General features: G+C 71.9%; 56 protein-coding genes and 1 pseudogene (2 of these 57 cut by a window edge). 24 read left to right on the forward strand and 33 right to left on the reverse strand.

The genetic code is table 11. From position 1 onward, the window contains the following. Positions 1–29: the 5' portion of an ABC transporter substrate-binding protein gene (locus tag ABD292_RS15295; RefSeq protein WP_344207859.1), read on the reverse strand. The gene continues 814 nt to the left of window position 1, outside the view; only the first 29 of its 843 coding nucleotides appear in the window; the start codon lies at positions 27–29; its stop codon lies beyond the left edge, outside the window. Between the two features lie 292 nt (positions 30–321). On the opposite strand from ABD292_RS15295, the gene ABD292_RS15300 reads away from it, so the two are divergent. The 5 genes from ABD292_RS15300 to ABD292_RS15320 all read left to right on the forward strand — a co-directional run bounded on the left by ABD292_RS15300 (position 322) and on the right by ABD292_RS15320 (position 6,193). Continuing rightward, complete coding sequence (locus ABD292_RS15300) at positions 322–804, forward strand: GNAT family N-acetyltransferase (RefSeq protein WP_344207860.1); 483 nt, start codon at positions 322–324, stop codon at positions 802–804. A gap of 75 nt (positions 805–879) precedes the next feature. Then, complete coding sequence (locus ABD292_RS15305) at positions 880–1,719, forward strand: hypothetical protein (protein ID WP_344207861.1); 840 nt, start codon at positions 880–882, stop codon at positions 1,717–1,719. 103 nt (positions 1,720–1,822) lie between these two features. Beyond that, positions 1,823–4,600, forward strand: a complete 2,778-nt coding sequence (locus tag ABD292_RS15310) for a TIM barrel protein (protein ID WP_344207862.1) — start codon at positions 1,823–1,825, stop codon at positions 4,598–4,600. A 69-nt stretch (positions 4,601–4,669) separates the two neighbouring features. Further along, positions 4,670–5,515 (forward strand): shikimate dehydrogenase, encoded by an 846-nt coding sequence (locus ABD292_RS15315; protein WP_344207863.1) that lies wholly within the window; start codon positions 4,670–4,672, stop codon positions 5,513–5,515. 27 nt (positions 5,516–5,542) lie between these two features. Then, positions 5,543–6,193, forward strand: coding sequence for a TetR family transcriptional regulator (locus tag ABD292_RS15320; RefSeq protein ID WP_344207865.1), 651 nt, complete (start codon positions 5,543–5,545; stop codon positions 6,191–6,193). A gap of 4 nt (positions 6,194–6,197) precedes the next feature. On the opposite strand, the gene ABD292_RS15325 is transcribed toward ABD292_RS15320, so the two are convergent. The 9 genes and pseudogenes from ABD292_RS15325 to ABD292_RS15360 form a co-directional block, all read right to left on the reverse strand. Further along, positions 6,198–7,169 (reverse strand): outer membrane protein assembly factor BamB family protein, encoded by a 972-nt coding sequence (locus ABD292_RS15325; protein ID WP_344207866.1) that lies wholly within the window; start codon positions 7,167–7,169, stop codon positions 6,198–6,200. A gap of 8 nt (positions 7,170–7,177) precedes the next feature. Further along, positions 7,178–7,390, reverse strand: a pseudogene (locus tag ABD292_RS48965) (hypothetical protein); the annotation flags it as partial. After that, positions 7,339–7,602 carry a hypothetical protein gene (locus ABD292_RS15330; protein ID WP_344207867.1) on the reverse strand — a complete coding sequence of 88 codons (264 nt, stop codon included), beginning with the start codon at positions 7,600–7,602 and terminating at the stop codon, positions 7,339–7,341. The pseudogene ABD292_RS48965 and the gene ABD292_RS15330, both read right to left, overlap by 52 nt. A 17-nt stretch (positions 7,603–7,619) precedes the next feature. Further along, positions 7,620–8,333 (reverse strand): ABC transporter ATP-binding protein, encoded by a 714-nt coding sequence (locus ABD292_RS15335; protein ID WP_344207868.1) that lies wholly within the window; start codon positions 8,331–8,333, stop codon positions 7,620–7,622. After that, positions 8,330–10,135 (reverse strand): branched-chain amino acid ABC transporter ATP-binding protein/permease, encoded by a 1,806-nt coding sequence (locus tag ABD292_RS15340; RefSeq protein ID WP_344207869.1) that lies wholly within the window; start codon positions 10,133–10,135, stop codon positions 8,330–8,332. The genes ABD292_RS15335 and ABD292_RS15340 overlap by 4 nt, the downstream gene beginning before the upstream one ends. Next, positions 10,132–11,001 carry a branched-chain amino acid ABC transporter permease gene (locus ABD292_RS15345; protein WP_344207870.1) on the reverse strand — a complete coding sequence of 290 codons (870 nt, stop codon included), beginning with the start codon at positions 10,999–11,001 and terminating at the stop codon, positions 10,132–10,134. The genes ABD292_RS15340 and ABD292_RS15345 overlap by 4 nt, the downstream gene beginning before the upstream one ends. Before the next feature lies 1 nt (position 11,002). Next, a complete protein-coding gene (locus ABD292_RS15350; RefSeq protein ID WP_344207871.1) occupies positions 11,003–12,145 on the reverse strand; it encodes an ABC transporter substrate-binding protein in 1,143 nt (380 codons plus the stop codon). 133 nt (positions 12,146–12,278) lie between these two features. Then, the gene (locus tag ABD292_RS15355) at positions 12,279–13,994 is read right to left on the reverse strand and encodes a thiamine pyrophosphate-binding protein (protein ID WP_344207872.1); all 1,716 of its coding nucleotides are present in this window, start codon (positions 13,992–13,994) and stop codon (positions 12,279–12,281) included. After that, positions 13,991–15,439, reverse strand: coding sequence for an aldehyde dehydrogenase family protein (locus ABD292_RS15360; RefSeq protein WP_344207873.1), 1,449 nt, complete (start codon positions 15,437–15,439; stop codon positions 13,991–13,993). The genes ABD292_RS15355 and ABD292_RS15360 overlap by 4 nt, the downstream gene beginning before the upstream one ends. 207 nt (positions 15,440–15,646) lie before the next feature. Between ABD292_RS15360 and ABD292_RS15365 the strand changes: the two genes are divergently transcribed. The 3 genes from ABD292_RS15365 to ABD292_RS15375 are packed head-to-tail and all read left to right on the forward strand — an operon-like array spanning position 15,647 to position 18,352. After that, positions 15,647–16,426 carry an IclR family transcriptional regulator gene (locus tag ABD292_RS15365; RefSeq protein WP_344207874.1) on the forward strand — a complete coding sequence of 260 codons (780 nt, stop codon included), beginning with the start codon at positions 15,647–15,649 and terminating at the stop codon, positions 16,424–16,426. A 16-nt stretch (positions 16,427–16,442) separates the two neighbouring features. Beyond that, positions 16,443–17,606 carry a CaiB/BaiF CoA transferase family protein gene (locus ABD292_RS15370; RefSeq protein ID WP_344207875.1) on the forward strand — a complete coding sequence of 388 codons (1,164 nt, stop codon included), beginning with the start codon at positions 16,443–16,445 and terminating at the stop codon, positions 17,604–17,606. Continuing rightward, positions 17,603–18,352 (forward strand): citryl-CoA lyase, encoded by a 750-nt coding sequence (locus ABD292_RS15375; RefSeq protein WP_344207876.1) that lies wholly within the window; start codon positions 17,603–17,605, stop codon positions 18,350–18,352. Before ABD292_RS15370 ends, ABD292_RS15375 begins: the two co-directional genes overlap by 4 nt. Positions 18,353–18,375: 23 nt before the next feature. On the opposite strand, the gene ABD292_RS15380 is transcribed toward ABD292_RS15375, so the two are convergent. Beyond that, positions 18,376–19,296, reverse strand: coding sequence for an aminoglycoside phosphotransferase/kinase family protein (locus ABD292_RS15380; protein WP_344207877.1), 921 nt, complete (start codon positions 19,294–19,296; stop codon positions 18,376–18,378). 35 nt (positions 19,297–19,331) lie between these two features. Beyond that, positions 19,332–21,461, reverse strand: coding sequence for an outer membrane protein assembly factor BamB family protein (locus ABD292_RS15385; protein WP_344207878.1), 2,130 nt, complete (start codon positions 21,459–21,461; stop codon positions 19,332–19,334). Positions 21,462–21,635: 174 nt separating this feature from the next. On the opposite strand from ABD292_RS15385, the gene ABD292_RS15390 reads away from it, so the two are divergent. Continuing rightward, a complete protein-coding gene (locus tag ABD292_RS15390) occupies positions 21,636–22,577 on the forward strand; it encodes a ThuA domain-containing protein (RefSeq protein WP_344207879.1) in 942 nt (313 codons plus the stop codon). 19 nt (positions 22,578–22,596) lie between these two features. Here the strand turns inward: ABD292_RS15390 and ABD292_RS15395 are convergent, their stop codons facing one another. The 3 genes from ABD292_RS15395 to ABD292_RS15405 all read right to left on the reverse strand — a co-directional run bounded on the left by ABD292_RS15395 (position 22,597) and on the right by ABD292_RS15405 (position 26,465). After that, entirely contained in the window at positions 22,597–23,874 is a 1,278-nt protein-coding gene (locus tag ABD292_RS15395; RefSeq protein ID WP_344207881.1) for a hemolysin family protein, read from the reverse strand. A 231-nt stretch (positions 23,875–24,105) separates the two neighbouring features. After that, complete coding sequence (locus ABD292_RS15400) at positions 24,106–25,122, reverse strand: hemolysin family protein (RefSeq protein ID WP_344207883.1); 1,017 nt, start codon at positions 25,120–25,122, stop codon at positions 24,106–24,108. Further along, the gene (locus tag ABD292_RS15405) at positions 25,119–26,465 is read right to left on the reverse strand and encodes a hemolysin family protein (protein ID WP_344207884.1); all 1,347 of its coding nucleotides are present in this window, start codon (positions 26,463–26,465) and stop codon (positions 25,119–25,121) included. The genes ABD292_RS15400 and ABD292_RS15405 overlap by 4 nt, the downstream gene beginning before the upstream one ends. A gap of 212 nt (positions 26,466–26,677) precedes the next feature. Between ABD292_RS15405 and ABD292_RS15410 the strand changes: the two genes are divergently transcribed. Continuing rightward, positions 26,678–27,466, forward strand: a complete 789-nt coding sequence (locus ABD292_RS15410; protein WP_344207885.1) for an ion transporter — start codon at positions 26,678–26,680, stop codon at positions 27,464–27,466. A gap of 10 nt (positions 27,467–27,476) precedes the next feature. Beyond that, a complete protein-coding gene (locus ABD292_RS15415) occupies positions 27,477–28,691 on the forward strand; it encodes an ROK family transcriptional regulator (RefSeq protein ID WP_344207886.1) in 1,215 nt (404 codons plus the stop codon). A 3-nt stretch (positions 28,692–28,694) separates the two neighbouring features. Here ABD292_RS15415 and ABD292_RS15420 read toward each other — a convergent pair whose 3' ends face one another. Then, the gene (locus ABD292_RS15420; RefSeq protein ID WP_344207959.1) at positions 28,695–29,540 is read right to left on the reverse strand and encodes a helix-turn-helix transcriptional regulator; all 846 of its coding nucleotides are present in this window, start codon (positions 29,538–29,540) and stop codon (positions 28,695–28,697) included. A gap of 166 nt (positions 29,541–29,706) precedes the next feature. Here ABD292_RS15420 and ABD292_RS15425 point away from each other — a divergent pair, with 166 nt between their 5' ends. Further along, on the forward strand, positions 29,707–30,648 hold the full coding sequence (locus ABD292_RS15425) for an SDR family oxidoreductase (protein ID WP_344207887.1): 942 nt from the start codon (positions 29,707–29,709) through the stop codon (positions 30,646–30,648). A 10-nt stretch (positions 30,649–30,658) separates the two neighbouring features. Here ABD292_RS15425 and ABD292_RS15430 read toward each other — a convergent pair whose 3' ends face one another. Further along, complete coding sequence (locus ABD292_RS15430) at positions 30,659–31,054, reverse strand: tautomerase family protein (protein ID WP_344207888.1); 396 nt, start codon at positions 31,052–31,054, stop codon at positions 30,659–30,661. A gap of 62 nt (positions 31,055–31,116) precedes the next feature. Between ABD292_RS15430 and ABD292_RS15435 the strand changes: the two genes are divergently transcribed. After that, positions 31,117–31,584 (forward strand): MarR family winged helix-turn-helix transcriptional regulator, encoded by a 468-nt coding sequence (locus ABD292_RS15435; RefSeq protein WP_344207889.1) that lies wholly within the window; start codon positions 31,117–31,119, stop codon positions 31,582–31,584. 42 nt (positions 31,585–31,626) lie between these two features. On the opposite strand, the gene ABD292_RS15440 is transcribed toward ABD292_RS15435, so the two are convergent. Further along, entirely contained in the window at positions 31,627–32,037 is a 411-nt protein-coding gene (locus tag ABD292_RS15440; RefSeq protein ID WP_344207890.1) for a RidA family protein, read from the reverse strand. A gap of 79 nt (positions 32,038–32,116) precedes the next feature. On the opposite strand from ABD292_RS15440, the gene ABD292_RS15445 reads away from it, so the two are divergent. Then, the gene (locus ABD292_RS15445; protein WP_344207891.1) at positions 32,117–32,488 is read left to right on the forward strand and encodes a winged helix-turn-helix transcriptional regulator; all 372 of its coding nucleotides are present in this window, start codon (positions 32,117–32,119) and stop codon (positions 32,486–32,488) included. 36 nt (positions 32,489–32,524) lie between these two features. Here ABD292_RS15445 and ABD292_RS15450 read toward each other — a convergent pair whose 3' ends face one another. Then, the gene (locus ABD292_RS15450) at positions 32,525–33,118 is read right to left on the reverse strand and encodes a CGNR zinc finger domain-containing protein (protein WP_344207892.1); all 594 of its coding nucleotides are present in this window, start codon (positions 33,116–33,118) and stop codon (positions 32,525–32,527) included. An 85-nt stretch (positions 33,119–33,203) separates the two neighbouring features. Here ABD292_RS15450 and ABD292_RS15455 point away from each other — a divergent pair, with 85 nt between their 5' ends. Further along, positions 33,204–33,539 (forward strand): VOC family protein, encoded by a 336-nt coding sequence (locus ABD292_RS15455; protein ID WP_344207893.1) that lies wholly within the window; start codon positions 33,204–33,206, stop codon positions 33,537–33,539. 29 nt (positions 33,540–33,568) lie between these two features. On the opposite strand, the gene ABD292_RS15460 is transcribed toward ABD292_RS15455, so the two are convergent. Continuing rightward, complete coding sequence (locus tag ABD292_RS15460) at positions 33,569–34,168, reverse strand: TetR/AcrR family transcriptional regulator (protein ID WP_344207894.1); 600 nt, start codon at positions 34,166–34,168, stop codon at positions 33,569–33,571. A gap of 84 nt (positions 34,169–34,252) precedes the next feature. On the opposite strand from ABD292_RS15460, the gene ABD292_RS15465 reads away from it, so the two are divergent. The 5 genes from ABD292_RS15465 to ABD292_RS15485 all read left to right on the forward strand — a co-directional run bounded on the left by ABD292_RS15465 (position 34,253) and on the right by ABD292_RS15485 (position 37,848). Next, positions 34,253–35,191 (forward strand): aldo/keto reductase, encoded by a 939-nt coding sequence (locus ABD292_RS15465; RefSeq protein ID WP_344207896.1) that lies wholly within the window; start codon positions 34,253–34,255, stop codon positions 35,189–35,191. A gap of 15 nt (positions 35,192–35,206) precedes the next feature. Next, a complete protein-coding gene (locus ABD292_RS15470; protein WP_344207899.1) occupies positions 35,207–35,638 on the forward strand; it encodes a MarR family winged helix-turn-helix transcriptional regulator in 432 nt (143 codons plus the stop codon). Beyond that, entirely contained in the window at positions 35,635–35,997 is a 363-nt protein-coding gene (locus tag ABD292_RS15475; RefSeq protein WP_344207901.1) for an ester cyclase, read from the forward strand. The genes ABD292_RS15470 and ABD292_RS15475 overlap by 4 nt, the downstream gene beginning before the upstream one ends. A 121-nt stretch (positions 35,998–36,118) precedes the next feature. Then, complete coding sequence (locus ABD292_RS15480) at positions 36,119–37,027, forward strand: hypothetical protein (RefSeq protein WP_344207902.1); 909 nt, start codon at positions 36,119–36,121, stop codon at positions 37,025–37,027. Positions 37,028–37,176: 149 nt separating this feature from the next. After that, positions 37,177–37,848 carry a TetR/AcrR family transcriptional regulator gene (locus ABD292_RS15485; protein ID WP_344207903.1) on the forward strand — a complete coding sequence of 224 codons (672 nt, stop codon included), beginning with the start codon at positions 37,177–37,179 and terminating at the stop codon, positions 37,846–37,848. A gap of 4 nt (positions 37,849–37,852) precedes the next feature. On the opposite strand, the gene ABD292_RS15490 is transcribed toward ABD292_RS15485, so the two are convergent. The 3 genes from ABD292_RS15490 to ABD292_RS15500 are packed head-to-tail and all read right to left on the reverse strand — an operon-like array spanning position 37,853 to position 40,703. Beyond that, positions 37,853–38,590 carry an acetoacetate decarboxylase family protein gene (locus tag ABD292_RS15490; RefSeq protein ID WP_344207904.1) on the reverse strand — a complete coding sequence of 246 codons (738 nt, stop codon included), beginning with the start codon at positions 38,588–38,590 and terminating at the stop codon, positions 37,853–37,855. Beyond that, positions 38,590–39,930 (reverse strand): MFS transporter, encoded by a 1,341-nt coding sequence (locus tag ABD292_RS15495; protein WP_344207905.1) that lies wholly within the window; start codon positions 39,928–39,930, stop codon positions 38,590–38,592. Before ABD292_RS15495 ends, ABD292_RS15490 begins: the two co-directional genes overlap by 1 nt. A gap of 50 nt (positions 39,931–39,980) precedes the next feature. Continuing rightward, positions 39,981–40,703 (reverse strand): acetoacetate decarboxylase family protein, encoded by a 723-nt coding sequence (locus tag ABD292_RS15500; RefSeq protein WP_344207906.1) that lies wholly within the window; start codon positions 40,701–40,703, stop codon positions 39,981–39,983. A gap of 325 nt (positions 40,704–41,028) precedes the next feature. Between ABD292_RS15500 and ABD292_RS15505 the strand changes: the two genes are divergently transcribed. Both ABD292_RS15505 and ABD292_RS15510 read left to right on the forward strand, forming a co-directional pair. Next, positions 41,029–41,928, forward strand: a complete 900-nt coding sequence (locus ABD292_RS15505) for a sulfotransferase family protein (RefSeq protein ID WP_344207907.1) — start codon at positions 41,029–41,031, stop codon at positions 41,926–41,928. 88 nt (positions 41,929–42,016) lie between these two features. Next, positions 42,017–43,633, forward strand: a complete 1,617-nt coding sequence (locus ABD292_RS15510; protein ID WP_344207908.1) for a sulfatase-like hydrolase/transferase — start codon at positions 42,017–42,019, stop codon at positions 43,631–43,633. A 247-nt stretch (positions 43,634–43,880) separates the two neighbouring features. On the opposite strand, the gene ABD292_RS15515 is transcribed toward ABD292_RS15510, so the two are convergent. From ABD292_RS15515 to ABD292_RS15550, 8 genes are all read right to left on the reverse strand, one after another. Next, a complete protein-coding gene (locus ABD292_RS15515) occupies positions 43,881–45,044 on the reverse strand; it encodes an NAD(P)/FAD-dependent oxidoreductase (protein ID WP_344207909.1) in 1,164 nt (387 codons plus the stop codon). Beyond that, positions 45,041–46,180, reverse strand: a complete 1,140-nt coding sequence (locus ABD292_RS15520; RefSeq protein ID WP_344207910.1) for a LacI family DNA-binding transcriptional regulator — start codon at positions 46,178–46,180, stop codon at positions 45,041–45,043. Before ABD292_RS15520 ends, ABD292_RS15515 begins: the two co-directional genes overlap by 4 nt. A 90-nt stretch (positions 46,181–46,270) precedes the next feature. Continuing rightward, positions 46,271–47,236, reverse strand: a complete 966-nt coding sequence (locus ABD292_RS15525) for an ornithine cyclodeaminase family protein (protein ID WP_344207911.1) — start codon at positions 47,234–47,236, stop codon at positions 46,271–46,273. Continuing rightward, the gene (locus ABD292_RS15530) at positions 47,236–48,000 is read right to left on the reverse strand and encodes an amino acid ABC transporter ATP-binding protein (RefSeq protein ID WP_344207912.1); all 765 of its coding nucleotides are present in this window, start codon (positions 47,998–48,000) and stop codon (positions 47,236–47,238) included. Before ABD292_RS15530 ends, ABD292_RS15525 begins: the two co-directional genes overlap by 1 nt. Continuing rightward, the gene (locus ABD292_RS15535) at positions 48,000–48,914 is read right to left on the reverse strand and encodes an amino acid ABC transporter permease (RefSeq protein WP_344207913.1); all 915 of its coding nucleotides are present in this window, start codon (positions 48,912–48,914) and stop codon (positions 48,000–48,002) included. The genes ABD292_RS15530 and ABD292_RS15535 overlap by 1 nt, the downstream gene beginning before the upstream one ends. A 63-nt stretch (positions 48,915–48,977) precedes the next feature. Beyond that, positions 48,978–49,889, reverse strand: a complete 912-nt coding sequence (locus ABD292_RS15540) for a transporter substrate-binding domain-containing protein (protein WP_344207914.1) — start codon at positions 49,887–49,889, stop codon at positions 48,978–48,980. Beyond that, complete coding sequence (locus ABD292_RS15545) at positions 49,886–50,731, reverse strand: PfkB family carbohydrate kinase (protein ID WP_344207915.1); 846 nt, start codon at positions 50,729–50,731, stop codon at positions 49,886–49,888. The genes ABD292_RS15540 and ABD292_RS15545 overlap by 4 nt, the downstream gene beginning before the upstream one ends. After that, the gene (locus ABD292_RS15550) at positions 50,731–51,762 is read right to left on the reverse strand and encodes an SIS domain-containing protein (protein WP_344207916.1); all 1,032 of its coding nucleotides are present in this window, start codon (positions 51,760–51,762) and stop codon (positions 50,731–50,733) included. Before ABD292_RS15550 ends, ABD292_RS15545 begins: the two co-directional genes overlap by 1 nt. 331 nt (positions 51,763–52,093) lie before the next feature. Here ABD292_RS15550 and kstD point away from each other — a divergent pair, with 331 nt between their 5' ends. Next, on the forward strand, positions 52,094–53,857 hold the full coding sequence (gene kstD, locus ABD292_RS15555; protein WP_344207917.1) for a 3-oxosteroid 1-dehydrogenase: 1,764 nt from the start codon (positions 52,094–52,096) through the stop codon (positions 53,855–53,857). A 63-nt stretch (positions 53,858–53,920) separates the two neighbouring features. Here kstD and ABD292_RS15560 read toward each other — a convergent pair whose 3' ends face one another. Then, entirely contained in the window at positions 53,921–54,451 is a 531-nt protein-coding gene (locus tag ABD292_RS15560; RefSeq protein WP_344207918.1) for a hypothetical protein, read from the reverse strand. 64 nt (positions 54,452–54,515) lie between these two features. Here ABD292_RS15560 and ABD292_RS15565 point away from each other — a divergent pair, with 64 nt between their 5' ends. Further along, positions 54,516–54,956 carry a MarR family winged helix-turn-helix transcriptional regulator gene (locus ABD292_RS15565; protein WP_344207919.1) on the forward strand — a complete coding sequence of 147 codons (441 nt, stop codon included), beginning with the start codon at positions 54,516–54,518 and terminating at the stop codon, positions 54,954–54,956. Positions 54,957–55,174: 218 nt separating this feature from the next. On the opposite strand, the gene ABD292_RS15570 is transcribed toward ABD292_RS15565, so the two are convergent. Then, on the reverse strand, positions 55,175–55,408 hold the final stretch of the coding sequence (locus ABD292_RS15570) for a TetR/AcrR family transcriptional regulator (protein WP_344207920.1). Its footprint extends 435 nt past the window's final position; 234 of the gene's 669 nt are visible here — the last part of the coding sequence; the start codon falls outside the window, past its right edge; it ends in the stop codon at positions 55,175–55,177.

Consider the following 55,408-nt stretch of genomic DNA (forward strand, 5'->3'; position numbering starts at 1 on the left):
AGCATGATCTCTGCCGCGTTCTGTTCCATGGCCACCGCCCGCCGCGGCGGGGCCTGGATCGTCAGGGGGAGTCCGCAACTCGTCACCCGGGTCGCCGGGGAAGCGGTGGTCGCCGCCGTACCGCTGCCGCTACCGCACGCCGTGGCCAGGGTCAGCACAGCGGCCGCCACACCCCAACAAATGGGAATGGTTTTCATGTTCGATGACCCTAGCACTACCGGGAAGCACCACCTCATCGGAGCCGGGCCGATCTCCGGGATAATCTGCCGGTGGCAGGCGGAGCCCGGCGCCGCCGCCTCGGAGTCGTGAAGGAGTCGGAGCGTGCAGCTGCGTCCCGCGAGGCATGAAGACGCGCAGGAGATCGCCAGGATCTGGCACGAGGGCTGGGGCGACGGGCACCGGGGCAACGTCCCCGACGCGCTCGCGGCGGTCAGGACCCCGGAATCGTTCGGCGAACGCGCGGAGCAGCGGATCGCGGACACGGTCGTCGCGATCGTCGGGGGCGCCGTGGCCGGCTTCGTGATGGTGGCCGGGGACGAGGTGGAGCAGGTCTACGTGGCCAGGGAGCACCGCGGCGGCGACGTGGCGACCGCGCTGCTCGCCGAGGCCGAACGCCTCGTCGCGGCCAACGGTCACGGGCGGGCGTGGCTGGCGGTCGTCGCGGGGAACGTACGCGCCCGCCGGTTCTACGAGCGGAACGGCTGGGTCGACGAAGGGCCGTTCGACCACCTCGCGCCGAGCGAGACCGGACCCATCGTCGTCCCCGCCCACCGCTACGTGAAGCTCCAGCAGGGCTCATCATGATCGTGGTTCGGCTTGACAGTTGATCTTGTATGCACAAGATTGTTGCGTCCCTCCGACCGATCCCAGGGGAACGTGATGAAGCGAACCGTCGTGGGCGTCATGCTGATCGCGGGTCTGGCGCAGCTCCTCTCCGCCCCTGCGCAGGCAGCGCCCGGGACCGACCCGGTGACGGCGCTCCGGGCGGCTCTGATCCGCGGCAAGGGCGTGGACATCGTGTACACCGCGAAGGTGGATCACGGTCACGGCGTGTACTACACCTTGAAGCTGGACGGCATGGTGGGGTTCGGGCCGCAGGGCGAGATCGCCTCTGATACGTCCCAGCGCGCGCGGTACAGCAAGGTGATGAGGAGCGGTCTGAAGGAACTCGGCTTGGCGGAGTACGCCGCCGTGGAAGAGACGCCCCTGAGGGTGATCTCGTCGGGCCACGACGACTACGTCTCGGGCCCCCGCTTCGCCGACGTACTGCCGCAGGGCACGAACTGGGTCCGCTACCCGCACACCGATCTGCCCGCCAGCAATCCGTTGCTGGAGATACTGGAGCCGGCCACGCTCAAGGCCGCGCTGGCGCGCCGCACGTCCTGGCGGGGCGGGGTGGTGAAGGGCACGATCAAGGCCGACGAGCTGGTCGGGGTGTCTGATTCCTTCGCCTCACGCTTCCGCGGCTCTTCCCGGAGCAAGCCCGTCAGCACCATCTCCTACACCCTCCGTCTGAGCCCGGCCGGACTGGTGGAGCGGGTCACGGCCAAGGGAGTCCTGCACCACGGGAAGGGGGAGGTGCTCCGCGTCGAAGCGGACACCCGCTACTCCACCTGGGGACGGCCGGTCACCGTCGCGCTGCCGCTGAAGGGCGAGGTGCTCGACCAGGAGCAACTCGAAGGCAAGGTCCCCTACCAGGTGCCCGGCGCCTGGAACTAGCCGGTACCGGCATCCGGCTCGTATGAGCCCTTCCGCCGGCGGCGGTCTCGGCATATAAGTAAGTATCTAGTTCGTTAATCAGCGTCCAGAAAGGTGAGACCTCATGCTCACCGCTGATCGTGGCAAGGCCCCTGCCGCCGGCCGCCGCCCCGCGAACCCCTCGCCGGCGCTCGCGACCGCCTGTCTCTCCGGCACGCTCGAGGACAAGCTCGCGGCCGCCGCCGCCGCGGGCTTCGGCGGGATCGAGATCTACGAGGACGACCTCATCGTGTCGAGCTGGTCGCCGGGCCGGATCCGGCAGGAGTGCGACCACCTGGGCCTGGCGATACACCTGTATCAGCCGTTCCATGACTTCGAGGCGGTGCCGCGCGAGGCGTTCGAGGCCAATCTCCGCCGGGCGGAGCGCAAGTTCGACGTGCTGGAGCAGCTCGGCGCGACCACGATGGCGGTCTGCTCGACGACCGCCGCGCACGCCGTCGACGACGACGACCTCGCCGCGGAGCAGCTGCGCACGCTGGCCGAGCGGGCCGCCCGGCGTGGCCTGCGCATCGCCTACGAAGCTCTGGCCTGGGGCCGGTACGTGAACACCGTCGAGCACGCCTGGCGGATCGTCCGGCGCGCCGACCATCCCGCGCTCGGTTTGTGCCTCGACAGCTTCCACGTGTTCGCCCGCGGCGACGATCCCGCCGCGATCCGGGCCGTGCCCGGAGCGAAGGTGTTCCACCTGCAGCTCGCCGACGCGCCACGGCTGAACATGGACGCATGGGAGTGGAGCGAGCACCACCGGCTGTTCCCCGGGCAGGGCGATTTCGACGTGGCCGGGCTCCTCGGGCACGTGCTCGCCACCGGGTACGACGGCCCGCTCTCGGTCGAGGTGTCCAACGACGTCTGCCGGCAGGCGGACCCCCGGCACGTCGCCGTGGACGCGATGCGGTCGCTGCTGTCCCTGGAGGAGACGGTCGGCGCGGCCGGTCCGGCGACGGTGCGTGAGCGCGTCCGGCCGGCCGATCTGCCGCCGGCTCCGCGGCTGGGCGGTCACGTGTTCACCGAGCTGGCCGTGGACGAGATCTCCGGCCCGGTCGTGGCGCGGGTGCTCACCGCGCTCGGGTTCACCCATGCCGGCCGGCATCGTTCCAAGCCGGTGCAGCTGTGGTCGCAGGGCGCGGCCCGGCTGCTGCTGAACTTCGCGCCGCAACGGAAAGTGGCCGCGGGCACCGCCGCCGTCTGCGCGCTGGCCGTGGAGAGCGCCGACCCGGCCGGTTCGGCGCGGCGCGCCGAGCGGCTGCTGGCGCCCGTGCTCCCCCGGGTCCGCCGGGAAGGGGAGGCGCATCTCAACTCCGTGGCGGCCCCGGACGGAACGGCCGTCTTCTTCTGCCGTACGGGCGGGGACGACAACTGGCTCGACGATTTCGCCCCCACCGGGCGCGAGGCCCGCCCCGACGGACCGCTGACCGGGACGGACCACGTCTCGCTCACCGAATCGGTCGACGACTTCGACCAGGCCGCGCTCTTCTACCACGCCGTGCTCGGCCTGCGGGCGACGCGGACCACCACGCTGCCCGCGCCGTTCGGGCTGATGCACAGCCGGGCCGCGGCCGACCCGCAGCACCACGTACGGATCAGCCTCAACACCGCGCCGCTCCGGCGGGGCGACTGGTCGCCGGCGGTGCCGAGCCCGCAGCACATCGCGTTCACCACCGACGACGCGATCGCCGCGGCGCGGGCGATGCGGGCGCTCGGCGCGCCGCTGCTGACGATCCCCGACAACTACTACGACGACCTCGACGCCCGCCTGGCGTTGCCGCAGGAGCTGCTCGCGGCGATGAGACGGCACTCCATCCTCTACGACCGGGATCAGCACGGCGAGTACCTGCACTTCTGCACCGAGATGATCGGCGCGCGGATCTTCTTCGAGGTGGTCCAGCGGGTCGGCGGCTACTCCGGCTACGGCGCCCCGAACAGCGCGGCGGTGCGCATGGCCGCGCACCGCAGGCGACGGCTGACCACGTTGAGACGGCCGCCCGCCCTCGCCGGCGGCGACCACGCGCACGACTACTCCTTGGCGCATCTGACCGCGTTGAGTCTGTCTCCCCCCGAGCTGGTGAGCGCCGCCGCCGACGCCGGCTACCGGTACGTGGGCCTGCGCATGACCAAGGTCACCCCGCACGAGCCGCACCACCCCCTCGCCACCGACCCCGCGCTGATGCGGGCGACCAAGGTCCGGCTCGCGGCCACCGGAATCCAGGTGCTCGACATCGAGCTCGCCCGGATCCCGCCCGAGGCCGATCCCGCGGAGTTCGTGCGCTTCCTGGAGGCGGGAGCCGAGCTCGGCGCCCGCCACGTGATCACGCAGCTCCCGGACCCGGACTTCGCCCGCAAGGCCGACCGGTACGCGCGGCTGTGCGAGCTGGCCAGGCCGCTCGGCCTCACCGTCGATCTGGAATTCCCGTCGTGGACGCAGACCGGCGACCTCGCCGAGGCCGTCCGCGTCCTGCGTGCCGCCCGCCAGCCCAACGCGGGCATCCTCGTCGACCTGATCCACTTCGCCCGCTCCGGCTCCAGCCTGGCCGAGCTGCGTGACCTGCCGCCGGAGTGGTTCCACTTCGCCCACGTCTGCGATGCCCCGGCCGAGGCGCCGCCCACGCAGGAGGAGGTCGTCCACGCCGCTCGTTTCGAGCGCCTGTTCCCCGGCGAGGGCGGTCTCGACGTGCACGGGATCCTCGGCGCCCTGCCGCCGGGAATCCCGTACGCCCTGGAGATCCCCCGGGCCACCCTCGTGGCCCAGGTGGGCGCGAAGGAGCACGCCCGCCTCGCGATCACCGCGGCGCGCCGCCATCTCGACGCGGTCGTCCGGCGGGCCGGCCCCACCGAGGCGGCATAGACCGCTGGTCACGTAACTCACTAGTACGTACATTAGGAGGGTCTGTCAACGGGCCTCAAGGGAGACGTGATGGAGTCGTACCTGGTCGGACTGATCGGCTCGGGCATCGGTCCCTCTTTGAGCCCGCGGCTGCACGAGCAGGAGGCCGCGCACCACGGGCTGCACTACGTCTACCGGCTGCTCGACATCGACCGCGTGGGCGCTGACCTGGGGGAGCTGGTCCGCACGGCACGCAGGTTCGGCTACGACGGGCTCAACGTCACGCACCCCTGCAAGCAGGACGTCATCCCGTTCCTGGACGAGCTGTCGCCGGACGCCCGCATGCTGGGCGCGGTGAACACCGTGGTGTTCGACGGCGATCGGGCCATCGGCCACAACACGGACTGGACGGGCTTCGCGGAGTCCTTCGCCCGCGGGCTGCCCGACGCGCCCGCGCACCACGTCGTCCAGCTCGGCGCGGGGGGAGCGGGGGCCGCGGTCGCGCACGCGCTGCTCACCCTGGGCGCCGACCGCATCACCCTGGTCGACGCCGACCCGGCGCGGGCCACCGCGCTCGCCGGCGAGCTGGCCGCCCGCTTCGGCGCGGGACGGGCCCGCCCCGCGGACGCCGCCCAGCTACCGGAGCTACTGGCGCGGGCGGACGGACTGGCGCACGCCACCCCCACCGGCATGGCCCACCATCCCGGGATGCCGTTGCCCGCCGAGCTGCTGCGTCCCGCGTTGTGGGTGGCCGACATCGTGTACCGGCCGCTGAAGACGGAGCTGCTCGAACAGGCGCGGGCGCTCGGCTGCCGGACGCTGGACGGCGGCGGCATGGTCGTCTTCCAGGCCGTGCACGCGTTCCGGCTGTTCACCGGCCGGGAACCGGACACCGAGCGGATGCTCGCCCACCTGACCGATCTCGTCTCCGTCTGAGGCGGAAGATGTGCCTAGGATGAGCCGGTGACCAGTCAACCCGCAGCCCCTGAACGCCAGCGGGATCCCGACCGCACCAAGTCGGAGATCCTGGAGGTCGCTCAGCAGGAGTTCGCCCGCCACGGTTACGCGGGAGCGCGGGTGGACGAGATCGCGGCCCGCATGCGCACGACCAAGCGCATGATCTACTACTACTTCGGCAGCAAGGAACGCCTCTTCATCGCGGTGCTGGAGAAGGCCTACGCCGAGGTGCGCAAGGTGGAGCAGGCGATCGAGGTCGGGCACCTGGCGCCGGTGGAGGCCATCCGCACCCTGGCCGAGCTGACCTTCGACCACCACGACGCGCACCGCGACTTCATCAAGCTGGTCACGATCGAGAACATCCACCAGGCCGAGCACATCCGCAAGTCGCAGGCGCTGGCCAACCTGGGCACGCCCGTGCTCGACCTCATCGAGGCGATCCTCGACGCGGGCACGGCGAGCGGCGACTTCGTCACCGAGGCCGACGCCATCGACGTGCACATGCTGATCAGCTCGTACTGCTTCTTCCGGGTGGCCAACCAGCACACCTTCGGGGCGCTGTTCGGGCGGGACATGACCGCCCCGGCACACCGCGAACGGCTGCGCCGGATGGTGGGGGACGCGGTCGTGGCCTACCTGCGGGGCGCGGGCGCCTGATCGATCAGGGCGTGACCTCGATCTTGCCGGTGGGCCTCGGGCTGTGGCAGTCGTCGATGGCCATGGCGTTGACGGCCGTGGACTCGACGGCGCCCACCTGGCCGCCCGCGTAGACACGGGCCAGGACCACCGTGTTGTTCACGGCGCCGCCGTCCACCGGGCCGCCGGAGACCGGCCGCCGCACCACGGGAGGCGGCGGGGTGGGCGCGGGGGGCGCGCCGCGGCCCAGCTTGAAGGCCCACAGGTGGTCGCCGCGCGGCGCGGAGTTCCCGTACGGGATGCTCGTGCCGCCGGCGTAGACGGCGACGTACTGCTCGCCGTCGATCTCGTAGGCGATGGGGGCGCTGCTGACCCCGGCCCCGGTCTGCCAGCGCCACAGCTCGCGGCCGTCGCGGGCGTCCAGGCAGAGCAGGTTGCCGTCGGGCTGGCCGATGAACAGCAGGTCGGAGGCCGTGGTGAGGACGCCGTTGCCGTGCGCCATCGAGTACGGCGGGTTTTTCCTCCAGCGCACCCGGTTCGTCGAGGGGTCCACGGCCACGACGCCGCCCGTCATGTACTCGCCCGGCGGGCGCAGCCCGTTGGACGCCTCGGTCAGCGAGTGGGCGGCCGCCACGTAGCCGAAGCCCGTGTAGACCAGGCGGGTGCTCGCGCTGTAGGAGTGGGCGCTCCAGTCGGCCCCGCCGCCGTGGCCGGGGATCGTCAGGATCGGCTCGTCCCAGTGCGGCGTGTAGAGCGGCCCGATCCGGTGGTTCGGCACGGCGCGGTGCGGCAGGCCGGGCACCTCGGTGCCGAGCGGCTGCCGCGCCGGCGTCAGTTCGGTCCAGCCGCCCTGGCGCGGGAACGGCTGCGTCGGCCAGGTCTTCTGCCGGGGCTCCTGCGGCACCGGCACCTCGTCGATGCCGAGCGGCGCGGAGCCGTCGGTGCGGTCGAGGATGTAGTACATGCCGGTCTTGCTGCGGTGCCCCAGAAGTGCCACACCAGGTCGCCGGTGGCGGCGTCGAAGGCGAGGGCCGCGCCCCTCGGGCCGTCGTTGGTGCCGCAGTGGAGCAGGCCGTCGTGGTAGGTGACCGCGACCTTCTCCAGGTTGCCGTACCCGTGGTGCTGCCGCTCCCAGCCCACCTGGCCGGTGCGCTGGTCGAGGGCGATCAGCCAGTTGTCGTTGGCGCAGGTGAAGACCTTGCCCGCGCCGACCGCCACCCCGCGCCGGGTGACCGCGCCGCGCGCAGCCGCCTGACGTTGCCCGGGTGCAGCCGGCGCAGGGCGCTGTGGTTGTGGTTGGCCAGGTTGCCGCCGACCTTGGGGAAGTCGCGGCTGGGGCGCCGGACGGCCGCGGCGGCGGGCGACTGCCCGGCTCCCGCGAGCGCGGCCGCGGCTACGGCGCCCGCGAGCAACTCTCTGCGACGGACCATGACCCTCTCCTCACGTTCTACAGACCGAGATAGATGCGCCGGACCCGGGGGTCGTCGCTCAGCTCCGCCGAGGCGCCGCCGGCGGCGATCTCGCCGTTCTCCATGACCAGGCAGGTGGTGGTGACGTCGAAGGTGAGCTTGGCGTTCTGCTCCACGAGCAGGATGGCCAGGCCGTCGGCGTTGAGCTTCTTCAGCGCGGCGGCGATGTCGCCGACGAGCTTGGGCGACAGGCCCATCGAGGGCTCGTCCAGCAGCATCACCTTGGGCCGGCACATCATGGCCCGGCCCACCGCGAGCATCTGCTGCTGGCCGCCGGACAGCGCGCCGGCCAGCCGGCCGCGCATCTCGGCGAGGACCGGGAAGAGCTCGTACACCTCGTCGATCGGGGTGTGCTTCCAGCTGCTCGTGTACGCGCCGAGCAGCAGGTTCTTCTCCACCGTGAGCCCGGGGAAGACGTGCCTGCCCTCGGGGACGTAGCCGATGCCGTGCCTGACCAGCGTGTGCGCGGGCGCCCGCAGCAGGTCGTGCGCGCCGAACCGGATGGCCTCGGCCTGCCGGGGCGCCAGCCCCATGATCGCTTTCAGGGTGGAGGACTTGCCGGCGCCGTTCGCGCCGATGATGCCGAGCGACTGGCCGGGCTCGACGGTGAAGGAGACGTCGTGGGCGGCGCGCACGCCGCCGTAGTGCACGGACAGCCCTTCGACGGTGAGCGTGCTCCCAGCGGATGTCATCGGGTCGCCTCCTCGACGGCGGCTTCTGCGGTCTCCTCGGTCGGCGCGGCCATCGAGTCGCCGAGGTAGGCGGCGACGACGTCCGGGTGCACGGCGACCTCGGCCGGCGGGCCGTCGGCGATCACCCTGCCGCTGGACAGCACGGTGACCTGGTCGCACAGCGACATGACGAGGCCCATGTTGTGCTCGATGATGATCACGGTGACGCCGGAGTCCCTGATGGAGCGGACGATGTCGGCGAGCTGGCGCACCTCCTCGCCGTTGAGCCCGGCGGCGGGCTCGTCGAGCAGCAGCAGGCTGGGGGACATGGCCATGGCCCTGGCCAGCTCGATGCGGCGCTGGATGCCGTAGGGCAGCGAGCGCGGCTCGGCGTCGGCGACCTCGGCGAGCCCGAAGCGGTCGACCAGCTCCGCGGTCCGCCGGTGCAGCGTGCGCTCGTAGCCCAGCACCTGCCACGGCAGGACCGCGTAGCGCCAGATCCAGCTCGTACGGGTGCGGTCCAGCGCCAGCAGCAGGTTCTCGCGCACGCTGAGGTCCTCGAACAGGCGCAGGTTCTGGAACGTGCGGGCCACGCCGCGCAGCGACAGCCGGTACGGCGCCAGCCCGGTCGCCGCTCGCCCGCCGAGCTCCACCGACCCCTCGGTGGCGTCGTAGAAGCCGCTGATCACGTTGAACAACGTCGTCTTGCCGGAGCCGTTCGGCCCGACGATGCCGCGGATCTGGCCCGTGGGGACGCTGAGCGACACCTTGTCGAGCGCCACCAGGCCCTTGAACCGCTTGGTCACCTCCCGGACCTCAAGAGCGCTCTCCCCGGAGGGGGCGGGCGCGGGGTCGTAGGGCCGGAACGCGCCGAGCTGGGCCCGCGAGCCGCCGGTCCGCCGGCGTAGCAGGGACCGGAGCTGCCCGGGCAGCCCGGCCAGTCCCTTGGGCGCGAACACCACCACCAGCACGACCACCAGGCCGTAGCCGAGCTGCGCGTAGCCGGACGCGTCCAGCAGCGCCTCCCTGACCAGCGACAGCGCGACCGCGCCGACGACGCAGCCGAGGATGCTGCTCCGCCCGCCGATGATGACCATGGCCAGCAGCAGGAACATGTTGGCGATGTTGAACGACTCGGGCGCGACGAACCGGATCAGCCCGGCGTACAGGACGCCGGCCAGGCCGCCGTAGAGGCCGGACAGGACGAACGCGGTCATGCGCAGCAGCGGGATCTCCGCCCCGAGCGCGCCCGCCGCGAGGTCGTCGTCGCGCATGGCGCGCAGGCGGCGGCCGAGCGGGGAGTGCGTGACGAACAGCGCGAAGGCCAGCGCGACCGCGAAGACGACCAGCTCGACGTAGTAGAACAGGTAGCCGCTGGACAGGTCGATGCCGAACATCGGCGGCACCGGGAGGTCGCTGATGCCCTCGGCGCGCCCCGCGATCGTGGAGTTGGTGACCCAGTTGGTGAACGCCAGCGCCAGCCCGAGCGTGACGATGCCGAGGTAGTGCGACTGCATGCGCAGCGCCGGGATGCCGGTCAGCACGCCGAACACCACGGCGATGAGGACGGCCAGCACGGCGGCGGTCCAGAAGCCGAGGCCGGCCTCGGTGGTGAGGATCGCCACCGCGTACGCGCCCACCCCGAAGAACGCGACCTGGGCCAGGTTGATCTGCCCGGCCACGCCCATGGTCAGCCCGAGCCCGACGGCGAGGACGGCGAAGATGATCGCGACGTCGGCGACGTGGATGGCGTAACCGCCCAGGGTGTACGGCAGCAACCAGGCCGCCGCGATCAGCGGGACGAGCCCTAGCCAGCGCTTCATGCCCGGTTCACCGTTGCCTCTCCGAAGATGCCGGTCGGGCGGATCATGACCACCACGGCGAACACCAGGAACGTGACCAGCTCGCTGTACTCCTGGAAGTTGCCGGCCGCGAAGGAGTCGAGCAGGCCGAAGGCGAGGCCGCCGACGATCGCGCCGGGCATGCTGCCGAAGCCGCCGAGCATGGCGGCGGCGAAGCCCTTGATGCCGAGGGTGCCGCCCATGGTCGGGTTGACGTACAGCATGGGCCCGATCAGGCTGCCGGCCAGCGCGGCGAGGCCCGCGCCGATGGCGAAGGCCATGGCGTTGCTGCGGCCCACGTGGATGCCGACCGCGGTCGCGGCCTGGTGGTCCATGGCGACCGCCTGCATGGCCGCGCCCCGCTTGGTGCGCTGCAGGAACAGCGCCAGCAGGCCGGTCGCGGCCGCGGCGACCGCGATCACCAGCAGGCTGTAGGTGGGGATGCGGATGCCGGCCACGTCGATCGGCCCCGTGGCGACCGGGGACGGCACCGCGTGCCCGGTGGCACCCCAGATCAGCACCGCGCCCGCCTCCAGGACGGCGCCGAAGCCGATCGTGCCGATCAGCATCAGCGTGAAGTCCTTGTTCTCCAGCGGGCGCAGGAACCGTTCGATGACCAGGCCGATCAGTGCCGTCACCGCGATGGCGACCACGATCGCGACGGCGAAGGGGAGCCGTGTGGCCAGGTAGAAGGTGGAGGCGGCGTAGGCGCCGATCATGACGACGCTGCCGTGGGCGAAGTTGACCAGCCCCATCGTCCGGTAGACGATCGAGAACCCCATCGCCACCAGCGCGTACACCGCTCCGAACGTGACCCCGCCGATCAGGGTCTGAAGGAAGACCTGCACGTCAGCTCGCGGCCTCGGGCACGACCTTGCCGTCCTTGACCAGGCCGATCTTGGTGGCGTGGATGCCGACGCCGTTGGCGTCGTAGGTGTAGTCGCCGAGCAGCCCGGCGCGCTTGACGCCGCGGATGGCGTCGGCGAGTTTCTGGCCGCCCTCGCCGTTCGTCTGCTTGAGCGCCTCGATGAGGATGGACGCGCCGTCGTAGGCCTTGGCGACGTGCATGCGGGCGTCCTCGTTGTAGGCGGCCTTGTACTTGGCGGCGAACTCCTTGATCTCCGGGGTGGCCTCGTTGCTCAGGTAGGGGGAGCTGACGATGGTGCCCTCGGCGTTGTCGAGGCCAGCGGTGGTGGCGTACACGTCGGTGCCCACGGGGGCGCCGCCGGCGAAGACGGCCTTGATGCCGAGCTCGCGGGCCTGCTTGGCGATCAGCCCCGACTGGACCTCTTCGGCGCCGATGAACAGCACGTCGGGGCTCTGCTCGCGGATCTTGGCCAGGTTGGCGTTGAAGTCCTTCTGGTCGGGGGTGACCACCTCGTCGGCGACGGGGGTGACGTTCCTGGTCTTGAGCGAGCTCAGGAAGGCGTCGTGCTCGCCCGCCCCGTACGCGCCGTTGTTGCTGATCAGCGCGATCTTCTTGTGGCCCTTCTCGTCCACGAGGTACTTGGCGAGCGTCTCGTCGAAGGTGACGCTGGTGGGAGCGTTGAGGAAGAGGAAGGGGCTCTTCAGCTCGGCCAGCTTGGGCGACTGGCCCGAGGTGATGTTGGGGATCTTGGCGTCCTTGAGTATCGGCGCCATGGCGAGGGTGACCGCGCTCTCGGCGGTGCCGAGCATGGCGATGTAGCCCTCGGCGGCGATCTTCCTGGCCACGTTGGTGCCGACGGTGGGGTCGCCCTGGCTGTCGAACAGGTCGAGCTGGATCTGCCGGCCGTTCACGCCGCCGGCCTTGTTGGCCTCGTCGATGGCGAGCTTGACGCCCTTGTGCTCCCACTGGCCGAGCGAGCTGAGCTGGCCGCTCTGGGCGTTGACGTTGGCGATCTTGATGGGGCCGGTGGCGGTGGCTCCCGAGTCGGTGGACTGGCCGGGCGGGGCGCACGCGGCGAGGGCTATCAGTGCCGCGGCTGCGATGGGGAATCTCGTGAAACGCACGGTTCACCTCTAGGGGGGTGGGTGAGGACTAATTCACGGACTAGTACGTTCGTTATAGGCGACGGGAAACGCCGAGGGAATCTCGAAAGCGCAACGGTTCCGGCCCGGAGGGCGGGCAGCCTGGTCAGGCCGCTCAGTCGGCGAAGTGACCCTGATAGATGTCCTTGATGTTCCAGTGCCCCGGCGTGGGCACCGGCTCGTTGACCATCGGCACGTCGATGACGGCGGGCCGCCGGTTCTCGACGGCCTCGCGCAGCGCCCGGCCGAGGTCGGAAGGGGCGGCGACGGTGTGGCCGTCGGCGCCGCACGCCCGCGCGAGCGCGGCGAAGTCGGGGCTGTAGGGCCGCCCGGCGGGGTCGGTGAAGTCGCAGCCGTGGCTGCGGCCGAAGTGCGCCGACTGCAGGTCCGAGATCGTGCCGTGCGAGCGGTTGTTCATCACCACGAACACGACCGGGGCGCCCTGCTCGACCGCCAGCGGCACGGCGGGAAGCTGCGCGCTCATGCCGCCGTCGCCGATCAGCGCGATCACGGTCCTGCCCGGCTCGGCGAGCTGCACGCCGACCGCGGCGGCCGGGCCGAAGCCCATCGTGGAGGCGCCTCCCGGCGTGATGAAGCGGCCCTCGGCGGGCAGCTCGTAGCACTGGGCGACGCCGTTCTTGTTCCAGCCCACGTCGGTGACCAGGACCGCGTCCGGGGGCAGCGTGTCCCGCAGGTCCTTCAGGATGCGCTCGGGGCGCAAGGGGAAGTCGTCGCTCAGGCCGCGCTCCCGGCTGGCCGCGTACAGCTCCGAGCGGGCGCCGGCGATCTGCTTGCGCACCTCGTCCCGGGAGCGGGCGGGGTGGGCCGCGACGGCGTCCGCGATCGCGGTGACGGCGAGCCGCACGTCGGCGACGGCGCCGATCTCCGCCGGGTAGTTGCGGCCGATCTCGGCCGGGTCGATGTCGATCTGGATCAGCGTGCTGTGCGAGAAGTCCCAGGTGAAGCGGGGGTCCCAGGAGCTGGCGTCGGTCTCGGCGAAGCGGGTGGCGAGGGCCAGCACCACGTCCGCCTCGCGGGCGCAGGCGTTGGTGAGCTCAAGCCCCCAGAAGCCCGGCATCCCGAGGACCAGCGGATGCGCGTCCGGAACCGTGCCCTTGGCCATGAGCGAGTGCACGATCGGGATGTCGAGGTGCTCGGCCAGCCGGATCAGGGGCTCGGGGTCCTCGCGCAGGCCGCCGCCCACGTAGATCAAGGGGCGCTCGGCGTCGGCGAGGCGGGAGGCGATCAGCCGCGCGGTCTCCTCCGGCAGCCCGGGCGGGGCCGTCCTGCTGATCGGCGGGTGCGGCGCGGCGGGCCGGGAGAAGACGTCCATCGGCACGTTGACCAGCACCGCCCCCGGCCGGCCCGTGGTGGCGGTCCAGAACGCGCGCTCGACGAAGCGGCCGAGATCCTGGGCCCGGTGCACGTTCCAGGCCCGCTTGACGAACGGCCGGAACACGCTCGCCTGGTCGGCGTCGGCGTGCAGGTTGATCTCCTGGTGCGGGTGCCGGCCGTGGTAGTAGGACGGGATGTCGCCGGAGATCACCACCAGCGGCACCGAGTCCAGCGCGGCCGTCATGACGCCGGTCGCCGCGTTGGTGAGGCCGGGGCCCACGTGCACGAGCAGCACACCCGGCCTGCCGGAGGCGCGGGCGTAGCCGTCGGCGGCGTGCGCCGCCGCCTGCTCGTGGCGGGCGATGACGAAGCGGATCGGGCTGTCGGTCAGCGCGTCCAGGACGGCGATGTTGGTGTGCCCGCAGGTGCCGAAGACGTACTCGACGCCGAGCTCCTCGAGCTGGGCGACGAGGGCGTGGGCGGCCGTGGTGGTCACTGGTCTCCCCAGATGGTCAGGCCCTTGAGCAGGAGGGTCTTGGTCACGGTGAAGTCCTCGATCATCCAGCGCGGCGACTCGCGGCCGATGCCGGAGTCCTTCACGCCGCCGAACGGGACGTGGTCGAGGCGGAAGTTGGACGAGCCGTTGACGACCAGGCCGCCGACCTCCAGCTCGCGCCAGGCGGTGACGATGCGGCGCACGTCGTGGGTGAACAGCCCGGCCTGCAGCCCGTACGGACTGCGGTTGCACTCCTCGACGACCTCCTCGAAGCCGTCGTACGGGAGCACGGCCACCAGCGCGCCGAACACCTCCTCCCGCACCACCCTGGCCTCGGCGGGCGGGCTGACGACGACGGTCGGCGCCATCACCGCGCCCTCGCGCGTGCCGCCGGCCGTCACCCGGGCGCCCTGGCCGGCGGCCTCGGCGGTCCAGCGGACCACCCGCTCGGCCGCGTCGTCGTCCACCATGGAGCCCACGTCGGTCGCCGGGTCCAGGGGGTCGCCCACGACCAGGCCCTTGACCTCGGCCGTCAGCGCCTCGGCGAACTCCTCGAACCGGCTGCGGTGCACGTAGACGCGTTGCACGGAGATGCAGCTCTGACCCGAGTTGCTGTAGCCGGTGCGCGCGCACACCCGCGCCGCCTCCGCGACGTCGGCGTCCTCGCAGACGATGGTGGCGGCGTTGCCGCCGAGTTCGAGCATGACCCGCTTCGGGCCGGCGGCGTGGGCCACGGCGTGCCCGGCCGTGACGCCGCCGGTGAAGCTGACGACGGCGATCTCCGGGGCGGCGCACAGCCGCGCGCCCACGTCACCGCCGCCGTGCAGGATCTGCACCGCCTCCACCGGCATCCCCGCCTCCAGGAGGATCTCCACCAGGGCGGTCGAGACCGCGGGAGCCTGCGGCGGCGGCTTGACGATCGTGGTGTTCCCGGCCGCGAAGGACGCGGCGAGCTTGTGGGCCAGCAGGTTGGCCGGGGCGTTGAAGGGGGTGATCGCGAGCACCGGGCCGGCCGGGGCGCGCTGCGTGATCGCGGTGTTGCCCACCCCGCGGCCCCAGCCCGCCACCGGCAGCACCTCGCCGCCGATCATCCGCGCCTCGGCCGCGGCGACGGACAGGGTGTCGGCGACACGTAAGATCTCGCCGCGCCCGTCCTTGAGCGGTTTGCCCAGCTCCACGGCCAGCAGGCCCGCCAGCCGCTCGCCCTGTGCGGTGACCGACGCGGCGGCGCGTTCCAAGATGTCGGCCCGCGTGGCGGGCGCCAGCCGCGCGACCTGTCTCGCCGCCTGCCGGGCGTAGGTCAGGGCCGCGGTGAGGTCGCCGGCCTGGGCGGTGCGGGCCCGGCTGACGACCTGCCGTGAATAGGGGCCGACGCGTTCGGCCTGTTCGCCGCCGGTCAACCACTCCCCGGCGACAAAGCACCCGGCTTCGTTGATGGTGTTCATGGCTGAGGACTCCCATTGATCCGCGCAGTGGTTCTTTGGCTCCGCACTGTGGATTGCCTCACGGTAAGAGCACGGCGAAGGTTCTGGCAAGAGGGTCACGTGAACCGCTGGATGGAGCTTCTGGACCGCCAAGCGGACTGGGTGTTAGCGTACGGACCACGTGAGAGGGTGAGCGCAGATTCACCTTCAACCCACTAGTGAGGATCCGTGCCTTCGAACATTTCTGCGAGGTCGGGGTCGGGGGAGAGCGGGGGCGTACGCAGCGTTCAGCGCGCGTTCGACATCCTCTCGCTGCTCACCGAGAACCGGCGGACGCTGACCATCCGCGAGGTCGTCGACGAGACAGGGCTGGCCAAGACCACGGCCCTGCGCCTGCTGCAGACCCTGGAACACATGGGGTTGCTGTGGGCCACGCCGAAGGGCTACGCGGCGGGGCCCGCGCTGTGGCGCTGGGCGCACCTGGCCCGCTCGGCGTGGGAGCTGCCGCCGGAGACCGTGCAGCTCATGCGCGAGCTGAGCGCCCGGCACCGCGAGACCGTCAACCTCTACGTGCTGCGCGACACCCACCGCATCTGCATCGCCCAGCAGGAGAGCCCGCAGCCGCTGCGCCACGTGGTGCGGGTCGGCGACGAGCTGCCCCTGTGGGCCGGCGCCTCGTCCAAGATCCTGCTCAGGGACGCGCCGGAGCGGCTGCTCGCCAGGGTGGCCCGCTCCTCCCCGTACGGGGAGGCCCATCTGGCGACCCTGCGGGAGTGGATCGGCCAGGCCGCCCGCGACGGCTTCACGGTCAGCCACGGCGAACGCGAGCCCGGCCTGTCGGCGGTCGCCGTCCCGGTCGTGGGGGGCTCGGGGGCGATCGTGGCGGCGCTGACGCTGAGCGGGCCGACGGTCCGCTTCACCGAGGACCGGGTCGAGGAGTTCACCGCTGATCTGCGCGAGGCGGCCAAGCGAATGTCGGAGCGCGGGTTCGACCACCCTCTGACCTGACTTCTATGGAGCGTGAATGCATCGTCAGCAGTTGCCACTGGACGGCGTCAAGGTCGTGGACCTGACCAACGTTCTGGCGGGCCCGTACTGCAGCTATCAACTGATGCTGTTCGGCGCCGAGGTGGTCAAGGTCGAGTTGCCCGGCGCCGGGGACCTCGCCCGGCGGCTGGGGCCGGACCCCGAGCTCAACCGCGAGCGGATGGGCGCCTCCTTCCTGGCCCAGAACGCGGGCAAGAAGTCGGTCGAGCTCGACCTGAAGAGCCCGGCGGGGCGGGCCGCCTTCGAGACGATGCTCGCCGAGGCCGACGTCCTGCTGGAGAACTTCCGGGCCGGGGTGATGGCCAGGCTCGGCTACGGCTGGGAGCGCCTGCGCGAGCTCAACCCCGGCCTGGTCTACTGCGCGATCTCCGGCTTCGGGCAGAGCGGCCCGATGAGCGGCGCCCCCGCCTACGACCAGATCATCCAGGGGCTGTCCGGCATGATGAGCGTCACCGGCACACCCGACACGGCTCCGCTGCGCGTCGGCTTCCCCATCTGCGACACCGTCGGCGGGCTGATGGCGGGCCTGGCGATCTGCGCGGCGCTGGCCGGGCGGCAGCGCGGCGGGCGCGGCTGCTTCCTGGACCTGTCGATGCTGGAGGCGTCGATCTCCGCGATGGGCTGGACCGTTTCCAACTACCTCGTCAGCGGGGTCGAGCCGGAGCCGATGGGCGACCAGAACGCCACCGCCGCGCCGTCCGGCACGTTCGAGACCGCCGACGGGCCGCTCAACATCGCCGCCAACCAGCAGGCCCAGTTCGAGACGCTGTGCCGGCTCGTCGGCCGGCCCGACCTGGCCGCCGACCCCCGCTTCGCCGAGCGGGAGGCGCGAAAGAACCACCGGCAGGCACTCAACCAGGAGCTCAACAAGGCGCTCCGCGCCAGGACCGCGCTGGAGTGGGAGGAACTGCTCTCCCGGGAGGGCGTCCCCGCCGCACGCATCCTCACCGTCCCCCAGGCGCTCGCCCTCGACCAGGTACGCCACCGCGGCTTCCTGACCGAGGTGCCGCTGCCCGGATCCGGCGAGCGGCCGGTCACCGTCACCGGCAACGGCGTGGTCATGGACGGCGTCGCCCTGCGCCCACGCGGGCCCGCCCCGCTGCTCGGGCAGCACAACGCCGAGTTCGAGGCCGTACGGTGAACGGGCCGACGTCCGCGGCGGCCGACTGGTGGGCCACCGCCGTGTCGCGGGTCGAGCCCGACCTCATCGAGTTGCGCGGAGAGCCGGTCCAGGACCTCATCGGGCGGATCGGCTTCGCCGAGCTGATCTGGCTCATGCTGCGCGGCGAACGGCCCGACCCGCGCCGGGCGGCGCTGCTGGAGGCGGCGCTCGTCTCGTCGGTCGACCACGGGCCGCACGCGCCGTCCATCGCCGTCGCCAGGATGGCCGCCACCTGCGGCGTGGGGCTCAACAACGCCGTCGCCACCGGCGTCAACCTGCTCGGCGACGTGCACGGGGGCGCGGGTGAGCAGTGCGTCGGGCTGCTGGAGGAGGTGGTGGCGGACGGGGATCCGGCCGCCGTGGTCGCCCGGTGGCGCGCCACCGACAAGTACCTGCCCGGTTTCGGTCACCGCTTCCACCGGCGCGATCCGCGTCGCGATCCGCTGCTCGGCCTGGTGTCGGAGGCGGTCGCGGCCGGGGTGGTGACCGGCGCGTACCTGCGGGCCGCGCTGGAGGTGGAGCGGCTGATCGCGCCGGTGCCGATGAACATCGACGGGGCGACCGCCGTGGTCTACGCCGAGCTGGGCTTTCCCGCCCCGCTGGCGCGCGGGCTGTTCGTGCTCAGCAGGTCCGTGGGGATCCTGGCGCACGCCTGGGAGGAGACCGGTCAGGGCCGGCGCAACAAGGGGCCGATCCCGCCGTCCGTCCTGCCCACCTGGCTCTGAACGCGGCGGCGAGCCCTGCCGGGTCAGGCGTTCGCTCGGCGGAGGCGTTCGGCCGCCTGTGCCCTGAGCGCGTCGCCGGACACCGGGGCGTCGCCCTGGAGCGCTTCCCATCGGGCGTTGTGCGCGGCCGGCCACAAGCCGGCCGCCCACGCGACCTCCTGCTCCTCGGCCGTGAACGCGCGCCCCCGAACGTCCTGATAGACCTCAAGGAACGCCTCGGAGCTCTCGATCGGCGCCAGCGTGGGCGGCCCGGCGCTGGCGAACGCGCCACTCGCCGCGCCTGCCAGCGCCGCCTCCGGTTGCCAGGCCAGGCTGTCCCAGTCGTGCACCGCCCATATCTCCCGGCCGTGCCATCGGAGGTTCTGCGCCTCGAAGTCGGCGTGGCCCAGCACGCACGGCAGGCCGGCGGCCAGCATCCGCGTGCGGGCCCGGTCGGCCGTGTCGACGACGTACGCGGGCACCGCGCTCTGATCCCGCTCATCGAGGAACGTGATGGCCGGCCACACCCCGCGATCCGTGTGGTCCCAGCGCACCCAGCGCGGGTTAGGCAGCGGCGGCGCGACGGTCACGCCGGTCAGCTCGGCCATCAGCCGGGCGAACACCTCCGCGTATCGCACGGCCACGTCCGGCGAGTCCCCGTGCAGCACCTCCCCGCCGGGGCGGAAGTCCTCGGCGTGCACGGCCAGCGCGCCGACGCCGACCGCCGGCGTGAGCGGCCGGGCACAGGGAAACCCGCGCTCGGCCAGCCGAGCCTGCGCCGCGACACACGACGCGGCCCGGCCGTCATCGGCGCGGGTCTTGACCGCGACGTCCCTGCCGTCGGCCAGCCGGAGACCGAACACCGCCGACGTCTGCCGCAGCTGGAACAGCACGTCGGCGGGTTCGGAGCCCAGCTGGTCCAGACACCAGCCCGGCAACCAGTCCGGCAGATCATCCAACGCCATACCGAGGACTGTGCCACGGCTTCGGAGCCGGCCGCTCAGTAAACGACGATCTTGCCGGTGTTCTGCGGGAAGATCGCGTCGTTGTAGAAGTACTCGCCCGGGGTGTCGAAGGTGTGGGTGAAGGACTGGCCGGGCATCAGGACGCCGGTGTCGAACTCGTACTCGAAGAACGAGACGGCGGCGTGCGCGAAGGCGTTGCCGGCCGGGTTGACGAAGGTCACGGTCGTGCCCTTGGGGACCCGCAGGTGCTGGGGTGACATGGCGTTCTGGGCCACCGTGTTCTCGGTCGCGCCGGGCCGCTGGTTCGCGGCGTCCCATACCCGGCCGAGCGTGACCGTGGTGCCGGTGACGGCGGCCGTGCGGATGTCGTTGCGCTTCTTCGGCGGCGTCGGCGTGGCGGCCGGCGGGACCTTGCCGCCGAGCTTGAACGCCCACAGGTGGTCGCCCCTCGGGATGTCCGGGTAGGGCAGGCCGTTGCCGCCCGCCAGCACCGCGACGTACTGCTCGCCGTCGATCTCGTAGCTGATCGGGCTGGTGTGCACCCCGGCGCCGCACTGGAAGCTCCACAGGACGCTGCCGTCGGTGTCGTCCATGGCGTGCAGCACCCCGTCGGGCCCGCCCTGGAACATCACCCGCCCCGCCGTGGTCAGGATGCCGTTGCCGTGGGCGAGCGACCACTCCCGGTCCAGCGTCCACACCGGGGTGTTGGTCCGCGGATCGACCGCCGCGATGCCGCCCGCGAAGTGCTCGCCGAGAGGGCGGGAGGTGTTGACCCGCCCGTCGCGGCTGTTGGAGAAGCCCGAGTTGATCAGCCCGTAGCCGACGTAGATCCAGCCCGTGTGCGGGTTGTACGACAGGTGCGCCCAGTCGGCGCCGCCGCCCGCCCCCGGGAAGATGATCGTCGCCCGGTCCCAGTGCGGCGTGTACAGCCCGCCCCAGGCGTAGAACGGCACCGGCCGGGTGGCCTTGCCGAACTCGGGAGCCTGCGTGATGAACGGCTCGCCGCCCGGGAACGGCTGCGTGGCCGCCGTCTTCTGCCGCGGGTCCTGGGGGACCGGGCGCTCCTCCATGCCGTGCAGCGGCTCGCCGCTGGCCCGGTCGAGGATGTAGAACATGCCGACCTTGCTGCCGTACACCACGGCCTTGCGCATGCGGCCCTTGACCTTGATGTCGATCAGCACCGGCGCCATGACGTTGTCGAGGTCCCAGATGTCGTGGTGCACCGACTGGAAATGCCACTTCCGCCGGCCGGTCTTGGCGTCGATGGCCACGATCGAGTTGGCGAACAGGTTGTCGCCGCCCCGGCCGGAGCCGTCCAGGCGCGGGTAGGAGCCGCCGAACGTCCAGTAGACCAGGCCGAGGTCCGGATCGACGGCCGGGTGGATCCACGGGACGGCCCCGCCGGTCTTCCAGGACTCGCCCTCCCAGGTGTCGTTGCCGAACTGGCCCTCGCCGGGGCACGACCAGAACGTCCAGGCGACCTCGCCGGTGGCGGCCTTCAGCGCGTACGCCCGGCCGCGCGCGCCGCCGGTGCTGCCCTGCATGCCGACGTAGATCAGCCCGTCCCAGTAGACGACCGCGCCGGCCAGGGTGCCGGTCAGGCCGCCGCACTGGCCGTTCTGCGGGTCGCAGCCGCCGGTGTCGCCGCCGCCCTCGCCGTCGGTGATGAGCTGCCGCTGCCAGGCGATCTCACCGGTGTCCTGCTTCAGCGCGTACACGATGTTGGCGCCGGAGGTGGAGAAGACCAGGCCCTCGCCCAGGGCGACGCCGCGCATGTTCGTCTGCCTGGTGCCGAGGTTGGTCTTCCACCTGACGGCGCCGGTCCTGCCGTCCACGGCGAAGACGTTCTGCTGGGTGGTCTGGACGTACAGGACGCCGTTCTGCACGACGCAGGTGCTCTGCTGGGCGGCCGACGTGCTGCCGCCCTCCAGGTTCACGTGCCAGGCGCCGCCGAGCCGCTGCACCGTGCGGGGCGTGATCCGCCTCAGCGGCGAGTAGTTGTGATTGCCCAGGTTGCCGCAGACCTTGGGGAAGTCCTTGCCCGTCACGCCCAGCGACGCGGGCTGCCGCTCCAGCGGCGGGGCGGCGGCCTCGGCGGGGTCGGCGAGGGCGGCGGAGACGGTCAGCGTGGCTGCCGCGCCGAGGAGGAAGTGACGTCGTTCCACGGGCACCCAATCTTCGGTGGTCCATCAAGCGGACCAGGAGAACCGTAAGACGGACGCACCTTAAGCTCGGGCCGCCGGTGAATTCAAGAGCTTGTCGTGGTGAGGATCTGTCGTTACGCTCAAGCCCCCGAGTGGACCAACTGTTCCACCTAGCGGTCTCCATGCGAGGTGCCCATGCGCAGCAAACTCTCCGTCGCCGCGGCCACCGGAGCAGCGTTACTCCTGCTCACCGCCACCGCCCCGAGCTCCGCCGCCTCCCCGGAGCCCGCAGGGAACCTCGGCGATCCCGACTACGGCGTCTGCCGGGGCACCGACCCGCGCTGCTACCACGACTGGGGCAACTTCGACCCGGCCAAGGGCTACAAGCTGCTCGTCTACAGCCGTACCGCCGGCCCGCGGCACGCCCACCTCGGCACCCCGCTCGGCCCCGGGCTCAACCCGCCGCTGGGCGACGACAACGTCGCCGTCAGGGCCGTGGTGAAGCTGGGCCAGGAGAACGGCTTCGCCGTCGACTACACCGAGGACGTCACGCAGCTCTCCTCGGCGGGACGCCTGCTGGGCTACAACGCGGTGATGTTCCTGAGCACCACCCGCGACGCCCTCGACGACGCCGCGCAGACGGCGCTGCGCCAGTACGTCAGGGCCGGCGGCGGCTTCATCGGCGTGCACAACGCCTTCGGCACCGAGTACAACTGGCCCTGGTACGAAGGACTGCTCGGCAACGCCAACTTCTACGACCACAGCGCCAACCAGCCCGGCACCGTCGAGACCGTCGACCGGCGCGACGCCTCCACCCAGGGCCTGCCCAGGACCTGGGCCTTCTCCGACGAGTGGTACAACCTCGTCCCCGCCCCCACCCGCGTCCGCGTCCTGGCCGAGGTGGACGAGCGCAGCCTGGCCCGGGGCGTACGCGGCAACCTCGGCCACCCCGGGCACGGCGAGCACCATCCGGTGAGCTGGTGCCAGTACTACGACGGCGGCAAGGCCTGGCTGACCACCCTCGGCCACGACGTCAGGGCCTGGACCGACGAGCCCATGGAAGGCGACCAGTACTTCGTCCAGCACCTGCTCGGCGGCGTCAGGTCCGTGCTCGGCATGTCGGCCTTCTGCCGGTGATCGGCGGGCGGAGCCGCGATCACTCTCCGCCCTGCGCGGCGAGGCGCACCTGGGTGATGGCGTGGCGCTCGACGGCCATCACCTGCAAGCGCCAGCCGCCGATCTCCACGCTCTCCCCGGGGGCGGTGGGCACGTGCCCGAGCAGGGTCAGGACGAGGCCCGCGACCGTGGTGTAGTCGCCGTCGGGCCGCTCCTCCAGGTGCACGTCCAGGTCGGGCAGGTCGTGGACGGGGAACGTGCCGGTCAGCAGCAGCCCGCCGTCGGCCTCGCGGACGGCCGCCAGCACGTCGCGGTCGGTCTCGTCGTAGATCTCGCCGACCACCTCCTCCAGGAGATCCTCCAGGGTGACGATGCCGTTGACGGAGCCGCGTTCGTCGATGACGAGGGCGAACTGCTGGCGTTCGGCCTTGAAGCGGCGCAGCGCGTCGGAGACGGGCAGGCTGTCGGGCAGCAGGAGCGGCGGGCGGGCCACGTCGGCGACGGTCGTGGCGTGCTCGTCGGTGAGCAGGTCGCGCAGGTTGACGACGCCGGTCACCTCGTCCAGGCCGCGCCCGCCGACGACCGGGGCGCGGGAGTGGCCGGAGGCGGCCAGCAGGCGGCGGGCCGGCTCGACGGGGGTGGCGGCGTCAAGGGTGAAGACCTCGCGGCGGGAGACCAGCACCTCGCGCAGGACCCGGTCGCTGATCTCGACCGCGCCGGAGATGATGAGCCGCTGCTCGGGGGTGAAACCGCGGTGGGTGGCGACCAGGTCGCGGATCTCCTCGGGGCTGATCTCCTCGCGGTGCCGGTCCGGGTCGCCGCCCATGAGGCGTACGGCGAGGTCGGTGGACTTGGCGAGGGCCCAGACGATCGGCCGGGACAGGGTGGCGATGAGGCTGAGCGGGCGGGCCACCAGCAGGGCCCAGCTCTCGGCGCGCTGCATGGCGACCCGCTTGGGCGCGAGCTCGCCGAACACCAGCGTGAAGAACGTCAGCACGATCGTCACCAGCACGATGGCGATCGGGTTCGCGGCGTCGCCGAGGAAGCCGAGCAGCGGCACCAGCGGCTCGGCCAGGGTGACCGCCGCGGTGGCGGAGGCGAGGAAGCCGGACAGGGTGATGACGAGCTGGATGGTGGCGAGGAACTGGTTGGGGTCACGGGCCAGGCGGACGAGGACCTTGCCGCCCGGTCCGCGCTGTTCCAGCCGGCGGAGCTGGCCCTCACGCAGGGAGATCAGCGCCAGCTCGGAGCCGGCGAAGACGGCGTTGAGAATGACCAGGACCACGACGAGGGCGAGCTGAAACCAGTAGCCGTCCAAGGCAGAGGGGCTCCTTGAGAGAACGGTGACGCGGCGCGAAGCCGCCGGGGGGAATGCCGAGCGGCGGCTCGGGCGAGAGAAGACCGTGCGCGCGAACGAAGAGGCACCGGGCCACTGCCCGGTCGGGTATCGCACTCTTCCACGGAAGAGCCGTCACTCCACTCGTTCGTCGCGATCAGCACAGGTCATAGGGCAGAACGGCCGAGAACGGGGCGAAGTTCCCAGCGGTGGTCACGCGGGAACGAGCAGCGTGGTCAGCAGGTCGTCCAGGCTGACGATCCCCGACACGTGGCCCGTCGCCGTGCGGACCAGCGCGACCTGCCCGTGGGCGTTCCGCAGCCGGCTCACCGCCTCGGCGATCGAGGCGTCCTCGGCCAGGTCCGGCAGCGGGTGGGCGAGCTGGGCGGCCGTCGTCCGGGTGTCGCCGCGGCGGCGCGCCAGGTAGGCGTCGCGGACGTGCACCACCCCGGACGGGGCGGTGAGCGGCCCGGCGATCAGGCGGGAGCGCCCGGCACGCAGGCACGCGTCGATGATCTGCTGCGCGGTGGCGTCGGCGGGCACCGTGACCACCTGGCCGGCCGGGGTGACCAGGGTGGCGATGGGCGCGTCGGGGGCGCGCAGGGCCTGGGTGAGGACGGCGTGGTCGTCGGCCTCGATGAGGCCGAGCCGGCGCGACTCCTCCACCAGGTGCCGGAGCTGCGCGGGGGTCCGCGGCGCCTCCCCCTCTCCGCGCGGGTGGACCTTGAACAGCCGCAGCAGGCCGTTGGTGATGCCGTTGAGCGCGCTGATGAGCGGCCGCACCAGCAGGGTGAAGCCGCGGAACGGCAGCGCCAGCACGGTGGCCGACCGCTCGGGGTGCGCGATCGCCCACGACTTGGGCGCCATCTCGCCGAGCACCATGTGCAGGAACGTCACCAGCGCCAGCGCGATCACGAACGCCACCGAGTGCGCGGCCGCGTCCGGCAGCCCGACGGCATGGAAGAGCGGGGCGAGGGTGCCCGCGATCAGCGGCTCGGACACCACGCCGAGGCCGAGCGAGCACAGCGTGATGCCGAGCTGCGCCCCGGCCAGCATGAGCGACAGCTCCTTGATGCCCGCCAGGGCGGCCGAGGCGGCCCGGCTGCCCGAGGCGGCGGCCTTCTCCAGGCGGTGGCGTTTGGCGGCGACCAGCGCGAACTCGGCGGCGACGAAGAAGCCGTTGCCGACCAGCAGGAGCAGGGTCAGGACGAGACCGGTGGTCACACTCACTGCTGCTCCTCGCTGTCGTCCCGGTAAGGGGTCAGGCGGACGCGTTCGGGGACGTGCCTGCGCAGGGTCAGGACCTCGACGCGGGCGTGCGTGGGGGCCTGGTCGTCCAGGGTGGCGGGCAGGCTGACGGTGATCGTCTCGCCGGGGGCCGCGAAACGGCCGAGCCGGTGCAGGACGAGCCCGGCGAGGGTGTCGTACTCGTCCTCGTCGGGCAGGGCCAGGTCGGTGGCCAGGGCGATCTCGTCGATGCGCAGACCGGCGTCCACCTCCCACGCCTCGCCCTGCCGCACGACGGCCGGGGCCTCCACGTCGTTCTCGTCGGCGATCTCGCCGACCAACTCCTCGGCGACGTCCTCCCAGGTGAGCAGCCCGGCCAGGCCGCCGTGCTCGTTCACCACGCAGGCCACCTCCTCGCCGCGTTCGTGCATCTGCCGGGCCAGGTCCGGCAGCGCGAGGGAGAACGGGACGACGAGCACGTCCCGGCAGATGCTGCCGATCCGGACGCGGCCGGCGTCCTCGGGCGCGACGGCGGCGGCGTCGCGCAGGCTGACCACGCCGACCACGAGGTCGAAGGTGGCGCCCAGCACCGGGTAGTGGGTGTGGCCGTGCGCGGCGATCAGCTCGTCCAGATCCGCGACGGTGGCGATCGCGGGGACGGCGACGACGTCCACGCGCGGCACCATGACCTCCTCGGCGGTGTGCTCGGAGAAGGCCAGGGCCCGCTCCAGCACGTCGGCCTGGCTGCCGGGCAGGTGACCGTGGGCCTCGGACTCGCCGATGATGTGGCCGAGCTCTTCGAGGGTGGCGCCGTGGTGCAGCTCCTCGACCGGTTCGATGCCCACGGCGCGCAGCAGCCGGTTCGCCGCGGTGTCGAACAGCCTGACCACCGGTCCGGCGATCTTCAGGTAGACCAGGGTGGACCCGGCCAGCGCGCGGGCCAGCGGCTCCGGCCTGGCCAGGGCCAGGTTCTTGGGGGCCAGCTCGCCCAGCACCATCTGGATGACCGTGGCCAGCGCGAACCCGATCGCCAGGGCGACGGCGTCCACCAGGCCGCCGGACAGGCCCAGCGCGGTCAGGGCGGGGGCGATGAGCTCGGCCAGCGCGGGGCGGGCGATGAACCCGACGACCAGGGCGGTGACGGTGATGCCGAGCTGGGCGCCGGACAGCATGAACGACAGCCGCTCCATCACCTGGACCGCCTTGGCGGCCTTCCTGTCGCCCGCCTCGGCCTGGGTGACCAGGGTGAGCCGGTCGGCGCTGACGTAGGCGAACTCCTGGGCGACGAAGTAGCCGGTGGCGGCGGTGAGGAGGAAGACGGCCAGCAGGCCGAGGGCCACGCTCACCTGGCACGCCCTTGTCCGAATCGCGGGCGGGTCAGGTTCGCCGACACGTACGCTCCCTTCTGTCTCACCGGACGGACCGGTGTCATTCGACGCTAGCGGATTCGTGCACTCAGCCGCTAACCGGGGCGTATTGCCCGGCATCGGGCTCGCGCCTCCAGCCGTTCCCCCTACGATGATCGACGATCATGATCCTCTTCCAAGGACGGCCGGAAGTGTCCAGGCAAGAACGCGTTCGAAGGTTCCTGGAGAACCGGCTCGTGCAGCGAGCCGTCATCGTCGTGATCGTCGTCAACGCGATCACCATCGGCATGGAGACGAGCTCCCGCCTCATGGACGAGATCGGCGGCCTGCTGCACGCCGTCGACCGGATCGCGCTCGTCGTCTTCACCACCGAGATCGCCGCCCGCCTGTACGCCTACCGCAGGTCGTTCTTCAAGGACCCCTGGAACTGGTTCGACACCGTCATCGTCGCCGTCGCCCTCATCCCGGCCTCCGGACCCACGTCGGTGCTGCGGGCGTTGCGCATCCTGCGGGCGCTGCGGCTGGTCTCGGCGGTGCCCAGCATGCGCCGCGTGGTCGGCGCCCTGCTGACCGCGATGCCGGGCATGGCCTCCATCATCGGGCTGCTGGTCCTGCTGATCTACATCGCGGCGGTCATCGCCACGAAGCTGTTCGGCGACATCGTGCCCGAACGCTTCGACGAGCTGCCGCGCTCGCTGTTCACCCTGTTCCAGATCATGACCGGCGACGACTGGGGCAACGTCGCCCAGGACGTCATGGAGCACAAGCCGTGGGCGTGGCTGTTCTTCATCGCGTACATCCTCATGTCCACCTTCGTCGCGCTGAACCTGTTCATCGCGGTCGTGGTCAACGCCATGCACGAGAACGAGCCCTCGCCGGCCGAGCTGCAGACCCGGGCGGAGCTGAACGCCGTCAGGCAGGAGCTGGCCGCGCTGAACGCCAAACTGGACCAGCTCCTGCTGCGGGACGAACCGTCCTAGGCTGGTGGCGATGACGGGATCGGCGGCGGGCGCGCGGACGCAGGAGCAGATGCGGCAGCGGAACCTCAGCGAGGTGCTGCGCCGCGTCCACCAGGACGGAGCCGTGTCACGGGCCGCGCTCAGCCGCCGGATGGGCCTCAACCGCAGCACCATCATGGACCTGACCGCGGAGCTCGCCGCGGCCGGGCTCGTCCGCGAGGGCGTCCCCACCGGTCAGGGCCGCGCCGGGCGGCCGTCCATCGTCGTCATGCCCGAGCAGGGGACGGTGTACGGGCTCGCGTTCGACGTGGCCGTGGACCGGCTGCTCGCGGCCCGGGTCGGGCTCGGCGGCCGGATCCTCGACCGCCGCGAGGCCGTACGCGCCCGCGCGGGCGTCGACCTGGAGGACGTCGTCGGCGTCCTCGCCGCCTTCGGCCGCGAGCTGGTCGCCGGAGCCCCTCCGGACGCGGTGTGCGTGGGCGTCGGCGCGTCCTACTGCGGGCTGATCAGGCGCGCCGACGGCACCGTCCGCTACGGCCCGCACCTCGGCTGGGTGGACCAGGCGTTCGGCCCGGAGCTCGCCGCCGGGCTCGGCCTCGGGCTTCCCGTCGAGGTGGGCAACGAGGCGCACCTGGGCGCGGTCGCCGAGCACGTACGCGGCGCGGGACGCGACGTGGACAACCTCGTCTACCTGCACGGGGACGTCGGCGTCGGCGGCGGCATCATCGTCGGGGGCGACCTCCTGGACGGCGACGCGGGCTACGGCTGCGAACTCGGGCACATGCTGATCAACCCGTTCGACGGGCGGCCCTGCCTGTGCGGGTCGCGCGGCTGCCTGGAGGCCGAGGTGGGGGAGGAGGCGCTGCTCGACTACGCGGGACGCTCCGGCGACCTCATCGGACGCCCCGGCATCCGGGCGGTCGTCGCCCTCGCCGGGGCCGGTGACGCGCGGGCACGGGACGCCGTCGGCCGCGTCGGCGACTGGCTCGGCGTCGGCGTCGTCAACCTCATCAACCTGTTCAACCCGGCGCTCGTGGTCTTCGGCGGGATGCTCCGCGACATCTACCCGGCCGCCGCGCCGCGCGTCCGCGCCCGGATCGACGCGCATGTCCTGCCGGTGTCGCGCGAGCGGGTCCGCCTGGCCGTGACGGCCCTGGGCGACGACACCACGCTCGCCGGGGCCGCCGAGCTCGCCTTCGCCGACCTGCTGGACAACCCGCTGAACGCCTTGGCCACCCGGCCCTGACGCTCACGTCATATGGAGGGTCTGGGTGCCGATGACGGACAGCACCTGCAGCTTCTCGTGGCTCTCGCTGCCGGGGACGGCGGTGTAGACGAGCAGCCAGTGCGCCTGATCCGGGTCGATCAGCCGCTGGCAGGTGAGCTCCAGCACGCCGACCTCGGGGTGGACGAAGTGCTTGACGTCCTTCGGGCGGATCCCGATCTCGTGGTCCTGCCACACCCGCCGGAACTCCTCGCTGCCGGCCAGCAGCAGGTCCGCGAGGTGCGCGGCCCGTGATCCCGGCCCGCGCAGGGTGACGATCTCGCGCAGCCCCGAGGCGTACATCCTGGTCAGGAACGCGTGCTCGCCCGGCGCGTAGAGCCGCCGCGCGGCGGGGTCGGTGAACCACCGGTAGCCGATGCTGCGGGCCGGCCCGGTGTAGCGGGTCGTGTCGCCGGTGAGCGCGACCCCCATCGGGGTCTGGCGCAGGGTCTCGCCCAGCTCGGTGACGATCTCCGCGGGCGTGTCGGTCAGGCGGTCGAGGATGCGCAGCAGGCCGGGGCTGATGTGGTCGCCGGACGTGCCCCGCGCCGGCGGGTTGTGCCCGGCGAGGCGGAACAGGTGGTCCCGCTCGTCGAGCGACAGGTGCAGCCCCTGCGCGATCGAGGCGAGCATCTGGTGCGACGGCTGCGGCCCGCGCTCCCGCTCCAGCCGGGCGTAGTAGTCGGCCGACATGTTGCACAGGGAGGCGACCTCCTCACGCCGCAGGCCGCTGGTCCTGCGGCGCTGCCCGCGCGGCAGGCCCACGTCCTCGGGCTGCAGAGCCTCCCGGCGGTTGCGCAGGAACTCCGCCAGCCCGGCCCGATCGATCACCACATGTCCTCTTCCTCTGGGATGCGGCCCTTTTGGGGTACGGCCTTTCTAACAGCTGCGCGCCACGGCAGCCACGGACCGGTGAGCCGGGGATGGGCGGGTCCTGGATCCGCCCGCGCGGTCCGCCGAGGATCGAGGGCACGCCCACCCGAAGGAACAGGACCTCATGTCACGTACCCGAACCGACCTCACCGTGCCCGATCTGTCCGGCAAGCGCGCCGTCGTCACCGGGGCGAGCGACGGGATGGGCCTCGCCATGGCCACCCGCCTGGCCGCGGCCGGCGCGGAGGTCGTCATGCCCGTCCGCAACCCGCGCAAGGGGGAGAGCGCGCTCGCCGCGATCAGGCGGGCCGTCCCCGGCGCGGACGTCTCGCTGCGCGCCCTCGACCTGTCCTCGCTCGAATCCGTCGCGGCCCTCGGCGCGGACCTGTGCGGCGAGGGCCGCCCGATCCACCTGTTCATCGGCAACGCCGGCGTCATGACGCCGCCCGACCGGCAGACCACCGCCGACGGGTTCGAGCTGCAGTTCGGCACCAACCACCTGGGGCACTTCGCCCTCGTCGGGCACCTGCTGCCGCTGCTGCGCGCGGGGCGGGCCCGCGTCACCTCGCAGATCAGCATCGCCGCCCGCCGCGGCGCCATCAACTGGGACGACCTGAGCTGGGAGCGCGGCTACCACGGGCAGCGTGCGTACAGCCAGTCGAAGATCGCGTTCGGGCTGTTCGGCCTCGAACTGGACCGGCGCAGCAGGGCTCACGGCTGGGGCGTCACCAGCAACCTCGCCCACCCCGGCGTGGCGCCCACCAGCCTGCTGGCCGCCCGCCCCGAGCTGGGCCGCAGCCGCGACACCCCGCAGGTCCGCCTGATCCGGGCGCTCTCGGCCCGCGGCATCCTGCTCGGGACGGTCGAGACGGCGCAACTGCCCGCCCTCATGGCCGCCACCGGCCCCGACGCCAGGCCGGGAGCCCTGTACGGGCCCAGCGGCCCCGGCCACCTCGGCGGCCCGCCCGCCGAGCAGCCGCTCTACCCGCCGCTGCGCAGCACCGCCGACGCGGCCCGGATCTGGGCGGTCTCGGAGGAGCTGACGAAGGTCTCCTACCCGGCCTGACCCGCCCCGCTCAGCCGGCCTGGCGGTCGACGATCACGCCGCCGATCCCCGTACGGCCGGCCGGGGTGGCGACCAGCTCGACGGCGATGCTGTCGCGCAGATGCGTCCCGAGGACGCCGGCGACGGCGTCGGTGACGGTCCGCACGAGCCGGTCGGCGATCTCGTCGCTGTCGGGACGGGTGAACGCCGCCTCCCGTACGCCGAACGTGATCGCGGGCGCGGCCTCGTCGGCCGGCTTCCCCCGCAGGCCCCACCGCCCAGGGGGCACGCCGTCGAGGTGGATGACGGCGATGTCGCGCGCCCATTCGCCGTACACGCTCACCACCGCGTCGGTCAGCGCGGCGATGAGGGCCGTCTCGTTGCCCTGGAGCTGCGGCTCCAGGACCCGGACCGTCAGATGTGGCATCGTAGGACTCCTGTTTGTTCCCAAATTAGCTTTGATGTCAAAGGTAATAGGCGAGGTGTCCCATGGTCAACGACGCGGACGGCATGACCACCGATCAGGCGGTGCGGTCCATGTTGCTGCTGATGCCCCGGCTCGTCGGGCGGGCCAAGCGGCTGCCCGTCCCCGAGGTGCTGCGGACGCTCGACCTCGCGCCCCGCCACCTGTCGCTGCTGGCCTACCTGCAGTACGACGGCTCTCTCACGGTGAGTCAGCTCGCCGAGCGCCTGGAGATCGCGCCGACGACCGTCAGCCTCATGGTGGGCGACCTGTCCCGCCGCGGCGTCCTGACCCGCGAGGAGGACGACGCCGACCGGCGGCGGCGGGTCGTCGCGATCGCCCCCCAGTACGTCGAGCCGATCCGCGAGTGGCTGTCGGGCAGCGCGCTGGCCTGGGCCGAGGTCCTGGCCGGCCTCACGCCCGCCGAGCGCGCCACGATCGTGCGCACGATGCGGGCTTACGAGACCGCCCTGGGCAGGCGCACGCACGGCTGAGCCCGGTTGCCCCGGGCGTGGTCCCGCGGCGAGCGACCGGGCTCAGTCGAGCAACGCGGTCGCCTCGACCTCGACGAGCACATCCGGCTCGAAGAGGTGGTCGACGCCGATGAGGGAGGCCGGCGGCATGGGGAGCCGGAGACCGATCTCCTCGGCGACGGCCTCGACCCCGGCCATGAAGTCGCCGATCTTCTCCGGGCTCCACCGGGTCACGTAGAACGTCAGGCGCACCACGTCCGCGAACGAGGCTCCCGCGCCCGCCAGGCCGAGGGCGGTGTTGCGCAGGGCCTGCGCGACCTGTCCGGCCAGATCGCCGGGGGCCACCGGGGTTCCGTCGGCCTGCCGTGCGATCTGCCCGCTGACATGGACATGAGTCGTGCCAGTGCCGACGGCGACGTGGTGGTAGGGGGTGGGCTGCAGCATGCCTTCAGGGGTGAAGTGCTTGACGGTCATGGCTGTTTCTCCTTGTCCCAGTAGGTATCTGTAAGCTACTTAGTAGGAGAAGGACACTTCAACGAGACCAGGTTTCGCCATGGATACCGACAGCGAGCTCCGCATCGACGCCCCGCACCGCGAACTCCTCGACCAGGTGCTCGACAAGTGGTCCCTCGGGGTGCTCAACGAGCTCTGCGAACGCCCCTGCCGCTTCAACGAGCTACGCCGGGCCATCCCCGCGGTCACGCAGAAGTCGCTGACCGCGACTCTTCGCCGTCTTGAGCGCAACGGGGTGATCGAACGCGAGGTCGTCTCCACGCGGCCGGTGGCGATCATGTATCGGATCACCCCGCTCGGCAAGACCTTGCGGCAGCCCATCGACGTACTGCTGGCCTGGGCCGGCGAGCACATGCCCGCCATCGAACGCGCCCGCGACGCGTTCGACCTGCGCGAAGACACAGGCCTCTGAGAGATCCCACCGGGAGCCGGGTGGCCGAGAGGCCGGTCAACGGCCTCCGGATCTGCGGTGGTGGGAGGCGCGGGCTTTGGCGCGGTTGCCGCAGAGCTCCATCGAGCACCAGGTCCGGCGCCGGTTGCGGGAGTGGTCGTAGTAGGCCCATCGGCAGCTCGGCTCCCGGCAGGCCTTCAGCCGCGTCCACGTGCCGTCCGCCACGGCCTCGGCCACGACGGCGAGCAGCCCGGCCAGCGCCGCCTCCACCGGCCCCGGGTCGCGGGCGACCAGCCGGGGCGGGGAGACGGTCACGTCGAGCATCAGCGGGAGGTCGCGAGTGAGCTCGGCGAGCTCGGCGCGGGCGGCGGGGTCGAGGCCGTCCGGGCGCGGGCTGGAGACGGGCTCCTCGTTGTTCGCGGCGATCAACGCGCGCAGTCCCTCGCGGACCCGTCCGGCGCGGTCGCGCTGCTCGGCGGTCACCTCCGTGCCGGCGGGCACGAGGCCGCGGGCGTGCAGCCATGTCGCCAGTTGATCCGGCGTCGCGAGCTCGTCGCCGTCCTGGTGCCGGGTGTTGATGAACTCCTCGATCACGCGCAGCGGCTTCGGCGCCATCCCTGCCTCGGGCTCGGTTGCGCGCTCATTCTCCACGCCTCGCAGCCTATCCGGCTACAGACGATGGTAGGTTACCTAACCGACGTAAGCCTTACGACAGTTAGACGAGAAGGGATCGCTGATGAGCATCAGCATCGGCAACATCGGCATCGACACGAACGACCTGGCCGGCAGCACCGCCTTCTGGCAGGCGGTCACCGGCTACCGGGTCGCGTCATCGGACGAGGGCGCCGCCTACCTGGAGGACGCGAACAAGAGCGGCGTCGGCCTGTCCCTGCAGGCCGTCCCCGAAGGCCGGGAGGGCAAGAACCGGCTGCACCTGGACCTGTTCACCGACGACCTGGCGGGCGAGGTCGACCGGATCCAGGCCCTCGGCGCGAGCGAGGTGCGGCGCTTCGACAGCTGGGTCGTGCTGGCCGACCCCGAGGGCAACCAGTTCTGCGTCGTCGCCGCGTAGCCGCACGCGCCGCCGCGGCCTGCTCACCGTCAGCCGGTAGCCGGTCGTGGGCGGAGCGCGTCGGTGAGGAGGTCGAGCAGGCGGTCGGTCTGCTCCTGGGGGGCGCCGGCAGTGATGGCGAGGAACACGCCGACGAGCAGGGCGGTGACGTCCTCGGCGGCGACGTCGGCGCGGAGGGTGCCCTGCGCCGCGCCCTCGCGGAGGATCGTGGCGATCGTGGTGGTGACGCGCTCGCGGGAGGGAGGCGCGATGCGTCCGGAGGCGTACCCGGCGCGCAGCGTGTCCATCATCCCGCGTTTGGTGGTGACGAAGGCGGCGTAACGGCCCAGCCAGGTCCGCAGCGCCACGTCGGCGGGGTGCCGGCCGAGGAGGGCGGAGACGCTCGTGGTGACGGCTTCGAGCTCGGCCGCGTAGACGGCGTCGACCAGGTCCTCGCGGGTGGGGAAGTGGCGGTAGAGGGTGCCGATGCCGACCCCTGCCTGCCGGGCGATGGCCTCCAGCGCGACGGGGCCCTCGGCCGCGGCGAAGGCGGCCTGGGCGGTGGCGATGAGCTTGTCGCGGTTGCGGCGCGCGTCACGGCGCCCCGGCTGCTGAGCGGGCTGGGGCGGAGTGGTCTCGGGCGGACTCAAAACGGAGGCACCTCCGGTAGTGCTACAGTGGAAGTAACGGAGGCACCTCCGTTTCCTCCATTCTCTCATGAGGGCAGGTCACCCATGACGTCCCCATCCTTCCCCGCCACCCCTGCTCCGCGCCCCGGAGGCGCCGGCGAACTGGCCGGCCGTACGGTCTCCCGCGTGGGGTACGGCGCGATGCAGCTGGAGCGCCTGCACGGCGACCGCCGCGCCGCCGTCGCCCTGCTGCGCCACGCCGTCGAGCTCGGCGTCGACCACGTCGACACCGCCCAGTTCTACGGCGACGGCTTCGTCAACGAGGTCATCCGCGAGGCGCTCACGCCCGAGGACGACGTCCTGGTCGTCAGCAAGGTCGGCGCCGTCTCCGACCCCGGCGGCCCGTTCCCGCTGCGGCTGGCGCAGCGGCCCGAGGATCTGCGGACGAGCGTCGAGGACAACCTCGCCACGCTCGGGCTGGAGCAGATCCCGGTGGTCAACCTGCGCCGTACGGACTCCGGGATCAGCGTCCCCGTCCCCGACGACCAGATCGTCGGCCTCGACGACCAGCTCGCCGAAATGATCGCGCTGCGTGACGAAGGCAAGATCGGCGCGATCGGGCTGAGCAGCGTGACCGCGGACATCCTGCGCCGCGCGCTGCCGGCGGGCATCGTGTGCGTGCAGAACGCCTACAGCCTCGTGGCCCGTGACGACGAGGACGCGCTCCGGCTGTGCGAGGCCGAGCAGATCGCCTGGGTCCCCTACTTCCCGCTGGGCGGCGCGCTCCCGGGGCTGGCGAAGGTGGCCGACGAGCCCGCCGTGCTCGCCGCCGCCGAGCGCCTCGGCTGCACCCCCGCCCAGGTCGGCCTGGCCTGGCTGCTGCACCACTCGCCCCGCACGCTGCTCATCCCGGGCACCGCCGACACCGGCCACCTCGAGGCGAACCTGGCCGCGGGCGCGATCACCCTCGACGACCAGACCCTCGCCGCCCTCGACGCCGTCCCCACCCGCCCGTTCCAGACTCTTGATGGTCTCAAGAGTTGACGTTATAAAGGGTCAGTGAGCGAGACGCCAGAGGACCTCTTCTTCCGTGAACTCGGCGGCGCCTGGGCCGAGCTGCGACAGGCGTTCCCCCGGCACATCGGCATGAGCCCCCAGCGCGTCCAGTTGCTCATCCGGCTGTGGCGCGACGGCGAGACCAGCCACAACGACCTCCGCCACACGCTGGGCATCGACGGGGCGAGCGTCACGCGCCTGGTCAAGGAGTTCGAGGCCGACGGGCTGATCGGCCGCCGTCTCGACCCGGCCGACAATCGCTACACGCTGGCCGCGCTGACCTCGGCCGGCGAGCGGGCGGCGGCGGAGCTGGAGCGGGCGCACCAGTCCTACCAGGAGCGGCTCCTCGCCGGCATCACCGCACAACAGCAGGAGATCGTGCTGGACGTGCTGCGCCGCGTCCGCGCGAACATGACCGAGCAGGAGAGCCCATGACCGACGACGACGTACGGGCCGCCGCCGAGCGCATGTACGCGGCGTTCAACGCCCAGGACTACGCCGCCACGACGGAGGTCTTCACCGCCGACTTCTACAGCCATCCCCTGGGCACGACCGGCCCCGGCAGCGTCGCGCAAGCCTGGCGACGGCTCCACGAGGCCTTCCCCGACGTCCACGTCATGGTCGAGGACATGGTCGTGGAAGGGGACACGGCCGCGGTCCGTACGAGCATGCGCGGCATCCCAGGCCAGGGGTCGCCGACGATGCTGGAGATGTTCCGCGTGCGCGACGGACGCATCGCCGAGTTGTGGGGCCTGTCCTCACTGCCGCGCACAACTCCCTCGTTCAGCCGGTAGGTTCTGACGGAGCCGGCGCCGACCTGCGGGCCGCCGAGCCGCGCCTGGTGCTCACCACGGTGCTGGGCGAGCTCATCCCCTACGACGCAACTTTTCCCGTGCCGGCGGCATCCGACAAACCATGGGAATTCATACGTCACTGGCGGCACTCACCCTCGCCGGCTTAACAGCGGCCACCCAGCCTGCGGCCGCTGAGGCTCCCGCCACGATCGCCTACGCGCAGCGGACGCAGACCTGGGAAGTGGTGCTGACCAGCGGGCAGGTGATGGAGGTCCCGGAGGCGCTGACCGTGGCGCCCAAGGACGCGGTCAACGAGGGGACGACCGCGCCGTTCCTGATCAGCGGGGACGGGCGGCACCTCTTCTACTACCGGAAGAAGGACGGCCTGTTCGTGGAGCGGACCGTGCACGGCAAGGAGCGCGTGGTCGCCAAGCGCATCACGGCGTACGCCATCGGCGAGGAGTGGCCGTTCGTGTCCTTTGACGGCAGCTACGTGATCACGGGGACCTCGGGACCGGGCTTGGACGTGTTCGCGGACCTGCGAAAGCGCAAGGCTATGGGGCCGCCGGAGAAGACAGACGCGTGGAGCCTGTCCGGGTTCAGCCCCGACAGCAAGCGAGTGCTGCTGGGCGGGGAGCAGATGGTCGTGTTCGACCGGGCGCTGCGGCCCCGGCTGCGGCTGAAGACGCGACTGGACCCGAGCGCGCTCGCGGGGGACTACACCACCTCGGCCGTGCTGGTCGGCAAGGGAGGCAAGTACCGCAAGGTGCGCATGCTGAACCTGCGTACCGGTCGCGCGGGCGCCGTGGTGGAGGTGCGGCTTCCGCGCGGGCAGTACATCGACGACATCGACTTCGACCGGTCCGACCGGCTGATCGTGCGATCGAAGAGCGCGAAGGGAGTGGCGGTCTACCAGGTCTCGCGGAAGACGGGCGCGGTGAAGCTGCTGAAGGAGATCGAGCGGCCCGACGTGGCGGGATGGGTGCTCCCGGGCGACGACTGCTACGAGCCCTGGGCCGACAGGAAGTGAGCGGCCGGGTCCCTTGAGGGGGCGGCTGCACCCTGCCGAGGACCGCCGAATCTACAATGTAAAGGCGGGGTGACGGTGCTGAATTGTCCCGGCAACCGGCTCGCGTGGGAGACTGGAGGCGGCGAACAGGCGGCGAGACAGGAGGTCCGGTGGGTTCCCGAGCGTCGGGCAGCGCCCTGCGGCGCACGCCGATCCAGGCCCGCAGCCGGGACAAGGTCGAGCGCGTGCTCGCCGCCGCCGAGTCCCTGGTCAAGGAGCTCGGCTACGACGGCTGCGTGGCCTCGCCGGTGACGCTCATCGAGCGGTCGGGGGTCAACTCCGGCTCGTTGTACACCTACTTCCCCAGCGTGCAGGCCGTGCTGGAGGAGCTGACGTTCCGGTACATGGACCGGGCGTACGAGCTGATCGAGGAGGTCGCGGCCGGCACGTACGGGTCGTGGCAGGAGGCCAACGACGCGGTCGTGGACGCCTTCGAGGAGTTCCACCGCGATCCCGTGGTGCGCGAGCTGTGGAACCGCACGCACATGAGCGAGCAGGTTCTCAAAGCGCAGGCCCAGTTGCAGGACCACCTCACGGCCTGCGTCCAGCGGCTGTTGTCCGACAGCTCCGGCGGGCGGCTCGACGCCCCCGACATCGCCTACACGGTGACGACCATGGTCGGCAACCATCTCGTGCAGGCGGCGCTGGGGCCGGGCCCCGACCGGCCTGACCTCCTCGCCCAGGCCAAGGTCGTCATGCGGGCCTACTTGGCGACGTTCGTGCGGGACGAGGAGGACAGAGACGGCGAGGACGCGGCCGGAGGGGCCGGGCGGAGCGGCTGACGGGTCAGGCGAGGCGGGCCAGCACCGTCGGCAGCCCGTGCCGCGCGGTGGAGGCGAAGTCGCCGACCGTGTGGACCGCGCCCAGCACGCCTCCGACCGTCAGGTGCTCGCCGGCGTGCACCAGGCCCTCGCCGAGGCGTAGCCGGGCGCGCCCGCGCCGCTCCTCGTGCAGGACGAAGTCCGGCGAGGTGTCCCGGGACAGCACGTCGAACCGGGCGAAGCCGGGCCCGTCCACCTGGGGCACGGCCCGCACCAGCAGGTGCGGGTAGAGCCGCAGCCCGGGCGGCTCGGGCGCCGTGTCGTCGGCCTCCCATTCCAGGTCGACCAGGGTGCGGCCCTCGGCGGCGACGGTGCAGGCGATCCGGTCGCCGTCGCGCTCGACGCGCATGGCGGCCATGCGTTTGGGATAGCCCCACAGCTCGCGGCCGGCGGCCACGCTCCAGGAGTGGTTCTCGTACTCGGCCAGGTAGAAGCCGCCGACGAGGTCGCCGTAGCGGACCGGGACGATGACGCCGCAGTCCATGAAGCCGCCGTTGGTGGCGGTGGAGAAGTCGGCGAAGCTGACCGCGAACCGGTCGTCGGCGGGCAGGAACGGGGTGGGCCGCAGCAGCCGTTCCAGCTCCTCCGCGTCGCCGCGGCAGTAGACGGTGACGGTGCTCAGGCCGGGCGCGGAGTACGGCTGCGCGGCCGGCGGATAGTCGAGCCGCCGCCAGAAGTCGAGGGGGTCGTATCCGGTGCGCATCACAGTCCTCGGGGTCGCGGGGCGAGGGGGGCGGGGGCCGGTTCGTCCAGGGCCGCGCCGTTGGTCTCGGGCGCCCAGGCGGCGGTGACCGCGATGCCGAGCAGCAGCACCACGGCGGTGGCCACCATGACGCCGGCCACGCCGAGGCTTTCCAGCCCGATCGGCAGCAGGAACGTTCCAGCGGCAGCGCCGATGCGGCTGATGGCCGAGGCCAGGCCGAGGCCGGAGGCCCGCAGCTCGGTGGGGAACAGCTCGCTGGGGTAGATGAACTCCAGGTTGGCGACCAGCGCCAGCAGCAGCCCGAACAGCACGAACAGCGTCACGGTGAGCCAGGGCGGGTTCGGCGCCAGGCCGATCCACAGGCAGATGGCCGTGAGCGCCGCCATGAAGCCGATCAGTGCGGTCCGGCGTCCCATGCGGGGCAGCAGGAAGATGCCGATGACCGCGCCGAGCAGGGCGAACGCGCACGGCAGCACGGTGCCGAGGAATTCGTCGTCCACCTTCAGCGCGGCGAGCACGTCCGGCAGGAAGACGAACAGGGAGAAGTTGGGGATGGCCAGCGCCATCCAGAACAGGCCGGATACGGCTGTCCTGCGCCACATGTCGGGCGCGAACAGCCGCCGCCAGGAGCCGGCGCCGGCGGCACGCGCGGCGTCCGCGGGCGGCAGCGCGATGTCGGGGCCGAGCCACCTGTCCACGATGCGGCGGGCTTCCTCGACGCGGCCCTGGCTGATGAGCCAGCGCGGCGATTCGGGCGCGCCGGTCCGCATGATCAGCACGATCAGGGACGGGGTGGCGCTGGTGGCGAGGGCCCATTTCCAGGCGTCGGGGCCGCCCAGCCCGGCGACGTAGTGGCCGGCGACGGTGGCGACGAGGTAGCCCAGCGCCCACAGCACGCCGAGCGCGCTCATCACCGCGGTGCGCAGCTTGCGCGGGGTGAACTCGGCCAGCAGTCCGGGGCCGATGGCGTAGTCGCCGCCGATGGCCAGGCCCAGCACCAGCCGCAGCGCGACGAGCTGCCACGGTGCGGCGGTGAACACCTGCAGCACCGAGATCACCACCATGGCGAGCAGGTGCAGGCGGAACAGGTCCTTGCGGCCGAACCGGTCGGTCAGCCGGCCGAACACCAGGCCGCCGACGAACAGGCCGACCAGGGGGGCGGCCGAGACCAGGCCGCTCCAGACCGGCGTCATGCCGAAGGCGGCCGGGATGGCGGGGAAGGCGAAGATGACGATGCCGAGGATGTAGCCGTCGATGAACATGCCGCCGCCGACGACCGCCGCGATGCGCAGGTGGAACGGGCGCAGGGGCAGGTCGTCCAGGGTCATGGGCTCTTTCACGCGCGGTCCTGTTCCGAAGGGTTCGCGAGGGGGATGGACACGGCGGAGCCTCAGGCGGCGAGCTCGGAGCGGCCGACGACGTCGCCGGGCCCGAAGTCGAAGTCGGTGAAGTCGACGCGGGCCGCGACGACCTCCAGCGGGCCGAGGAACTCCAGCGGGTCGCCGGGGCCGTCGTGCAGCTCCAGGGTGGCCTGGCCGTGGACCGGCTCGCGCAGGGCGGCGGCGGGGAACTCGAAGCGGATGATCTCGGCGGTGACGGGGACGTCCTGGCGTGGCGTGGTCAGGTGGCGCACCTGGAAGGTGGGGCCGGCGGCGGGCCAGGAGGCCGGGGCGGGCGGGCCGGGGGTGAAGTCGGTGGTGATCAGGGTGCGTCCGTTCCTGCGGCACTCCAGGTGGATGCGGCCCTGGCCGTCCTGCTCCCAGGTGAGCTCGCCGCCTTTCTTGGGCCAGGCGAACACCTCGCGGCCGACGCACAGGCCCATGTCGCTCTCAATGTATTCGAGCGGGACGTGCGAGCCGGCCTCGCCCTCGAAGGCGCACGGCAGGATGAACTCCATGTTGAGCATGCCGGTGAGGTCGACGACCCTGCCGACGCGCGACCACTTGACGCGCAGGTAGTCGCCCGTGGGGGTCAGCGGGTACGGCAGCAGCTCGCCGACCAGCCCCGGGCGGGTGCGGCAGAGCAGGGTGAGGTTCTCGGTGTCGCGGAACTCGTGGACGCCCAGGGGATACAGGGGCGACCAGCTCGGGATGGTGGCGATGGTCTGGCGCACGGCGCTCTCCGAAACTTAACTTGAGTCGAGTTGAGTTTTGTTCCGAGAGTATGGCGATCCCGGCGCCGCCACGTCAAGAGCAGAACGCCCAGGTCAGCCCGGCCGCCCAGCCGCGGCTGTCCCTCGTGCGCGTGGAGGAGCTCCTTGCGCCCGATCACCGTGCCGGTCCCGCCGGCGGCGGCGGTGCGGATCACGGCCCCGAGGCGACCCAGCCACAAGCTCTCCCGTGGCAGGGGGCCTGTCAATACCGGGGACACCCCCGTGGGCCGAACCTCACAGGGCGGGTTAACCAGAGGTTCACCGGTCACCCGTACCTTGACGGGCCATGAGCTGGAAGTACAGGGCCAACGCGACACTCGAGGGACTGACCGGTTACACACTCACCCGCGCGGGGAGGCAGCGGGCGGCCGGCCCGCCGAAACCGCCGCCGCCGCCCAGGCCCGCCCCCGAGACGCAGCGGCTGCCCGGCGACGCGGTGCGCGGGCCGGTGGACCCGGCGCACGACCGGCTGCTGCGTGAGCCCGTCTTCCTGCTGTCGTCGGTGCGGTCCGGCTCGACCCTGCTGCGGGTGATCCTCAACTCGCACAGCCAGGTCCACTCGCCCATCGAGACCCATTTCCGCCGCATGACGGTGGGGTTCACCACCGAGCCCGTACGGCAGGCGATGCAGCTCCTCGGCCACACCCACAGCGACGTCGAGCACCTCGTCTGGGACCGGCTGCTGCACCGGGAGCTCCGGCGCAGCGGCAAGCCGATCCTGGTGGAGAAGACGCCGAGCAACGTGTTCGTGTGGCAGCGGCTCAGGACGTGCTGGCCGGACGCCAGGTTCGTCTTCCTGCTGCGGCACCCGATGTCGATCGTGCAGTCGTGGCACGAGGCCGACCCCGCCAAGCGGCCCATGACCGAGGCGGTGCCGCGGACGCTGGCGTACATGACCTATCTGCAGGAGGCCCGTACGCACCTGGAGGGTCACACGCTGCGTTACGAGGAGCTGGTCGCGGACCCGGAGGGGACGCTGAGGCCGCTCTGCGCGTTCCTGGGCGTGGAGTGGGAGCCGGGGATGCTCCAGTACGGCGACAAGGACCACGGAGCTTTCGAGAAAGGAGTGGGCGACTGGCGGGACAAGATCAAGAGTGGCACGGTCGTCGCCGGCCGCCCGCTGCCCCCGGCCGACGAGCTGCCTGCCGAGCTCAGGGAGATCGCCGGGCTCTGGGGTTACTGCTGACGGACGCGGGCTTCCGTTCCGGCAGAGTCCGCCTGCCGTTCGTCCGCGCTTCGCATGTCGATCACGCACGGCGTCGAAGGTGTCAGGAATGATCATCGCTCCCTCGCGCCGGACCCTCCTGGCCGGCGCGCTCGCCGGCCTGTCCGTCCGCGCCGCCGCGTCACCGGCGCGGGCGGCGGTCGCGCCCCGGCCCAACTTCCTCATCATCCTCGCCGATGACCTGGGCTGGGGCGAGATCGGCGTCCAGGGGCAGAAGAAGATTGCCACGCCGGCCATCGACCGGCTGGCCGCCGAAGGGGTGCGGTTCGAGACCGCCTACTCGGGGGCGCCGCTGTGCGCGCCGTCGCGCTGCTCCCTGCTCACCGGCCTGCACGCCGGGCACTCCACTGTGCGCGAGAACCCGGAGGGCGGCCCGCAGCGCGCGCTGGTGGAGGACGACCTGACCTTCGCCGAGCTGCTCCAGCTGTCCGGTTACCGCACCGCGTGCATCGGCAAGTGGGGCTTCGGGCCCGAGCGGCCCGGCCAGCCGTCCCACCCGAACGAGCGCGGCTTCGGCGAGTTCTTCGGCTACATCACCCACCGCCACGCCCACCAGTACTACCCGCGCTACCTGTGGCACAACGCCGGCAAGGTGGCGCTGGGCGGCAGGGCGTACGCGCCCGGCCTGTTCCTGCGGCGGGCCGTCGACTTCATCAGGGAGCCGTCCGAGCGGCCGTTCCTGCTCTACTTCCCGACCATCCTGCCGCACTCGCCGAGCGTGGTTCCGGGCGACGCCGGCCCGTACGAGAACCAGCCGTGGACCCGGCCCAACCGGCGTCACGCCGCCCAGGTCACCCTGCTGGACTCGCACGTGGAACGGCTCGTGGCCACGCTGCGCGAGACCGGCAAGGCCGCGAACACGATCGTGCTGTTCATGAGCGACAACGGCCCGCACCGCGAGAAGGGCGTGACCCCCGGCCTGTTCGACTCCAACGGCCCGCTCCGCGCCGACAAGCGCGACCTGTACGAGGGCGGCATCCGGGTGCCGCTGATCGCCTGGTCGCCGAGGCTGCGCCCCCGGGTCGAGGCGCGGCCGGTGGCCTACTGGGACGTGCTGCCGACGCTGGCCGACCTGGCCGGGGTGCCGGCGCCGGACGGGATCGACGGCCGCTCGTTCCGCGGCATGTTCGACGGCGGCGACGGGCCCGGCCACCACCATCTGGTGTGGAACCGGCCGCGCAAGGCGCAGGCGATCCGCCGCGGCCGCTGGAAGGCGATCAGGTTCGCGCCCGGCATCGCGGGCGCCGGCCCCGGAGGCCGGATCGAGCTGTACGACCTCGACACCGACCTCGGCGAGCGCGAGGACCTGGCCTCCGAACGGCCGGAGCTGGTCGGCGAGCTGATGGAGCTGCTCGACCGGTCGATCGGCCCCGATCCCCGCCGCCCGTACGGGTTGAGGATGACCGTCTCGGGCGACCGGGTCACCGTGACGCTCGTCAACGGCTCGGCCGTCACGTGGCGGAGGGTGCGGCTCGCGCTGGACCTGCCGGGCGGGCGCAAGGTGACCGCCCGCCAGGAGGCGGCCGAGCTGGCGCCGGGCGAGAAGATCAGCGCGACCTTCCGCGTCCCCGGGCACGGAGTGGTCACCGGGTCGGCGTCCTTCCGCACGGACGGCAGGCGGCACACGTTCCGCCGTGCCTATGACCACCAGCGCGGTCTCGTGTGAGCGGGCGAGCGCTGCCGAGGCCGGGACCGGCGCGTCAGATGTCGAACTCGACCCCCTGCGCGAGCGGCAGCTCGCCCGAGTAGTTGATCGTGTTCGTGGCCCGCCGCATGTAGCCGCGCCAGGCGTCGGACCGCGCCGCCGGTGAGCTCGACGCCGCAGCGCTTGGCGGTCTCCAGGGCGAGCGCGGACAACTCGGCCGGCGAGGGGAGCGTCGTGTGCATGGACAGGGCTCCTTGGGAGAACGGGTTCAGACGATGTTGAGCTCGGGACGGGACCCGGCGTGCGCGAAGCGGCCGGCGTCGAAGCCGCTGACGTCGGTGAACGGCGTCCGGTCCAGGTAGAGGTCGCGGACGACCTCGCCGACGGCCGGGCTCATCAGGAAGCCGTGCCCGGAGAAGCCGGTGGCGTAGAGGAAGCGATCGACGTTCCTGGCGACGCCGATGAGGGCGTTGTGGTCGGGGGTCACCTCGTACAGACCGGCCCAGCCGGTGGCGATGCCGGTCTCCATCAGGGCGGGTGCGCGGCGCGCCATCGCCTCGCCCAGCCTGGGCAGCCAGGCGTCGGAGCGGTCGAGCTTGAAGCCGGGCGTCTCCTCCGGGTCGGACATGCCGAGCAGCAGTCCCTGGCCCTCCCGGTGGAAGTAGAACGTGGTGCCGAAGTCGATCGTGAACGTGGTCGGCGGCAGCCCGGGGATGGGCTCGGTGAGCAGCACCTGGCGGCGCAGCGGCTCGACCGGCAGGTCCACGCCGGCCCACGCGCCGACCGTGCGGGACCAGGCGCCCGCGGCGCAGACGACGGTGCCGGTCTCGATGCGCCCGCCCTCGGTGTGCACCGCGACGATGCGGTCGCCGTCCAGCTCGATGCCGGTCGCGGCGCAGTTGGGCAGCAGCCGGGCGCCGTGCCGGCGGGCGGCGCCCGCGTACCCGAGGACGACGGACTCGGGCGTGCAGTGACCGTCGGCGGGGGAGTAGGCGCCGGCGAGCAGGCCGTCGGTGTCGATCAGCGGCGACAGCCGGGCCGCCTCGCGCACGGAGACCATCCGGCTGGGCACGCCGAGGTCGTTCTGCACGGCGACGTTCTTCTCGAACTCGGCGACGGCCTCCGGCGAGTCGAGCAGGAACAGGTATCCGGCCTTGTGCAGGTCGATCTCCTGCCCGAAGCGCCTGGTGAACGTCTCGAACGTCTCCAGGCTGCGCGCGCCCAGCTCGATGTTGACCCGGTCGGAGAACTGCGCGCGCACCCCGCCGGCGGCCTTCGACGTCGAGCCCGACCCGAGCGGGCCCTTGTCGACGAGCACCACGTCCTGGGTTCCGGCCGCGGCGAGGGAGTAGGCGATGGAGACGCCCATGCAGCCGCCGCCGATGATCACCACTGACGCGTGGCGGGGCAGTTCGCGCCCGGTTTCGTTCATGGACCTGTTCCTTTGTCGATGACAGAACCGCCCACGCTGTCGCGATCGAGGAACCGCGTGGGGACGACCGTGCGCCGGCCGCGTCCGTCGCCGGCCGGCGCGGGGTGGGCGATCTTGGTGAAGAGCTGCTCGGCCGCGGTGCGTCCCATGTCGTAGGTGGGCTGCACGACGACGGAGATGCGCGGTCGGACCAGCGTGGTCCACTCCAGGTCGTCGAACCCGAGCAGCGACATCTCCTCCGGGACCCGCACCCCCAGCTCCGACAGCAGCGAGAACGCGCTCTTGGTCATGTAGCTGTCGGCGGTGAACAGGGCGGTCGGCGGATCGTCGAGCGCGAGCACGGCCGCCACCGCCTCCAGCCGGCGTTCCGGCGCGCTGCCCTGCGGCACGAGGGCGATGAGGTCACGGTCGGCGGGCAGCCCGGCCCCGGCCAGCGTCCGCAGGTAGCCGCGGATGCGGTCGAGCGACGGACGCGACGGCCCGGCGACGCTGGCGCGGATCTTGCCGATGCGCAGCGAAGGCGGCTCCTCCGGCTGTACGGACCCCAGGAAGGCGATGCGGCGGTGCCCGCGAGCGATGAGATGGCCGATGGCATGGGCGGTGCCGTCCTCGTTGTCGGCGACGACGCTGTCGATGCCGGCGTCGCTGAGCTGGCGGTCGAGCGAGACGACCGGGACCCCGGCATCGGTGACGGCGTCGATGTGGGCGTGCTCGCGCACGGAGACGGGGGTGATGACGATGCCGTCCACCTCGTGCGAGAGCAGCACGCGGGTGGCCTCCTGCTCCTGGGCGAGCTGGTCGTCGGTGTTCATGACGATGACCTTGGAGCCCTGTCTCCGCGCCACGTCACAGATGCCGCGCATGGCGCTGGAGAAGAAGGCGTCGGAGATGTCCGCGCAGACGAAGCCGATGATGTCGGACTTGCCGCTGCGCATGGTGCGGGCGATGCGATTGACCTCGTAGCCGAGCTCCCTGGCCGCCTCGCTCACCCGTTCCATGACCTCTCGGCTGCTGTAGCCGTATCCGCCGAGGGCGCGGGCGGCGGTGGCTCTGGAGACGCCCGCGCGGGCCGCGACGTCCTTGAGGTTGGGCCGCGCGCCCTTGGCCGGTCTCGGCGGTCCGGGTTCAGTCGCCACGTTCACTTCCTTGTCGAGGGGATGCCGTGTGATCGACGGCCGGGGCGGTGGCAGCGTAACTCACGGGCGGGACGTCCGGAGGGCGGCAGCTCACAGCGCGACTTCGACGCCCGTGCCCGACCGGCGAGCCCGTTCATAGGCGCGCCAGGCGAGCACCGCGTCCTGGACGCCGAGGCCGTTGCCGTGGAAGAGGACGACCTGGTCGCCGCGGGTGCGTCCCGGATCGGCCCCGCTCAGGACGTCCGCGAGAGGACGGACGGCCTCCGGCGCGAGCACGCCGGACGCGACGGCCTCCATGATCGGGCCGTTGCCGCGCAGCGCCTGCTCGGGCAGGTCGGCGTAGGTCAGGTCGGCGCGCTCGGCGCAGGCGAGGTCCAGCTCGCGGCGGTCGGGCGCGTACGAACCCATGGTGAGCACGGTCGTGCCGGGGCGCAGCCAGGCGCCCTCGACGACGGGGACGCGGCTGAGCGTGCAGGTGGCGATCACGGTGCTGCGCTCGCACAGTTCGCGAGGCGAGGCGGCCACCTCGGCGCCGGCGAACGGCCGGCGGGCGCCGGCGGCGAGCCGCGGGCTCCACATCAGCACCCGTCCGACCGGCAGGAGCGCGCGCATCAGGCGGACGACCTCCGCGGCCTGCACTCCCGCGCCGAGCACACCCAGCGTGTGCGGTCCGGCGGCGAGCGCGAGGGCGCGGGCGGCCGAGACGAGGCCACCGGCCGTGCGCAACGCGGTGATGGTGGCGCCGTTGAGCAGCGCGACCGGCTCTCCGGTGCCGGGGTCGTGCAGGGTGACCGTGGCGTGGACCGCGGGCAGGCCGAGCTCGGCGTTGCCGGGCTGCTGCGTGCCGGACTTGACCGCCACGCCCGTCTCGCCGCCGACGACGGCGCTGTGCACGAACGCCATCCCGTCCGGCGCGTACGTCGCGTGGTGGGTGTGCGCCGACCGCACCCTGTCCTGGCCGGCGGCCAGCAGGAAGGCGTGGTCCTGGGCGGCCACGACGTCGGCGGCGGTGAGCACCGCCCTGATCTGGGCGTCCGACAGCACCAGGACGCTCATCACAGCACCCTGGCCAGGAACGAGCGGGTGCGTTCGTGCTCGGGGGCGCCGAAGATCTGCTCGGGCGGGCCCGACTCGACGACGACCCCGCCGTCCATGAACACCACGTGGTCGGCGACGTCGCGGGCGAAGCCCATCTCATGGGTGACCACGACCATGGTCATACCCTCGCCGGCGAGGTCGCGCATCACGTCGAGCACGTCGCCCACCAGTTCGGGGTCGAGCGCGGAGGTCGGCTCGTCGAACAGCATGAGCTTGGGCCGCATGGCCAGCGAGCGCGCGATGGCCACCCGCTGCTGCTGACCGCCCGACAACGACTCCGGGTACGCCTCGGCCTTCTCGGCCAGCCCCACCTTGGACAGCAGCTCCATGGCCTGCCGTCGGGCGGTGGCGCGGTCGACTCTGTTGACCACCATGGGGCCCTCGGTGACGTTCTCGATCACGCGGCGGTGCGGGAAGAGGTGGAAGCCCTGGAAGACCATGCCCATCTGACGGCGCTGCACCGCGAGCCGGCCGGCGGACATCTGGTGCAGCACGCCGTTCTTCCAGCGGTGCCCCATGGGCTCGCCGTCGAGGTAGACGTGGCCGCTGTCGGGCGTCTCCAGCAGGTTGACGCAACGCAGCAGCGTGCTCTTGCCCGAGCCGGAGGGGCCGATGACGCACTGCACCTGGCCGGCGTGCACGTCCAGGGACACGTCGCACAGCACGCGGTGGCCGCCGAAGCTCTTGCTGACCTGCTCGATGCGCAGGAGGGGAACGTCCATTACGCCTTTCCGATCGACGGGAGGAAGCGCAGCTGCCTGGTGGTCCGCACAGGGGTGGCGCGCGTCAGCTTGAGCCGCTTCTCGATCTGCTGCTGAGCCACGGTGAGCAGTGTCGTCAGCACCAGGTACCAGATGGTCGCCACGAGCAGCAGCGGGATCGTCTTGTAGTTGCGCGAGTAGATCATCTGCGCGCTGTAGAGCAGGTCGGGCGTGGCCAGCACGCTCACCAGAGAGGTGAACTTCAGCATCGAGATGAGGTCGTTGCCGATCGGCGGGATGACGATGCGCAGCGCCTGCGGCAGCACGATCCGCCGCATCACCTGGTAGCGGGACATCCCGATGGCCAGCGCCGCCTCGGTCTGGCCCTTGGAGACCGCCTGGATGCCGGCCCGGATCATCTCCGCCGCGTACGCGCTCTCGGTCAGGGCCAGCCCCAGGATCGCCGCCGAGAACGACGAGATCAGCGTGTTGGTGTCCCATTCTCCCACCGTCGGCCCGAACGGGATCCCGAGCGAGATCGTCGGGACGAGCGTGGCCAGGTTGAACCAGAACACCATCTGCACCAGCGGCGGCACGCCTCGGAAGAACCACAGCCAGAGCCAGCTCACCGACCGGAACAGCGGGTTGGCCGACAGCCGCATGATCGCCAGCAGGATGCCGATGGCCAGCCCGATCACCATGGCCAGCACGGTCAGCTCCAGCGTCGTCAGCAGGCCGCGCATGATCTCGGCGTCGAAGAGGTACTGCAGGACGACCGACCAGCGCAGGTTCTCGTTCGTCACCAGCAGGTGCACGAACGCCACGATCAGCAGGACGAGCACCGCACCGCCGACCCACCACCAGGGATGCCGCAGCGGCACCCGCCGGACGCCTTCGGCGCTGCGGAACTCCCTCGTCTGCTCTGCCATCGTCATCGTCGGGCTCCTTGGTCAGTGGGGTCGGAGGGCGTGCGGGGCGGGCTTCTCGTGCGTACGGGGTCAGCCTTCGGGGTTGGCCTGGGTGATGAGGACGGCCTGCTTGAGGTCGCCCTGACTGGTCACGCCCCACTGCGAGCGGATCTTCGTGTAGGTGCCGTCGTCGATGACGGCCTGCAGCGCCGCCTTGAGCGCCGGCCCGAGCGGGCTGTCCTTCTTCACGCCCAGCCCGTTGTAGACGGCGTTGACCAGCAGGTCGGAGACGTCCATGGCGCCGCTCTGCTTGGCGCTGTACTTGAGCTTGCCGGAGCCGGCGGCGACGAGCTGCACCCGGCCGGAGGTGACGGCCAGCTCGGCGGACGGCTGGTCCTTGAACTGCTCGATCTTCATCGGGGTCGAGCCGCAGAGCTTGGCGTTGTTGTCGGTGAGGTACTTGTACTCCCACGCGCCGGTGAGCACCGCGACGGTCTTGCCGCAGGTGTCCTCGACCTTCTGGATGTTCAGCCCGGCGCCCTTCTTCCAGCCGAAGGCCGTGCCCTCCTTCTGCAGGGGCACGAAGTCGAGGCTCTCCAGCCGGTCCGGCGTGACGCCGAGCGAGGCGACGGCGAGATCGTAGCGGCCGTTGTCCAGGCCGGGGATGATCATGTCGAAGCCGGTGGCGGTGTAGGCGAAGTTCACGCCCATCCTGGCCGCCATGGCCTTGGCGACGTCCACGCTCCAGCCCTTGATCTCACCGTTCTCGGCGTACTCCTCGGGCGCCCAGTCACTGAAGACGGCGACCTTGATGTCCTTCACGCCTTGCGGGACGAGCTTGGCGACGGCGGGGTCGGCGGCCTGGGCCGCTGCCGTGGCGGCCGCGGGCGAGGCCGAGGTCCCGCTCTGCGAGCCGCCGCCGCAGGCGGTCAGGACGAGGACCGCGCACGCCGACAGCGCGGCGAGCGTGGCGCCGTTGCGGCGGCCGCTGGTTCGGATCATGTGGTTTCCTCCGCTGATAGGGGGGTTACGGGGGCCAGATCGGGAGTGAGAGGTGAGGGGTGCCCGAAGGCGCCGAGCGAGGTGCACACCTCGGCGGCGCGGGTGACGGCGCGGCGCAGGATCTCCCGCCCGCCGAGCCCGGCCGACAGCCCGGCCAGGGCGTGCGCGATGAAGGTGTCCCCGGCGCCCAGCGTGTCCACGACGTCCACCGGCACGGCCGGCTCGACGAGCAGCTCATGCCCGTCGAACAGCCGCGCGCCGCCTGCTCCGCGCGTGGCCAGCGCCGCCCGGGCGCCCTTCGCGCAGGCCCAGCGCAACAGGTCTGCCGTCTGCGCCTCGCTCAGGTGGGAGGCGGAGAAGAAGGCGTAGGTGACGTACGGGATCAGCGCGGCGGCGTAGTCGTCGCCGGTGTGGGCGTCGAAGTCGAACGACAGCGGCACCCGCTCCGCGACGGCCGGCAACTGCTCTTCCAGGGCGGCCGAGTAGCTGGAGTGCGCCAGCTCGTGCCCGGCGATGAACTCGAGGTCCCGCTCGTCGAGCCGGAAGGGGGCCACGCCGCGGTCGAAGGGGCCGAAGGTGCGCTCCCCGGCGACGTTGACGACGGTGGCGTAACCCGTCGGCCCGGCCAGCCTGCGCAGCCGGGAGATGTCCACGCCTTCGGCCAGCAGCGCCGCCGCCAGCCGCTCGCCGCGCTCGTCGCGCCCGGCCGCGCCCACGTAGGAGGAGCGGGCGCCGGCGCGGGCCGCGTGGACGGCCACGTTGACGCAGTTCCCGCCCGGGAACATGCGATCGGCCTCCACGTAGCAGTCCATGATGTTGTCGCCGACGGCGGCCAGTCGCATCAGTACTCGACCCGCCACATGTAGCGGCGTTCGGTCAGCGGCCGGCCGGAGTAGGACTCGAAGTGCTGGGCCAGCCGGGCGGTGACGGCGCTGGCCATGACGAACGCGCCGACCGTGGCCCGCAGCTCCTTCGGGACGCCCGGCAGCGAGAGGGTGGCGCCGTCGATGATGTGGTTGCGTTCGTTGTAACGCTCCAGGAAGCGGATGGCGCGCTCGCCCATGGGCCGGGTGGCGTCCTCGCCCAGCAGCACGATCACCGGCACGCCGCCGTCGATCACCTCGAACGCGCCGTGCAGGAACTCGCCCGAGCCGGTGGCCACGGCGTGCTTGAGCTGCATCTCCTGCAGGTAGCACGCGGCGAAGGTCTGGGCGGCGCCCTCCAGTGGGCCGGAGCCGAGGACGTACACGCACGGCTCGTCCACGCACGCCTCCGCGATGGCGCGCAGCCGGTCGTCCAGTTCGTGCACCGCGCTCTCGAACGCGGCTCCGCAGTCGCGGAACACGGCGACCGCGGCGTCAAAGTCGCTGTCCACGCCCTGGGCCTTGAGCAGGGCGTAGGCGATGTAGCCCTGCAGCACCTGCTTGGCCTCCACGCTGCGGTGGAGCACGATGTCCGCCGCCTCCTTCGCCACCAGGCTCTCGGGGTCCTTGGTGACCAGCAGCACGGGGGCGCCCGCCGCACGGGCGAAACGCACGGCCCGCGCCGTCTCGGGCGTGCCGCCGTTGGTGCTGGCGGCGATCACGACCGAGTCCGGGCCGAGAGCGGCGGGGCCGCGCAGCATGAACTCGTCGGCGTTCATCGCGACCACCGGGATGGGGGAACGTTCCAGCACGAATCGCATGGCGCCGAACATGAACAACGATCCGCCGCAGCCGACCAGGTAGATGGCCCTGGTGGTCGGCTTGAGCGCCTTGTTCACGAAAGCGGTCACCTGGGCTTCGATTTCCGGGGTCACCGCCTGGTCCAGGTCGGCGCGGAAAGTCTCGGGAATGTCGCCGAGGGGACGGAGAAGCTGGCGTACCTGCGACATCAGGATGCTCCAATGTGAGATCGATCTCAGATGCGGTAGATGATGCCCCTCCCGGTGGTCCACCGTCAAGAGGTCACCGGACGGCGGCGAGAGCTCTGGCACCGCTCGCGAACCGCAGGGGGACCGGGCCGGAGCCGGGCGGCTGCGCGGGCGCGCCATCGGGGGGTCCTCCTTGACCTGCGAGAGCACGCGTTCGACGCCCTCATTCAGGCCACGCGGGTGATGGCCGGTGCGCCGGCGTCCCAGGGGCGTTGACAGAGTAACCAACCAAGCGCATGCTCGCTTTCGGCGGGTGGGCCGATCGGCTCGCCCCTGTCCGAAGGGATCACCGATGCGACCTGCCTCACCGGCCTCGGACGACCTCACCCCCCGTGGGCGCAGCCGCCGTTCCCTGCTCATCGCGGGCGGGATCATGGTCACCGGCGCGGCCCTCGGCCAGGACCCGGCCTACGCCGACGCCGACTACGACGTGGTGGTGGTCGGCTCGGGAGCCGCCGGCATGACCGCGGCCCTGACCGCCGCCAAGCGCGGGCTGAGCACCGTCGTGCTGGAGAAGGCGCCGACGTTCGGCGGGTCGGCGGCCCGGTCGGGGGCGGGCATCTGGATCCCGTGCAACGAGGTGATCCTCGCCGCCGGCGTGCCGGACACCCCGGCCAAGGCCGCCGCCTACCTCGCCCGCGTGGTGGGCGACACCGTCCCGGCCGCGCGGCAGCAGGCGTTCCTCGCCGCGGGACCGGAGATGATCTCGTTCGTGATGCGCAACAGCCCGCTGCGCTTCCGGTTCATGGACGGCTACTCCGACTACTATCCGGAGTTCCCCGGCGGCATGCCGGGCGGGCGTTCCATCGAGCCCGACCAGTTCGACGGCAACATTCTCGGGCCGGAGCTGGCCCGGCTCAACCCGCCGTACATCCCGACCCCGGCGGGCATGGTCGTCTTCAGCGCCGACTACAAGTGGCTGAACCTCGCCCTGGTCAACCCGCAAGGGGCGGCGGTGTCGGCGGCGTGCCTGCTGCGCGGCACGCAGGCCGCGCTGCGCGGCGAGAAGCCGCTCACCATGGGCCAGGCGCTGGCCGGGGGACTGCGGGCCGGGCTGCTGGCGGCCGGGGTGCCCGTGTGGCTGAACACCCCGCTGCTCGACCTGCACGTCGAGAACGGCCGCGTCGCGGGCGTGGTCACCTCGGCCGGGCTGGTCAGGGCCAGGCGCGGGGTGATCGTCGGGTCGGGCGGGTTCGAGCACAGCGCCGCCATGCGCGCGGAGTTCCAGCGCCAGCCCATCGGGACGAGCTGGACCGTCGGCGCCAAGGAGAACACCGGCGACGGCATCGAGGCCGGCGAGCGGGCCGGGGCGGCCCTGGACCTGATGGACGACGCCTGGTGGGGGCCGGTGATCCCGCTGCCCGACGAGCCGTACTTCTGCCTGGCCGAACGTACGCTGCCGGGCTGCGTCATCGTCAATGGCAGCGGCCGCCGCTTCGTCAACGAGGCCGCCCCCTACAGCGACGTCGTGCACGTCATGTACGACCGCAACAGCCCGTCCGACCCGCACATCCCCGCCTGGCTGATCGTCGACCAGCAGTACCGCAACAAGTACCTGTTCAAGGACCTCGCCCCGCTGCTGCCCTTCCCCGACTCCTGGTACGACAGCGGCGCCCTGTTCAGGGCCCCGACCATCGAGCAGCTCGCCCGGAAGATCGGCGTGCCCGAGGCGGCCCTGCGCGCCACGGTCACCCGCTTCAACGGGTTCGCCCTGACCGGCCGGGACCCCGACTTCCACCGCGGCGACAGCGCCTACGACCACTACTACGCCGACCCGTACGTGCGGCCCAACCCGTGCCTGGCGCCGCTCTGGCTGCCGCCCTTCTACGCCTTCAAGATCGTCCCCGGTGACCTGGGCACGAAGGGCGGCCTGCGCACCGACGCCCGCGCCCGCGTCCTGCGGGCCGACGGCTCGGTGATCTCCGGCCTGTACGCGGCCGGCAACGCCAGCGGCGCGGTCATGGGCCACAGCTACGCCGGCTCCGGCTCGACGATCGGCCCGGCCATGACGTTCGGCTACATCGCCGCCAACGACCTCGCCGGGACGCGGCCCTGAGCTTCCCGCTGTGACGGCTCGTCGCCTGCCCGCCGCCGCGCCTTGCGGAGTCCACCACGCGGGTCAGGCAGGCGCCGGGCTGGTCGTCGTCGCCGAGTGCATGGGATCGTCGCGGTGGAAGATCGCCAGGAGGGCGAACCAGACCAGGATCATGATCCCGGCCGGGCGGAGGAACTCCTCGGCGAGAACGGCGCCGACGAAGGAGTAGCCGGCGAGCCAGACGCCGGTGACGACGCCGACCACGCGAACCGGCCAGGAACGGCTGACCAGGGAACTCGCCACGATCCAGACGCCGGCGAGGACGTGGCCGCCGAGCCGGACCGCCCAGGCCGTGTCGTACTCGATTCCGTTGATCATCAGGATGCCGGCGAGCACGTCGAGCGTCACCCAGCCGTAGCCTGCGGCCTTGGCCCAGGACGCCGCGTCCAGCCGCGATACCAGGAAGAGGATCGAGAGGTGGAAGAAGACGCCCAGGTATTCTCCCCATGCCACGTCCGGGTCCACGAAGAAGGCGATCACGGCAGGAAGGAACAGAAGCAGGGGCAGGAGCGCCACCAGGCGCAGGCCGGCGTAGTGCCGTCCGGGATCGAGCATGGGAGTGGTCCTCTGTACGTCGAGTTGTCCGGTCGGGTCGAACACTAGAAAGAGAAGTGTTGACATGTCAACAGTTGGGTCGGGCGAAGCGACTGAGCTGTGGCTGCGCTGGAAACGCGCCCACGAGACGATCCGCGCCGCCGTCGTCGCCGAGACCACCGCGGCCTCGGGCGTCTCGGAGCCGGAACTGAGCGTCCTCGTCTGCCTGCACGAGTCCGGCGGAAGCCTCCGCCAGAACGCCCTCGCCGCCGCCCTCGGCTGGGACCGGACCCGGCTGTCGCACCTGCTCACCCGGATGACCGACCGCGGCTACGTGGCCCGCGACAAGGTCCCGAACGGAATGGAGGTCGCGCTGTGCCCGCAGGGCAGGCAGGTGCTTGACGCGACGTTGCCGACACTGGAGACAGCCACCCGCCGTCACCTGCTGGACCGGCTCGGCCCGGACGACGCCAAAACCCTCAAGGCCCTCGTCGATCGCCTCCTGTCCGGCGCCGGCTCCAACTGACGGCCCGGTTCTGCCGCCGGGCGTCCGGGCTCGGCTGCGACCAGCGGGTGATCTGAGCCGCAGCGCGTCGATCGCGGCCTGCAGGGCGTAGGTGGTGAACGCCACCTCCGGCACGCATTGCGTGAGTACATGGAATTTTCGGCAGGCACAAGGTCACCCCAGGAAGCGGCGTGGCCGAGTCCGGGGAGACGCGGGGTCAGCCGCGCCCGAACCTCGCCTCAGCTGCGGGAGCGTCCGGCCTGGAGCAGCTCCAATGCCTCGTTCAGGGCAGGGGCCGGCGCGAGATCACAGGCAGCTCGGATCGCGCCCGACAGAAAGGTGATCCACATGTCGACCAGCGCCGCGATCTCGTGTGGGCGGCCGCTTCTGAGCCAGTGGCGGGCGGTTTCGTCGCAGGCGGCGGAGTAGCCGCGCATGGGCAACTCGAGCGCCGGGTCGTCCGCGTCGAGGCC

The organism is Nonomuraea bangladeshensis (assembly GCF_039529455.1).
In the GTDB taxonomy this organism is placed as follows: domain Bacteria; phylum Actinomycetota; class Actinomycetes; order Streptosporangiales; family Streptosporangiaceae; genus Nonomuraea; species Nonomuraea bangladeshensis.

Coding starts and splice junctions, on each gene's coding strand:
- kstD (WP_344207917.1), top strand. CDS start 52,094: ATGCGACCTGCCTCACCGGCCTCGGACGACCTCACCCCCCGTGGGCGC.
- ABD292_RS15390 (WP_344207879.1), top strand. CDS start 21,636: ATGCGCAGCAAACTCTCCGTCGCCGCGGCCACCGGAGCAGCGTTACTC.
- ABD292_RS15425 (WP_344207887.1), top strand. CDS start 29,707: ATGTCACGTACCCGAACCGACCTCACCGTGCCCGATCTGTCCGGCAAG.
- ABD292_RS15380 (WP_344207877.1), bottom strand. CDS start 19,296: ATGGCGTTGGATGATCTGCCGGACTGGTTGCCGGGCTGGTGTCTGGAC.
- ABD292_RS15305 (WP_344207861.1), top strand. CDS start 880: ATGAAGCGAACCGTCGTGGGCGTCATGCTGATCGCGGGTCTGGCGCAG.
- ABD292_RS15490 (WP_344207904.1), bottom strand. CDS start 38,590: ATGCGCACCGGATACGACCCCCTCGACTTCTGGCGGCGGCTCGACTAT.
- ABD292_RS15360 (WP_344207873.1), bottom strand. CDS start 15,439: ATGAACACCATCAACGAAGCCGGGTGCTTTGTCGCCGGGGAGTGGTTG.
- ABD292_RS15525 (WP_344207911.1), bottom strand. CDS start 47,236: ATGAGCGTCCTGGTGCTGTCGGACGCCCAGATCAGGGCGGTGCTCACC.
- ABD292_RS15475 (WP_344207901.1), top strand. CDS start 35,635: ATGACCGACGACGACGTACGGGCCGCCGCCGAGCGCATGTACGCGGCG.
- ABD292_RS15370 (WP_344207875.1), top strand. CDS start 16,443: ATGCATCGTCAGCAGTTGCCACTGGACGGCGTCAAGGTCGTGGACCTG.
- ABD292_RS15565 (WP_344207919.1), top strand. CDS start 54,516: ATGTCAACAGTTGGGTCGGGCGAAGCGACTGAGCTGTGGCTGCGCTGG.
- ABD292_RS15415 (WP_344207886.1), top strand. CDS start 27,477: ATGACGGGATCGGCGGCGGGCGCGCGGACGCAGGAGCAGATGCGGCAG.
- ABD292_RS15445 (WP_344207891.1), top strand. CDS start 32,117: ATGGATACCGACAGCGAGCTCCGCATCGACGCCCCGCACCGCGAACTC.
- ABD292_RS15510 (WP_344207908.1), top strand. CDS start 42,017: ATGATCATCGCTCCCTCGCGCCGGACCCTCCTGGCCGGCGCGCTCGCC.
- ABD292_RS15335 (WP_344207868.1), bottom strand. CDS start 8,333: ATGACATCCGCTGGGAGCACGCTCACCGTCGAAGGGCTGTCCGTGCAC.
- ABD292_RS15465 (WP_344207896.1), top strand. CDS start 34,253: ATGACGTCCCCATCCTTCCCCGCCACCCCTGCTCCGCGCCCCGGAGGC.
- ABD292_RS15545 (WP_344207915.1), bottom strand. CDS start 50,731: ATGCGACTGGCCGCCGTCGGCGACAACATCATGGACTGCTACGTGGAG.
- ABD292_RS15515 (WP_344207909.1), bottom strand. CDS start 45,044: ATGAACGAAACCGGGCGCGAACTGCCCCGCCACGCGTCAGTGGTGATC.
- ABD292_RS15480 (WP_344207902.1), top strand. CDS start 36,119: ATGGGAATTCATACGTCACTGGCGGCACTCACCCTCGCCGGCTTAACA.
- ABD292_RS15440 (WP_344207890.1), bottom strand. CDS start 32,037: ATGACCGTCAAGCACTTCACCCCTGAAGGCATGCTGCAGCCCACCCCC.
- ABD292_RS15540 (WP_344207914.1), bottom strand. CDS start 49,889: ATGATCCGAACCAGCGGCCGCCGCAACGGCGCCACGCTCGCCGCGCTG.
- ABD292_RS15535 (WP_344207913.1), bottom strand. CDS start 48,914: ATGACGATGGCAGAGCAGACGAGGGAGTTCCGCAGCGCCGAAGGCGTC.
- ABD292_RS15340 (WP_344207869.1), bottom strand. CDS start 10,135: ATGAAGCGCTGGCTAGGGCTCGTCCCGCTGATCGCGGCGGCCTGGTTG.
- ABD292_RS15505 (WP_344207907.1), top strand. CDS start 41,029: ATGAGCTGGAAGTACAGGGCCAACGCGACACTCGAGGGACTGACCGGT.
- ABD292_RS15430 (WP_344207888.1), bottom strand. CDS start 31,054: ATGCCACATCTGACGGTCCGGGTCCTGGAGCCGCAGCTCCAGGGCAAC.
- ABD292_RS15310 (WP_344207862.1), top strand. CDS start 1,823: ATGCTCACCGCTGATCGTGGCAAGGCCCCTGCCGCCGGCCGCCGCCCC.
- ABD292_RS15560 (WP_344207918.1), bottom strand. CDS start 54,451: ATGCTCGATCCCGGACGGCACTACGCCGGCCTGCGCCTGGTGGCGCTC.
- ABD292_RS15530 (WP_344207912.1), bottom strand. CDS start 48,000: ATGGACGTTCCCCTCCTGCGCATCGAGCAGGTCAGCAAGAGCTTCGGC.
- ABD292_RS15315 (WP_344207863.1), top strand. CDS start 4,670: ATGGAGTCGTACCTGGTCGGACTGATCGGCTCGGGCATCGGTCCCTCT.
- ABD292_RS15550 (WP_344207916.1), bottom strand. CDS start 51,762: ATGTCGCAGGTACGCCAGCTTCTCCGTCCCCTCGGCGACATTCCCGAG.
- ABD292_RS15435 (WP_344207889.1), top strand. CDS start 31,117: ATGGTCAACGACGCGGACGGCATGACCACCGATCAGGCGGTGCGGTCC.
- ABD292_RS15455 (WP_344207893.1), top strand. CDS start 33,204: ATGAGCATCAGCATCGGCAACATCGGCATCGACACGAACGACCTGGCC.
- ABD292_RS15330 (WP_344207867.1), bottom strand. CDS start 7,602: ATGGTCCGTCGCAGAGAGTTGCTCGCGGGCGCCGTAGCCGCGGCCGCG.